Below are 55,331 nucleotides of genomic sequence, written 5' to 3' on the forward strand. Positions count from 1 at the left end.
CGTCCTCTGGTCGCCGGCGTTCTTCGGGGTCAAGCCCGATCTGGTGCTCAAGGGCGGCATGGTGGCCTGGGCCCAGATGGGCGACGCCAACGCCTCCATCCCGACCCCGCAGCCGGTGCTGCCCCGGCCCATGTTCGGCGCCTCGCCGGTGACCGCGGCGGCCACCTCGCTGCACTTCGTCTCGCCGCTCGCGGTGGAGTCGGGGCTCGCCGACCGGCTGGCCGTCCGCCGCGAGCTGGTCCCGGTGGCGGACGTACGCCGGCGCGGCAAGTCCTCGATGCCGCTCAACGACGCCCTGCCCAGGATCGAGGTGGCGCCCGACACCTTCGAGGTACGCGTCGACGGCGAGCTCATCGAGCCCGCTCCCGCCACCGTGCTGCCGATGGCCCAGCGTTACTTCCTCTTCTGATGCATCCCGCGCTGCTCCTGCTCACCGACTCCCGGCTGCCGGCCGGGGGTCACGCCCACTCGGGCGGCACCGAGCAGGCCGTCACGTCGGGGGCGGTGCACGACGTGCCGTCGCTCGCGCGCTTCCTGCGCGGCCGGCTGCACACGGCGGGCACGGTCACCGCCGCCCTGACCGCCGCCGCCTGCGCCCACGCCGCTCTTCCCAGCGCCGGGCCGGAAGGGTGGGTGGGGCTGGACGCCGAGGCCGACGCCAGGACCGCCGCCCCCGCCCAGCGGCACGCCGCAAGGACGCAGGGCCGGCTGCTCCTCCGCGTCGCCCGCCGGGTGTGGCCGTCACCGGTCCTGGACGAGCTCGCGCTGGCCGTGCCGAACCCGCATCATCCGCTCGCGCTCGGTGCGGTGGCGCACGCGGCGGGCGCCAGCGCGGAGGAGGCGGCCCTCGCGGCGGCGTACCATGCGATCAGCGGCCCGGCCACAGCGGCGGTCCGGCTCCTGGGGTTGGACCCGGTGGCCGTGCACGGGCTCCTGGCCGACCTCGCTCCCGACCTCACGACCGTGGCCGCACGAGCGCACCTCGCCGCCATGAACGCCGCCACGAACACCGCCGTGGACGCCGCCGTGGACGCCGCCCCCAGCTGGGAGGCGCTGCCCGCCTACTCAGCACCAGCCCTGGACCTCCTGGCCGAGCAGCACGCCCGCGCCGAGGTCAGGCTCTTCGTCTCCTAGGAAAGGACCCCTGACGCCATGGGCGCCAATCACGACGATCGCCACCACACTCCCGACGGCCGCGGCCGGGCGCTGCGGCTCGGGGTGGGCGGCCCGGTCGGCAGTGGCAAGACGGCCCTGGTCGCCGCGCTCTGCCGAACCCTGGGCCCGGCGCTGTCCCTCGGCGTGGTGACGAACGACATCTACACCACCGAGGACGCCGACTTCCTGCGCCGGGCGGGCGTGCTCGACAGCGAGCGCATCCTCGCCGTCGAGACCGGCTGCTGCCCCCACACCGCGATCCGCGACGACATCGCCGCCAACCTCGACGCCGTGGAGACCCTGGAATACCGGTTCGGCCCGCTGGACCTGGTGATCGTGGAGAGCGGCGGCGACAACCTGACGGCCACGTTCAGCCGGGGGCTGGCCGACCGGCAGATCTTCGTGCTCGACGTGTCCGGCGGCGACAAGGTGCCGCGCAAGGGCGGCCCCGGGGTCACGGCGGCGGACCTGCTGGTCGTCAACAAGACCGACCTGGCGCCGATGGTCGGCGCCGACCTGGGCGTGATGGCGCGCGACGCGGCCGCGGTGCGCGGGGAGCGGCCGGTGCTGTTCACCTCGATCAGGCTGGAGCCGACCGCGCGGACCATCGCCGACTGGGTCTCCGAGCAGGTGCACGCCTGGTCCCACGCGCACGCGGCGCCCATCTCGTGAGCCCGGGCCGCCGCGCGATGTCGGCCAGGGCAGCCGTGGCGACCGCGCTGTCGGCGGACGGCCGTACCATGCTGCGCCGCCTCGCCTCCGCGCCGCCGCTCACGCTGCGCCAGACGGGTCCGTGCACGGTGCACCTCGTCTCCACGGCGGCGGGCCCGCTCGGCGGCGACCGTCTCGCCCTGGACCTGGACGTCGCCCCGCGCACCACCCTGGAGCTCGGCTCGGTCGCGAGCACCCTGGTCCTGCCCGGCGAGGGCGCGTCCGAGCTGCTGGTCACCGCGCGGGTGGGCGCGGGCGCCACACTCCGCTTCACGCCGGAGCCCACCGTGCTCGCCGCCGGTTGCGAGCACCGTCTCCTGGTACGCCTGACGCTGGCGCCGGACGCCGCCGTGCTCTGGCGCGAGGAGATCGTCTTCGGCCGGTACGGCGAGCGGCCCGGCCGCTGCCACGCCCGCTTCGACGCCACCCGCGACGGCGTGCCGCTGCTCCGCCAGGAGTTCACCGTCGGCGACCCGGCCCTCGACTCCTCCCCCGCCGTCTACGGCGGCGCCCGCTGCGTCGGCAACACCTTTCTCACCACGTCGGTGAAGGAGCCGGTCGTGGCCGAAGGGGTGGCGGTGCTCCCGCTGGCCGGTCCCGGCACGCTGGTCTCCGCGCTGGCCGCCGACGCGGTCGAGCTCCGCGCCCGGCTGGAGTGGGGCGAGCGCGTGGCCGCCGGCGATGGTGACGACTCCGTTGCGTACGGTGGTGGCGAGCGCGTGCCCGGCTTACAGTGATCGTGTGGCCGACCATCTTCACCCCACGCGACCGAGGACCCATCGTGGCTACGCGCTGGCCGTGGTGATCGCCGGAGCGCTCCTGACGTTCTGCGCGATTCTGCCGTGGGCGGCCCTGGAGGCGCGCAGCGACCTCATCGGCGCCGGGGTGGCCGGCGACGTCCGCGGCATCGACGGCGCGTTCGGCGTCTACACGCTGGTGGCCGGGCTGGTGGCGCTGGCCTGCGGCCTGGCCGGTGTGCTCGGCCGGCCCCGGCTCGCCGCCCTGGCCGTGCTGCCGGGGGGCGTGGCGGTGCTGACACTGGTGATGTTCGTGACCGACGGGAGCGGGCTGCGCGACCGGTTCTCCGTCGACCTCGGCAACCTGCTGTCGATCGCGCCGGTGATCCGGGGCGGCTGGTTCGCGGCCCTGGCCAGCGCACTGGCCGTGGTCGTGCTGGCGGTCCTGGCCCTGATCCGCCGCGCCTGACGATCAACCGTCCGGCACGCCCTGACGAACAGCCGTCTCGGCGAGCACCCCGCCGCGCCTGACGATCAGTCGTGGAAGCCGAGGCGGCGTAGCTGCTTCGGGTCGCGCTGCCAGTCCTTGGCGACGCTGATCCGCAGGTCCAGGTAGACGCGTGTGCCCAGCAGGGCCTCGATCTGCTTGCGGGCCCTGGTGCCCACGTCGCGCAGCCGCTCGCCCTTGTGGCCGATGACGATCGCCTTCTGCGAGGGCCGCTCCACGAACATGTGCGCGTAGATGTCCAGCAGGTCGTCGCGCCCCTCGCGGGGCAACATCTCGTCGACCACCACGGCGATCGAGTGGGGCAGCTCGTCGCGCACGCCCTCCAGCGCCGCCTCCCGGATCAGCTCGCCGACCAGCACCTGCTCGGGCTCGTCAGTGAGCTGGCCGCCCTCGTAGAGCGGCGGCGACACGGGCAGGTACTCGATCAGCACGTCGCCCAGCACGTCGAGCTGGTCACCCGCCTGCGCCGACACCGGCACGATCGCCGCGAACTCCGCCGTCTGCGACACCGCCAGCAACTGCTCGGCGACCTGCTGCTTGGTCGCCAGGTCGCACTTGGTCACCACGGCCACCACGGGCGTCTTCTTCACCGCCGCGAGCTTGTCGGCGATGAACCGGTCGCCCTTGCCGATCGGCTCGTTGGCGGGCACGCAGAAGCCGATCACGTCGACCTCGGTCAACGTGGACAGCACCAGGCTGTCGAGGCGTTCGCCGAGAAGTGTGCGCGGACGGTGCAGGCCGGGCGTGTCGACGACGATGATCTGGGCGTCGGGGCGGTGCACGATGCCCCTGATGACGCGTCTCGTGGTCTGCGGTTTGGACGAGGTGATCGCCACCTTCGCGCCGACCATGGCGTTCATCAGGGTGGACTTGCCGACATTCGGCCTTCCCACGAAGCAGGCGAATCCGGCGCGATGGCTGTCTGGCGATGTCACGTACTGCATTGTGACTCATCGAGGAGCGTGTTCGCGCCACCAGGTGAACGCCAGAGGTGCCACGAGAGGTGTCCACGGGGTCGTGCGGAGCCCGGGTAGCTCCTGCTCCGTCACCCATCGGCAGTCGGTGATCTCGTCGCCGTCGGGCTCGGGAACGCCGGAGACCAGCGTGGCGCCGTAGACGGCGATCACGTAGCCGACCTGGTGACCGTTGGGGTAGAGCGTGCGGAACTCCGGGCCGCCGTAGACGCCGATCAGCCCCCGCACCTCGATGCCGATGCCGAGCTCCTCGCGCAGCTCTCTGACCACGGCGTCCTCGGGGCGCTCGTCGGGGTCGATGCCGCCGCCGGGCGCGCCCCACAGGCCCACGTCGCCGTGGCGGGCCACCAGCAGGCGGCCCGCGTCGTCGAACACGAACCCGGACGCCGACGGCAACATCAGCAGCTCGGAGCCGACCTTCTCCCGCAACCTGGCCAGGAACGGCGACATGGGCACGTCAGCCCCGCAACGTGCCGTCGGGGCCCGCCACGAGCAGCGCCTTGACGCCCAGCTCGGCGGCCACGGCCTCGTCGGCGGCGCTCGGTCCGCCCTCGCCGACCAGCGCGACCGCCTCCAGCGTCCGGGCGCCGCTGGAGATCGCCATGGCCACCGCCACCTGCACCGCCGACAACGTCAGCGCCGACAGCGCCACGTTGGCGGCCGAGTAGGTGCGGCCGGTCTCGTCGCGGACGGCGGCGCCCTCCGCGGAGCCGTTGCGTGCCCTGGCCGCCCGGGCCAATGTGATGATCTTGCTGTCTTCAGGATCGAGAGTCACGGGCACCAGGTTAAGCGCTCAGGTGCTCGCCATGGACACGGCCGCCTCGACCACCTTCCTGGTACGCGCGGCGTCCACGTCGTTCATGCCCGTGTGCACCACCGACACCAGCGTGTCGCCGACCCGCGACAACACGACGTCCATCGTGTAGGGATAGCCGTTCAGCCGGCCGTGCAGCCGCGCCCCCACGGTCTCGTCGCCGGCCTCGCCGATCCGCAGCTCCTGCGTCCGCAGCTCGGTGCCGCCGGGCGTACGCACCTCGCGGCAAGACTCCAGCGCCCTGGCCAGCTCGTCGAGGTGTTCTTCCGCTTCCGCGCCCGCGTACCGCGCCAGGCCCACTCCGGCCTGCTCCCCCAGAGCGTCGCCGTGATAGCTGACCGCCGCCTGGGCGGTCAGCGCGTGCCTCGGCGCCTGCCCTCCCGCGGACTCCAGCACGGCGCTGCAGTTGCGGTCCGACTGCCTGAACGGGATCCGCCAGGCCATTTCGGGCCTGGCCGTGAAGCCGTCCGGCAGCGGCGGCTCCTTGCTGAGCGCCTCACGCAACTGCGCCATGGCGCGCACGTCGATGAAGCTTTCGGCCCCCTCGCCCCCGCATCCGGCGAGCACGCCGGTGAGCAGGGCGCATGCGATGATCCACGGTCTTCGTTTCATGATCCCCCCTTGTCGCAGCGTGCCCCAGCGACGAATGCGGCAATCCACCGAAGTCTCCGCAACAAGCAAAAAGGGTGCCCTCATCCGGTTTTCCGGACGAGAACACCCTTTACGCCGACCCGCATCCGGCCCGTCCAACAGGCCGAGACGCTGTCGCCCCCCCGGGGAACATCCTTCCGCCGCGAACCCCACCCGGCGTCGGGATGTTTCCCTGTGACACCCACCGCACTGGATGTCGTGTTAAGAGAGTGCCGGACCCGGCTTGCAGAAGACTTGTAGAACACTTGCGGCTTCTGACCGCATATATCCAGCAGGTCAGTCGCGTTCGGCGGTGGCGGGCACGGCGTCCTCCTCGGCCGAGGTGACGCGGCGCACGACCACGGTGCTGATCCGGTTGCGCCGCCCCGCCAGGCTCTCGGCCGTCAGGGTGAGCCCCGCGACCTCCGCCTGCGATCCGGCGATCGGCACCCGGCCCAGCGCGTGCGCGAGCAGCCCGCCCACGGTCTCGACGTCGTCGACCTCGAGCTCGGCGTCGAACAGCTCGCCCAGCTCGTCGACCGGCATGCGGGCCGTCACCCGCACGCCGCCGTCGGACATGGTCTCGACGCGGGGCGCCTCCTGGTCGTACTCGTCGGTGATCTCGCCGACGATCTCCTCCAGCACGTCCTCGATCGTGACCAGGCCGGCGGTGCCGCCGTACTCGTCGATGACGATGGCGATGTGGATCTGGCGCGCCTGCATCTCCCGCATGAGCTGGTCGATGGGCTTGCTCTCGGGCACGTACGCGGCCGAGCGCATGATCGACTCGACCGTGTCCTTGCCCCCGCCCTCGCCGGCCTCGTGGATCTTGCGGGCGATGTCCTTGAGGTAGGCGATGCCGATGACGTCGTCCTCGTTCTCGCCCACGACCGGGATGCGGGAGAAACCGCTGCGCAGCGCCAGCGACAGCGCCTGGTCGATGGTCTTGGCCCGCTCGATGTAGACCATGTCGGTGCGCGGCACCATGACCTCGCGCACCAGCGTGTCACCCAGCTCGAACACCGAGTGGATCATCTCGCGCTCGTCGGGCTCGATCACCCTGCGCTCCTCGGCCAGGTCGACCAGGTCACGCAGCTCGGCCTCCGAGGTGAACGGGCCGTCGCGGAACCCCTTGCCCGGGGTCAGGGCGTTGCCCAGCAGGATGAGCAGCTTGGGCAGGGGGCCGAAGATGCGCGTCAGGCCGTACACGATGGGGGCGCTGGCCAGCGCGACCGGCTCGGCGTGCTGGCGGCCGAGGGTGCGCGGCATGACGCCGACCACCACATAGCTGATCACGATCATCACGACGGCGGCCCAGACGTAGGCCCAGCCCTGGTCGTCCATGAGATCGATGAACAGCAGCGTCGCGATCACCGTGGCGACGAGCTCGCAGCTCAGCCGGAGCAGCAGGAGCAGATTGAGGTAGCGCGGCGGATCGGTCACGATGGCCTGGAGCCGCTCGGCGCCCCGCCTGCCCTCGCGGACATACTCCTCGGCGCGCACCCGGGAGATGCGCGTCAGTGCCGTTTCCGCGCTGGCGATAAGGCCACCGATGATCACGAGGACGATGGCCAGCAACAACCAGGCGTTCACCGCGGGTTGCGCACCTCCTGCCACGACTCGAGGAGCCGGGCCTGCAGGCCGAACATCTCCTTGTGCTCCTCCGGCTCGGCATGGTCATAGCCGAGCAGGTGGAGGATGCCGTGGGTGCACAGCAGCTCCAGCTCGTCGGAGGTGCTGTGACCGGCCTCCTCCGCCTGTCTGGCGGCCACGTGCGGGCAGAGCACCACGTCGCCGAGAAGCGCGGGATCGGCCGGGGTCTCGGCGTCGCCGCGCGCGCCCCCGCCAGGACGGAGCTCGTCCATCGGGAACGCCAGGACGTCGGTCGGGCCCGGCTCGCCCATCCACTTCTCGTGCAGCTCGGCCATGGCGTCCTCGTCGACCACGACGACGGACAGCTCGGCGAGCGGGTTGATGCCCAGCTCACCGAGCACGTGGGCGGCCAGGGCGGAGAGCTTCTCCTCCTCCACCTCGACGCCCGACTCGTTGTTGATCTCAATGCTCACGGTCACTCACCCGCCGCTTCCCCCGTTGTTGCTGCTGCTGGATGCGCTTCGGCTCCTGCATCGCGTCGTAGCGCCCGTAGGCGTCGACGATGTCGCTCACCAGCTTGTGCCGGACCACGTCGGCGCTGGACAGGTGCGCGAAGTGGATGTCGGGGATGCCGTCGAGGATGTCCTGGACGACACGGAGCCCGCTCACCGTGCCGGAGGGCAGGTCGACCTGCGTCACGTCACCGGTCACCACGATCTTGGAGTTGAACCCGAGCCTGGTGAGGAACATCTTCATCTGCTCGGCCGAGGAGTTCTGCGCCTCGTCGAGGATGATGAAGGCGTCGTTGAGTGTGCGCCCGCGCATGTAGGCCAGCGGCGCGACCTCGATCGTGCCCGCGGCCATCAGCTTGGGGATCGAGTCGGGGTCGACCATGTCGTGCAGGGCGTCGTAGAGCGGCCGCAGGTAGGGGTCGATCTTCTCGTAGAGCGTGCCGGGCAGGAAGCCCAGCCGCTCGCCGGCCTCGACGGCGGGACGGGTCAGGATGATGCGGTTGACCCGCTTCTCCTGCAGGGCCCGCACGGCCTTGGCCATCGCGAGATAGGTCTTGCCGGTGCCCGCCGGGCCGATGCCGAACACGACCGTGTGCTGGTCGATCGCGTCGACGTAGCGCTTCTGGTTGACCGTCTTCGGCCTGATGGTCCGCCCGCGCGAGGAGAGGATGTCGAGCGACAACACCTCGGCGGGGCGGTCGGAGGTCATGCGCAACATGGCGATGCTGCGCTCGACCGCGTCGGGGGTGAGCTCGCCACCGCTGCGCAGCACCTCGACGAGCTCTTCGAAGAGCCGCACCACCGTGCCGCTCTCGTCCGGGCTGCCGGTGACGGTGATCTCGTTGCCCCGCACGTGGATGTCGGCCCTGAAGGCGCCCTCGATGACGCGTAGCAGCTCGTCACGGGAGCCCAGGAGGCTGACCATCGGGTATTCGTCCGGAATCAGCACCTTGGCTTGAGTGCGCGAGGGAGGTGCCGTGCGTCGGGATTCGTGTAGTTCGGACATGGGCAGGCCAGTGGCCTGATGCCTCCCGGTCTCTTTCGGTGTTCTTCTCCGACCATCGTAGCCGGGACCAGGCGGATTGCTCGCGCCAATATCACCGCGGCCGGTCATCGGAGCGGTGACCTCGCCATCGGCGTACGTTTCGGACGGGCGGCCGGCCCGCCGGCTAACCCGGGGGCCACGTCAGGTCGCGCCCGCCCAGGACGTGGGCGTGCACGTGGAAGACGGTCTGACCGGCGCCGAGACCGGTGTTGAAGACCACGCGATAGCCGCCGCCGGCCACGCCCTCCTGCACGGCGACCGCGTGGGCGGCCTTCAGCACGTCGTCGGCGAGCCCGTCGTCGGCCTCGGCGAGCGCCGCCGCGTCGGCGTGATGCTCCTTCGGGATGACCAGCACGTGCGTGGGAGCCTGCGGGTTGATGTCGCGGAACGCCAGAGTCCTGCCGGTTTCGTGGACGATCTCGGCGGGGATCTCCTTGGCGACGATTTTGCAGAATAGACAGTCGCTCACACCGGCACCCTATCGAGGGGCCGCCCGCGAGCGAGTCCGTTGCGAATCGGTAATCCGCCGCGTCGTGCACAGGAAGATCAACACAGTTAGGGTGTGTGTGCGACACTTCAGCAAAAAAGACGATTCAGGGTCGGGCGAGCGCCACCTGCCGAGGACACGACTGGGTAATGCACCCTAAGGAACCGGGGAAACCGCAAGAACCGGAAGAGCGTAAACCCATCGGGAAGGCCGCGCGTCCCACTGATGTGACCACCGAAACCCTTCTGGCCGACAGGTCGATGGGGGCGGTGCCGGTCGGGTGGGATGCCGACATGGCTGTTACCGCGCTGTACAGCGCGCACTTTCGGTCGTTGGTGCGTCTCGCTGTGTTGCTCGTGCGTGACATGGCAACCGCTGAGGAAGTCGTGCAGGATGCGTTCGTCGCCATCCATGGTGCCTGGCGCAGGCTGCGTGACCCCGACAAAGCACTCGCCTACCTTCGTCAGTCTGTCGTCAACCGGTCCCGTTCCGTGCTGCGTCACCGCGCGGTCGTCGAGAAGTATGCTCCCAAGGGCCTGCCGGACGCCCCCAGCGCCGAGAACGGCGCGATCGGCGAGCTGGAACGCTCCGCGGTCATCGAGGCGTTACGGTCCCTGCCGACCCGGCAGAGAGAAGCACTTGTCCTGCGTTACTACGGTGACTTGTCCGAAGCTGAGATCGCCCACGCCATGGGCATCAGCAAGGGCGCGGTCAAGAGCCACACCGCCCGTGGCATGGCCGCCTTGCGATCCGTTCTGGAGAAAATGTCATGATCCAGCCCCCCGACGAGCACGGTGACCTCCTGCGCCGTGCGCTCCGCGCGGAGGCGGACGCGGTCGTGCCCTCGCCGGAAGGACTGGAGATCATCCGCGCCCGCATCGACCGGCGCGGGGTCCGCAACCTGTTCTGGTGGCGTGCGGGGGCGGCCGCCGTCAGCGCCCTGCTGGTCGCCGGAACGATCGTGATGGCCGTTCCGGAGCTGCGCTCCCAGATCATCGATCAGCGGCCTGTCGCGCCCGCGGGCAACGAGACCTCCGAGGTTCCCTCCAACTCCTCCACCACCCGCTCCCAGCAGCCGCCGCCGGAGGAGCCCAGCCCCGACCAGCCGGCCGTCATCGTGCCGCCCGAAACCTCGCGGCCCGCGTCGCCACGGCCCACGAGGAAGGCCGACTCGACCAGCCGGCCCTCGCAGAGCATCAGCTCCACGCCGCAGGAGTGCCCGTCCACCGCGTCCGAGGAGGCCGAACCGCCGGAGGACTGCCCGGCGGTCTCTCCCACGCCGACGCCCACGGTGGAGGAGACGACCGGGCAGCCGACGGCCTGCCCTCCCGAGGAGTGCCCGCCCGGCGACGCGACGGACACCCCCACCGACGTGATCAGCCCGCTGATCGACTCCCAGACCACGCCCTGACGGCGATCCGCCCGCTTGGCGGCGTCCTGCCTGTCAGCGTCGTTACCAGCGTCCCGTGCGCGTGAGCAGCACGGCCGCCGCCGCGACCCCGGCCGTGGACGTACGCAGCACGGTCGGCCCCAGCAGCACGGGCACCGCCTTGGCCGCCCTGAACCTGGCGAGCTCCTCCTCCGAGACGCCCCCCTCCGGCCCCACGACCATCACGATGTCGCCACCCGCGGGCAGCGCCACCCCGGCCAGCGGCTCGGCCGCCTCCTCGTGCAGCACCAGCCCCAGCGCCACGCCGCCCAGCAGCTCCTCGACCTTCGCCGTGGAGGCGAGCTCCGTCACCTCGGGCAGGTGGAACCGGCGGGCCTGCTTGCCCGCCTCGCGTGCCGTGCCGCGCCAGCGGCCCAGCGCCTTGGCGACCCGGTCGCCCTTCCACTGGGTGATGCTGCGCGCGGCCGCCCAGGGCACGATCACGTCGACGCCCACCTCGGTCATCATCTCCACGGCCAGCTCGCCCCGATCGCCCTTGGGCAGCCCCTGGACCACGATCAGGCGTGGTGCGGGCGCCTCGACCCGGTAGCGGCCGATCACGTCGAGCCGGAGCGCGTCCTTGCGCACCTCACGGACGACGCATTCGGCGACGGCGCCCGCTCCGTCGGTCAGATCCACCCGCTCGCCGGCCCGCAGGCGCCGCACGGAGGCCGCGTGGTGCCCTTCGGGGCCGTCGAGCGTGAGCTCCGCACCGTCCAGCTCCTGGGCCAGGAACACCGGGACGGTCACGTGTCACCTACCGTTGAAGGCGTCACGCAGGCGGGAGAAAAAACTTTGCTGCCCCGGTGCGAACTTACCCGGCGGGCGCTCCTCTCCCCGCTGCCGCGAAAGCTCGCGGAGCAGCTCCTCCTGCGCCGGGTCGAGCCGGTTGGGGGTCTCCACGTTGACGTGGATCAGCAGGTCGCCTCTGCCGGACTCGTTGAGCCGCTGGACGCCCCGCCCGTACATGGTGATGACCTGGCCCGACTGCGTGCCGGGGCGCACGTCGATCTCCTCGGTGCCGTCGAGCGTCTCCACCGCGAGCACGGTGCCGAGCGCGGCGGCCGTCATCGGGATCTGGACGGTGCAGTGGAGGTCGTCGCCACGCCGTTCGTAGATCTCGTGCGGGCGCTCGACGATCTCCAGGAACAGGTCTCCCGGCGGCCCGCCGCCGGGGCCGACCTCGCCCTCGCCGGCGAGCTGGATGTGCGTGCCGTCCTCGACGCCCGCGGGGATGCGGACCTTGATCGTCCGGCGGGTCCGCACGCGGCCGTCGCCGGCGCACTCCTGGCAGGGGTGACGGATGATCGTGCCGAACCCACCGCACTGCGGGCACGGCCGCGAGGTCATCACCTGGCCCAGGAACGAGCGGGTGACCTGGGAGATCTCACCGCGCCCGCTGCACATGTCACAGGTGTCGGGATGGGTGCCGGCCGCGGCTCCGGCGCCATGGCACACCTCGCAGATCACGGCCGTGTCGACGACCAGCTCACGGGTGGTGCCGAACGCCGTCTCGCGCAGGTCCAGCTCGACCCGGATGGTCGCGTTGCGGCCCCTGCGGGCCCGCGAACGAGGCCCCCTGGTGGCGCCCGCGGTGCCGAAGAAGGCGTCCATGATGTCGCTGAACGGGAAACCCGCGCCGAACCCGCCGGCCCCGGCGGCCGCTCCGGCGCCGCCGAAGGGATCCGCGCCCACGTCGTACATCTGGCGCTTGTTCGGGTCGGACAGCACCTCGTAGGCCTGCGTGATCTCCTTGAACCGCTCCTGGGTCTCAGGATCAGGGTTCACATCGGGATGCAGCTCGCGGGCGAGTCGGCGATAAGCCTTCTTGATCTCGTCCTGACTGGCGTCACGCCGCACCCCGAGGGTGGCGTAGTAGTCGCTGTTTGCCACTTATCGACCTCTTATGATGCAGCCAGGATCTGGCTGACGTAGCGTGCCACCGCGCGTACTGCGCCCATCGTCACGGGGTAGTCCATCCTCGTGGGACCCAGCACGCCTAGCCGGGCCAGTTGGTTGTCGCCAGAACCGTATCCGGTCGCGACGATGGATGTGCCGCGCAGGTAAGGGTTTTCGGCGCCGATTCGCACGGTGAGCGCGGACGGGGTGTCTGTGGAAGTCTCGCCGAGCAGCCGCATGAGCACGACCTGCTCCTCCAGTGCTTCGAGCACGTCGCGCAGGCCGACGGTGAAGTCGGCGCCCGCGAGGTTGGCCGCGCCGGCGAACACGATCTTCTCGTCGTGCCGCTCCACCAGCGTTTCGAGCAGCACCGACAGGATCGTGGCCACCACCGGGCGGTCCTCCACGGGCAACCGCTCCGGCAGGTCGGCGACCAGTTCGGGCACGTTGCTCAGGCCGCAGCCGTCGAGGCAGGCGTTGAGCACCGCGCGCAGGTGGGCGATGCGGGTGTCCTCCACGACCTCGGGCAGCTCGATCACGCGCTGCTCGACCCGGCCGGTGTTGGTGATCAGCACCAGCATGACCCGCCGGTCGGTGAGCGGCACGATCTCGACGTGCCTGACCGTCGAACGGGTCAGCGTCGGATACTGCACGACCGCCACCTGCCTGGTGAGCTGCGCGAGCAACCGGACCGTGCGGGTGACCACGTCGTCGAGGTCGACCGCGCCGGCGAGGAACGTCTCGATGGCCCGGCGCTCGGCCGAGGACAGCGGCTTGACCTGCGAGAGCCGGTCGACGAACAGCCGATAGCCCTTGTCGGTCGGCACCCGGCCCGCACTGGTGTGCGGCTGGGTGATGTAGCCGTCCTCCTCCAGCGCCGCCATGTCGTTGCGGACCGTCGCCGGGGAGACCTTGAGGTTGTGGCGCTCCGCCAGCGCCTTGGAGCCCACCGGTTCGTTGGTGGACACGTAGTCTTCGACAATGGCGCGGAGCACCGCAAGTTTCCGATCGTCGAGCACGTGCTCACCTCCTGCCTCTGCCCTTGCCGGGGAACGCGATGTCTAGCACTCTGTGTTCCCGAGTGCCAAGTGTACGGCTCCCGCTCACAAGGTGCGATAACACCGGGTGTCATCCTGCTGCTAGCCACTTACAAGCGACAGGCCTCACACTTGCGCACATGACCGACGATTCCCAGCCCCCGTCGTACGGCCCGCCGCCAGGGCAGGGTCCGTACCACGGTCAGCAGCCGCCACCTCCGCAATCTCCTCCCCCAGGCTCCCAGCCCGACCCCCCTCCCGGCTACGGCCCTCAGCCTGGCTCCCAACCCGGCTACGGGCCCCAACCGGGCTCTCAGCCCGGCTACGGCCCCCAGCCTGGCCCTCAGCCTCCTTATGGCCCCCAACCTGGCTCGCAGCCTGGTTACGGCCCGCAGGGAGGCTCTCAGCCGCCTTATGGCCCCCAACCTGGCTCGCAGCCTGGTTACGGCCCGCAGGGAGGCTCTCAGCCGCCTTACGGCCCTCAGCAGGGCTATGGGGCGCCGCCGTCGCAGTACGGTCAGGCTCCGGGCGGCTACGGACCGCCGCCGCCCGGCCAGGCGCCGTTCGGGCAGGCACCCCAGTACGGACAGTATGGCCAGCCCCAGTTCCCGCCACGCATCGACGCCAAAGCCATCAAGCCCCGGCTGTGGTGGATCGCCCTGGTATGGCTGGTGGCCGTGGTGTGCGCGGGCGTCGGCATCGCGTTGTTCGCCAACGGCGTGATGAGCAGCGTGTCCGCGCTGGCTCCCACCAAGACGTTCGCGTCGGGCGAAAGCGTGACGGTCTCCATCGATCCCGCGAACAAGCCGGCGATCTACCTGGCCAGCGACGCGGTCGTCCACTACCAGTGCCAGATCTCCGGCGGGCCGGGCCAGGCCAAACTCGCCAAGACCACGGGCTCCCAGACGGTGACGATGGGCAGCACCGTATGGGAGCAGATCCTCGTCATCAACGCGCCCGCCAAGGGCGACTACCAGCTCACCTGCACCACGCAGGAGCAGGCGAGCGTCCGCTACGGCGTCGGCCGTGAGCTGGCCGCCGCCGCGGGCGGGCTGGTCGGCGGGGTGGCCTTCCTGTTCCTGATCCCCGGCGCCGGCCTGCTCATCGCCATCGTGGGCACCGTCGTCGTCCTGATGCGCCGGAGCGGCGCCCGCAAGCGCCTTGCGGTCGGCGGGTGATTTGCTACGGTCCCCGTGTGTACGAGGGCGATGTGCTGGCGGGGAATTGGCGGCGACCGGGCAAGGGCAAGATCCCGAAGGTGCCCGCAGAGCCGGACCTGGTCGTGGAGGACGCCGACAGCGGCTTCTGCGGCGCCGTGGTGGCCTGTGACAAGGAGGCCGTCACGCTCGAAGACCGGTTCGGCAAGCGCCGCCTGTTCCCGCTCGCGCCCGCCGCGTTCCTGCTGGACGGCAAGACGGTGACGCTCGTACGCCCGGCCGCCGCCCCCGCGGCGCCGAGGCGCAGCGCGTCGGGCTCCGTCGCGGTGGAGGGCCTGCGGGCCAGGGTGGCCAAGGAGAGCCGGATCTACGTGGAGGGTGTGCACGACGCCGCCCTCGTGGAGAAGATCTGGGGCCACGACCTGCGGGTCGAAGGGGTCGTGGTCGAATACCTGGAGGGCGTGGACGATCTGCCCGCCATCGTGGCGGAGTTCGGCCCCGAGCCGGGACGGCGGCTGGGCGTGCTGGTCGACCACCTCGTCCCCGGCTCCAAGGAGAGCCGGATCGCCGCCCGGATCACCTCGCCCGACGTGCTCGTGGTGGGGCATCCGTACATCGACGTCTGGCAGGCGGTGAAGCCTTCCGTGCTCCGCATCCCCGGCTGGCCGGACGTGCCGCGCGGGGTGCCGTGGAAGGAGGGCGTGATCGCCGCCCTGGGCTGGCGGGTGGAGCCCGCGCAGGCGTGGCGGCGGATTCTCGGGGCCGTCTCGACGTACACGGACCTGGAGCCGGAGTTGCTCGGCCGGGTCGAGGAACTGATCGACTTCGTAACGGAGGCATCATGAGCCAGGACCCCCCGCAGCCGCCGGCCGGCGACGACTACACCCGCCGCGTGTCCCGTTCGGACATCCCGCCGGACCAGCCCGGATCCGGCCCTCAGCAACCCGACTCCGGCCAGCAGCCCGGTTACGGCGAGCAGCCCGGGTACGGCCGGCAACCGGGCTCCCAGCCGAGCTACGGTCAGCAACCCGGTTCTCAGCCCGGCTATGGACAGCAGCCCGGCTCCCAGCCCGGTTACGGACAGCAGCCTGGTTACGGACAGCAACCCGGCTATGGGCAGCAGCCTGGCTATGGGCAGCAGCCGCCGAGCTACGGTCAGCCGCCACCGCCGCCCGGCTACGGACAGCAGGCCACTTACGGCCCTCCGCCCGGCTACGGCGGCCCGCAGCACCAGCAGCAGCCCGGCTACGCGGCGCACCCGGGCGTGCCGTACATCCCCGGCAGGTACGGCCCGCGCCGAGGCACCGACGACACCACCATGGCGATGCTCTCGCACCTCCTGGGCCTGCTGGTCTCCTGGGTCGGCCCGCTGATCATCTACCTGATGAAGAAGGACGAGTCCCCCTATGTCAGGGACCAGGCCGCCGAGGCGCTCAACTTCCAGATCACGATGTTCATCGGCTACATCGTGTCGGGCATCCTGGTCGTCGTCTTCATCGGCGCCCTCCTGCTGCCCGTGGTCTGGATCGTGTCCCTGATCTTCCACATCCAGGCCGCCATCGCCACCAACAGGGGCGAGAACTACCGCTACCCGTTCGCCATCCGCCTGATCACCTAGACCAGCAGGTCCCTGATGAGGGCGTCGGCCAGCAGCCGGCCCTGGAGCGTGAGCACCATCAGGCCCGATCTGAACGCCCCGGGCTCCAGCAGCCCGCGGGCCAGAGCGCTCGCCACGGCCGTACGCCCGGCGGGCGCCACCTCGGCGAGCGGATAGCCGGACACCAGCCGGAGCTCCAGCATCAGCCGCTCGGCGTCACGATCGTCCTGGCCGAGCACCTCGCGCGCGTGCGCCGGCGAGGCGCCCGCCGCCAGCCGCTGGGCGTAGGCGGCCGGATGCTTGACGTTCCACCAGCGGGTGCCGCCGACGTGGCTGTGCGCGCCGGGCCCGGCGGCCCACCAGTCGCCGCCGGTCCAATAAAGCAGGTTGTGGCGGCAGCGGGCCTCCTCGGAGGTGGCCCAGTTGGACACCTCGTACCAGTGGAAACCGGCCTCGGCCAGCATCTCGTCGGCGATCAGGTAGCGGTCGGCCGCCACGTCGTCGTCGGGCATCGGCAGCTCGCCGCGCCGGATCCGGGCCGCGAGCCTGGTGCCCTCCTCGACGATCAGCGAGTACGCCGACACGTGGTCGGGACCGGCCTCGATCGCCGCGGTCAGCGAGGCCCGCCAGTCGTCGTCGGTTTCGCCCGGCGTGCTGTAGATCAGGTCGAGGTTCACGTGCTCGAACCCCGCCGCGCGCGCCTCCTTCACCGCCAGCGCCGCCCGGCCTGGCGTGTGCCGGCGGTCGAGCACCCGCAGCACGTGCTCGCGCGCGCTCTGCATGCCGAAGCTGATCCGGTTGAAGCCGCCGTGCCGGAGCTTGTCCAGATAGGCGGGGTCCACCGACTCGGGGTTGGCCTCGGTGGTCACCTCGGCGCCCGGCCGCAGCCCGAACTCGGAGTCGATCGCGGCCAGGATCCTGGCCAGGTCCTCGGGAGGCAGCAGGGTGGGCGTGCCGCCGCCGAAGAACACCGTCTCCACCGGCAGATCGGCCGTGCCCAGGACCCGGCGCGCGAGGCGCAGCTCCTCGACCACCGTGTCCGCGTAGTCGCGGTGCGAGGCTCCTGGGCCCAGCTCGGCGGCGGTGTAGGTGTTGAAGTCGCAGTAGCCGCAGCGCGTCACGCAGAACGGCACGTGCACGTAGAAGCCGAACGGACGCTCGCCGAGACCGCTCAGGGCGCTGTCGGGCAGCTCGCCGGAGGCGGGCGCGGGATCGCCGTCAGGCAGGGTGGATGGCACACCTCCAGTCTGCCCGGCTCGCAAGGGTGCTCCAATCCAACTGCAAGCCCCGGGGCGTCCACCGAGACGTCATAACCGACAAAAAGGGAGATTCGCATGCCAGGCATCGGCATCGCGGGCGCGGGGATCTCAGGGCTGACGCTCGCCCTGCGCCTGCAGCAGCTGGGGGTCGACGTCACCCTCTACACCGAGCACGACGCCGGGGCGCTGCGCGCCGGGCGGCTCCCGAACACCGTGGGCAGGATGGGCCACACGCAGGCACGCGAGCGGGAGCTGGGCAGCGCGCACTTCAGGGAGCCGGGGAGCCTGATGCCCGCCGCCAAGTTGTCGATCAAGGGGGATCCGCCGCTGGAGTTCGTCGCCAACGTCGCCGAGCCGTTCCACTCGGTGGACTTCCGGCTGCTGCTGCCCGCGTTCATGGACGACTTCGAGCGGCGGGGCGGCCGGATCGCCGTGGTGGCGGCCGCGCCGGACGCGGCGCAGGTGGATCGCTGGTCGCAGGGGCACGAGCTGATGGTGGTGGCGGCGGGACGGCGTTCGGTCGCGGAGTTGTTCCCGCGCGACGCGGCACGCTCGCCGTACGACCGGCCGCAGCGCATCCTGACGGCCGGCCTGTACTACGGGCTCGACCTCGGCGCCGTCTTCAGCTACAACATCTCGCCCGGTTGCGGGGAGATCTTCCGCATGCCCACGCTGACCAGGCACGGCCTGGCCTCCAGCGTCCTGGTCGAGGGGATCCCCGGCGGGCCGCTGGAGCCGCTCTCCCGGCTGCCCGCGGCCGAGGTCGCGGACGCGCTGCTCCCGCTGCTCGCCGAGCACGCGCCGCGGCTGGCCGAGCGGGTGGAGCAGGCGGAGTTCGAGCTGCTGGGGCCCGACGACCTGCTGCAGGGCGCGGTGACCCCGACGGTGCGCGTGCCGGTGGCCGAGCTGTCCGGCGGGCGGATCGCCCTGGCCGTCGGCGACGCGTGGATCACCAACGACCCGCTGACCGGCCAGGGGGCGAACCTGGGCTCGGCCTGCGCCTGGATCGCGGCCGACGCCATCGCGGCCGGCGGCCCGTACGACGTCGCCTTCGGCCGCACCACGGCCGAGCGGATGTGGGAGGCGGCGGCGCCCGTCACCGACTGGACCAACGCCTTCCTGCGGCCGCCGCCCCCGCACGTCATGGCCCTGCTGCAGGCCGGCGCGACCCGGCAGGAGGTGGCGGACCTGGTGTTGTCGCTGTTCTCCGACCCCGCTTACGGCTGGTCGGTGTTGTCCAGCCCCGAAGAGGTGGCCCGCATCGTTGACGGTTAGGAGGAGCCGCTCTACGATCGCGTTCACTTATAGGAAAGTTTCCTATAAGTGAACCCCCCGGGAGACGCCCCGTGAAGAAGAAGATCCTGATCGCGCTCTCGCTGTTACTCGGATGCACGGCGGTCTCCGTGCCCGCCGAGGCCCACTCCGGCTTCAAGCGGGTGGCGTACTTCATCCAATGGGGCGTCTACGGGCGGAACTACCACGTCAAGGACGTGGACGTCACAGGCGCCGCGGCCAAGCTCACCCACCTGAACTACGCGTTCGGGTTCGTGAGCGCCGAAGGCGCCTGCTACTCGGCGGACCCGTGGGCGGACTGGCAGCGGCCGGTGCCGGCCGAGCAGAGCGTGGACGGGGTGGCGGACGCGCCGGGGCAGGCACTCAACGGCAACCTCAACCAGCTCCGCAAGCTCAAGGCCAAGCATCCCGGCCTCAAGGTGCTGATCTCGCTGGGCGGCTGGACCGGCTCCAAGTACTTCTCCGACGCCGTTCTCACCCCCGAGTCCCGCAGCGCGCTGGCGCGGTCATGCGTCGACCTGTGGCTGCGCGGCGACCTGCCGGGCCTGGAGGCGGGTGCGGGCGCCGGCGTGTTCGACGGGATCGACCTGGACTGGGAGTGGCCGGGCTCGTCCGGCGCCGAGGGGAACGTCATCCGCCCCGAGGACAAGCGGAACTTCACGCTGTTCACCGAGGAGCTGCGCGCGCAGCTCACCGCCTTCTCGCGGACCTCCCAGCTCTCGGCCTTCCTGCCGGCCGCGGCGGCGAAGATCGACGCCGGGTACGAGGTGCGCAAGGTGTTCAAGCAGCTCGACTTCGCCACCGTTCAGGGGTACGACCTGCACGGCACCTGGGAGCCGCAGACCGGGCACAACGGCAACCTGCTCAACGACCGGCGGGATCCCAACCCGGTGAAGTACAGCGTCGACCAGACCGTCCGCGACTACCTGTCACGCGGGGCCCCCGGCCGCAAGCTCGTGGTCGGCGTGCCGGCCTACGGGCAGGGCTGGACCGGGGTGTCCGGCGGCGGCGACGGCCTCTACCAGCCCGCCACCGGCCCCGCGGCCGGGAAGTGGGGACCTGGCACCGAGGACTACAAGGACCTGGTGGCCAAGCCCGGCAAGCGTTACCGGGATCTGCGGACCGGGGCCATGTGGCTGTACGACGGGAACGAGTTCTGGTCGTACGACGATCCGGCGGTGCTGGTGCAGAAGGCGGCCTACATCCGGCTCAAGGGGCTGGGCGGGTCGATGATGTGGTCGATCGACCAGGACGACTCACGCGCGTCCCTCACGTCGGCGCTGTACTCCGTACTGCGCTGAGAGGTTGGCCGGGCGGGCGCTTCCTGCCTGCCCGCCCGGTCACCCCTCCGGCGGTCCGATCCGCTCAACGGCCGGCACTCGCTCGGCTATCTCATCCCATTGGGGGTCGTGTCCGGGTATTGCCAAGATGGCGCGCAGCGCGTCCTTGTCCCCGTGCCAGGCCCGGAACCCTTCCCGCACCGTCACCCCGGACTCGGGCCGCGACACGATCTCCACCTCGTCGCCCACGCCCAGCTCCCCCAGCTCGACCACCTTCAGGTACGCCCCCGGCCGGCCCGCCTGCGTGAACCTCTTGAGCCAGCCCGGCTCGTCCATCCAGTTGCGGAACACCACGCACGGTATCCGGGGGCCGCTCACCTCCAGCACAACACTGCCGACCCGCCACAACTCCCCGATCACGGCCCCGTTGACGTCGAGACCGGACGTGGTGAGGTTTTCCCCGAACCGCCCGTCACGCAGGTCCCGGCCGAGCTCGCGCTCCCACCAGTCGTAGTCCTCCCTGGCGTAGGCGTAGACGGCTTGATCAAGCGAGCCGTGGTGCTCCTGGTCGGCCCGCCCATCACCGGTGAGCCCGTTGGCGAGCACCGCCACCCGGTGCGTCACCGCCCGCTTGTCGATCGCCGTACGCCCGTCTTTCCCCGCCCACCCCGCCTCGACCGGAGTGCCCACGTTCACCGAGACAATGCGCATGATGGGACGGTAACCGAGACACCTTCCGGACAGCGACCCCATTGTCCCCCGGGGGGCCTATCCCGGGCGGAGCTGGGATTCGTTGTCGAAGTCGGCCAGCTTTAACAACGTCTCCAGGGCCGCCTGCCTGGTCTCCTCGACCGAATCACCGCGCTCCCCGAAACACTCGGCCGCCACGTCCAGCAACGCCGTCACCACGGCCGCGTCCGGATAGGGCACGTCGACGAGCACCGTGCCATCGGCCGCCTCCCCCTCCGACGCCACCAGGTGCAGCCTCAACAACCGCCGAGTCTCCTCAGCCACAGCCACCCCCAACACGGCGGCACGCTCGAATCGCTCAGAAGCAATCACGTCACCCTCCAGTCGCACAGGTGTTCGGTACTGAAGGTAGACGGTGACACCGACAGAATCCCCTTGCCCGCCGGGGCTCCCGGGCCGCAGCGGGATCTCGATGGCTAGGCTCGAACGGTGCGCCTCCCGATCGTCAGCATCGAAAACCTCACCGTCGAACTCGGCGGCAATCCCGTGCTCCGCGGGATGGACCTGTCCGTCTCGGCGGGCGAGATCGTGGCCGTGGTCGGCCCCAACGGGTCCGGCAAGTCGACCCTCCTGCGCTGCGTGGCCGGGATCCAGCCCGTCACCTCCGGTGAGATACGGGTGTTCGGGGAGCCGCCCGCCGATGACTCCGCCTTCTGGCGGCGCGTGGCGCTGCTCGGCGATGAGCCGGCCTGGTACCCGGGGCTGACCGTCCGCGAGCACCTGGAGCTGATGGGAGCCGTGTACGCGCGGGCACGTATGACGGTGGAGGCGGCGCTGGAGGTGTTCGCCCTGGTGGAGCGGGCCGACGCGCCGCCGCTGAACCTGTCGACCGGCCAGCGCCAGCGCCTCTCCCTGGCCTCTGCGCTGCTGCGGCCCAGCACCCTGCTGCTCCTGGACGAGCCGGAACGCGGTCTCGACGCCGGCTTCCGGAGCCGTCTGGGAGATCTGCTGCACGAGTACGCGGGCGAGGGCGGCACCGTGGTGATGGCCACACACGACCGGTCTCTGGCCGCCCGCGCCCGCCAGGTCGCCCCCTCGGGGGTGTCCGCATGATCGAGCCTGAGGTCAGCGTGCGGACAGTGCGGGCGTACCTCGCCTCCCGCCGCCGCGCCCGCCCCAGCCTGGTCGATCGGTACGTCGCCGGTTTCACCCTGGCGTTGCTCACCGCCGTGCTCGGCCAGCCCTTGTCCACCACGATTTCCGGCCTGGGGGTGCCGGCGGATCCGGGTCGTATGGGCGCCGGAGCGGCGCTGCTCGCACTGGGGCTGGCGGGTTTGCTGGCGGCCGCCCGCGCCGCCGGACCGGTGCTGGTGCCCGCCGCCGATGCCTCCTGGCTGATCCTGTCGCCGCTGAACCGGCGGAGCCTGCTCGGACGTACGGGCCGGATGTTGTTCATGGTGGCGATTCCGGCCGGTGTCGTGCTGGGATTCGGGCTGGTGGCGGCGCTCGGCGCGCCCGACCAGCTCGTGTGGCGGCTGCTCGGCGCGCTGGCGGTGGGCGTGTCGGCGAGCGTGGGCGTGATGGCGCTGGCGGTCCTCGGCCAGGCGTCCCAGTCGTGGCAGGTCTGGTCGACGGCCGCGATGGCGGCGCTCCTGGTGCTGGCAGTGGTGCTCGTGAGCGGCCAGGCCCGCGTCGTGCTGACCGTCGCCGCGTCCGCCTCCGTGCCGATGGTGGCCGCCGCCGCGTCCGGGGCCGTGGCGGCCTCCGCCCTGCTGGCACGCCAGGCGTGGGCGGCACTCGGCCGGATCCCGGCCCGTACGGTCATCGCCGGTTCCACTCGTGCCGGCCACCTGGCGAACGCGGCCGCGGGGCTCGATCCCAGCGGGCTGACCTGGATCGCCGAGGACAACCACTGGCGGGCCCGGAAGCTGAGCTCGCGGCGCTGGCCGTCCCTGCCGGCCCCTCTTGCCCTGGCCTGGCACGACTGGCGGCGCGTGGCACGCCGGCCCGGGCGTCTGGCGGTCATGTCCGGCACGGCCGCGCTGCCCGCCGTGCTGGCGCAGGCGGGTGCCGCACCGCCGGTTCTGGGGGCGGCCGTGCTGGGTGGCGCGCTGGCCGTGGCGGCGACGGGCACCTCGGGGGCTCGAAGGGACAACGACAATCCCGCGCTGGCGAGGTTGCTGGGCGTGGGCCGCCGGCGGGCCCTGGCGGCCAGGTCGGTGCTGCCGGGGCTGCTCGGCGGCGCCTGGGCGGCCGCGGCGCTGGGCGCCCTGACACTCCACCTGGCGGGCTCGCCGGCAGCAGGCGGGGTGGTGGGGCCGTGGTGGTTGTTCGGGCTGCCGGCCGCTCCGGCCCTGGCGGCTGCCGCACTCCGGATGGCCCGGCGGGATCCGGTCGATCATTCGATGCCGGTCATCGACACCCCCGGCGGCGCGATCCCCACCGGCCCGCTGATCTGGGCGGTCACCGGTATCGACCTGGCCGTGATCGGATGCCTGCCGGCCGCGATGGCTCTGGCGGCGCAACCGGACGAGCTCGCCCCCTACCTGCTGGCTCAGGCGGTGTCCGGCCTGACGGTCCTGGCCGGGTACATCTGGCGAGCGCGGCCGGCCAGAGCGACGACGTAGCAGCGCGGTCAGCCGACGTAAACGTCGCTGGGCACGCCCCCGTACGGGATGGTGCGGTCCTTGCGCATGCCCGCCCTCTCGGCCACGCGCCGCGACGGCTCGTTGACGTCGCTGATCACCGCCACGATCGTCCCGAGCCCCTGGCCGACGTGGAGGGCCGCCTTCGCGAGTTCGAGCGCGTATCCGTGCCCCCAGGCCGACGGACGGAATCGGTAGTAAAGGTTGAGCACCTCGCCCTGGTCGAGGATGGCGCGGCGCAGGCCGCCGAAGCCGAGCACCCCCGCTTCCCGCCGCGGGCGGGCCGCCCAGTAGCCGAGCCCGCGTTCGTCCCAGTCGGCGAGCCAGAGGTCCAGCATGGCCCGGCTCGCCTCCAGGTCAGGTGAGGGGCCGGTGGGGTTGTAGACGTTCGTCCGCGGATCGGAGTGAATCTCGTGGACTGCCAGGAGATCGTCTGCCGTAACACGAGAGAGAACCATCCGCGCCGTCTGCACGACTTCCATGCTCTTCAGGGTAGTCGGTACGATCGCCAGGCAATCGCTGCCGATCGATGGGCGAATGATGGACGTTCCGAAGATGCAGGCCGCGCTGCGGCTCATCGCGCGCGGGCTGGACGAGCTGGCGGGCGCGCTCGGCGAGCAGGAGGCGGGCGAGGACGAGCGGACGGCACGGGTCATCGAGGACTGGGGGCCGCGCGGGCTCACCCAGAAAGAGGCGTCGGAGCTGTTCCAGCGGCACGGGTTCGCCCCTCAGACGACGGGCGGCTGGGCGCGGAGCGAGTGGGTCGAGATCGGCGACGACGGCCTGCGCCGCCTCACCGCCAAGCCGCGCACCTGGCTGGCGGCGCGGACGTGACCGCGCGCGCCGGCCGAAGAGCACGGACGCGACCGCGCATGCCGGCCGAAGAGCACGGACGCGACCGTGAATGACGACCGGAGAGCGCGGACGTGACCGTGCCGCGTCAACCGAAGAGGGCCGCGCGGCGGCGGCGGAGCGTTACTTCTTCTTGTCGGTGCTGGAGTCGGTGGACAGGGCGGCGACGAAGGCCTCCTGGGGCACCTCCACGCGCCCGACCATCTTCATCCGCTTCTTGCCTTCCTTCTGCTTCTCCAGCAGCTTGCGCTTACGGGAGATGTCGCCGCCGTAGCACTTGGCCAGGACGTCCTTGCGGATGGCGCGGATGTTCTCGCGGGCGATGACCCGGGCTCCGATGGCGGCCTGGATCGGCACCTCGAACTGCTGCCTCGGGATCAGCTCACGCAGCTTCTTGGCCATCTCGACGCCGTACGTGTACGCCTTGTCCTTGTGCACGATGGCGCTGAAGGCGTCGACCGGCTCCCCCTGCAGCAGGATGTCGACCTTGACCAGCTCGGACTCCAGCTCGTCGGCGGGCTCGTAGTCGAGCGAGGCGTAACCGCGGGTGCGGGACTTGAGCTGGTCGAAGAAGTCGAAGATGATCTCGCCGAGCGGCAGCGTGTAGCGGATCTCGACGCGGTCCTCCGACAGGTAGTCCATGCCGAGGAGCTGGCCGCGCCGCCCCTGGCAGATCTCCATGATCGCCCCGATGAACTCGGACGGCGCCAGGATCGTGGACTTGGTGACCGGCTCGAAGACCTGCGCGATCTTCCCGCCCGTCGGGAACTCCGACGGGTTGGTGACCGTGAGCTCCTTGCCGTCCTCCATGACCACGCGGTAGACCACGTTGGGCGCGGTCGAGATCAGCGACAACCCGAACTCGCGCTCCAGCCGCTCGCGCACGATCTCCATGTGCAGCAGCCCGAGGAAGCCCACCCGGAAGCCGAACCCGAGCGCCGCCGACGTCTCCGGCTCGTAGACCAGCGCCGCGTCGTTGAGCTGCAGCTTGTCGAGCGCCTCGCGCAGCTCCGGGTATTCGTCGCCGTCGATCGGATAGAGCCCCGAGAACACCATCGGCTTGGGATGGTCGTAACCGGCCAGCATCTCGCGCGCCGGCTTGACCACCGAGGTGACCGTGTCACCCACGCGCGACTGGCGCACGTCCTTGACGCCGGTGATCAGGTAGCCCACCTCGCCGACGCCCAGCCCCCGCTCCGAGACTTTGGGCTCGGGTGAGATGACGCCGATCTCCAGCGTCTCGTGGGTGGCGTTGGTGGACATCATGAGGATGCGCTCGCGCTTGCCCAGGTGCCCGTCGATGACCCTGACGTAGGTGACGACGCCCCGGTAGGTGTCGTAGACCGAGTCGAAGATCAGCGCACGGGCGGGGGCGTCGGCCTTGCCCACCGGGGCGGGCACGCTCTGCACCACGTGGTCGAGCAGCTCGCGCACGCCGACGCCGGTCTTGCCCGACACCTTGAGCACGTCGGACGGGTCGCAGCCGATCAGCCCCGCCAGCTCCTCAGCGAACTTCTCCGGCTGCGCGGCCGGCAGGTCGATCTTGTTGAGGACCGGGATGATGTGCAGGTCGGCGCTCATGGCCAGGTAAAGGTTGGCCAGCGTCTGGGCCTCGATGCCCTGGGCGGCGTCGACCAGCAGGACCGCGCCCTCGCACGCCTGCAGCGACCTGGACACCTCGTAGGTGAAGTCGACGTGCCCGGGAGTGTCGATCATGTTGAGCACGTGGCCGTCCCACGGCAGCCGCACGGCCTGCGATTTGATCGTGATGCCGCGCTCCCGCTCGATGTCCATCCTGTCGAGGTATTGGGCGCGCATGGAACGGTCGTCTACCACACCGGTGATCTGCAACATCCGGTCGGCAAGGGTCGACTTGCCATGGTCGATGTGCGCGATGATGCAGAAGTTGCGGATCAACGCGGGGTCGGTCTGGCCAGGCTGAGTGCGCACCGAAGTCCGTTTCGACAGGGTTGAGGTCAAGCGTCTTTCATGGTGACATGCCCGGGTGATTGCCCGAACCGTCATCCGCCGCGGCCTACGCGTGCTCGCGCTTGCCTTGGTCATCACGGTGGCGCTGGCCGGCCTGCTCGCCGCCGCGCTCCGTCTCCAGTTTACCGGTGCCCCAGCGGCCTGGGCGAAGAGCACCGGCAACGACGCCCTGTGGCTGGGCCACGCCTGGGTGGACGGCCGCCGGACCGAGCGTGACGTGGAGCAGTTGGCGGTACGGCTGCGCGCCAGCGGCATCAAGGACGTATACGTCCATTCCGGCCCGTTCGAGTGGGACGGACGGCTAGATCCCGCCAAATACCCCAACGCCGGAAATTTCGTGAAATGGATGCGGCAACATTCGCCCGCCGTCCGCATCTCCGCCTGGCTCGGCCAGTCCGTCGACAACGCCCTCGACCTGGACGATCCCGCCTCCCGCGCGAACGTCCTGGCCGGTGTCGCCGCCATCATGAAACAGGGCTACGACGGCATCCACTACAACTTCGAGCCGATCGGCGACGGCGACACCGAGTTCCTGGACCTGCTGGACAGAACGCGGGCCCACACGAAGCTGCTGTCCACCTCCACCCCGCAGATCGAGCCGTACCCCGGCATGCGCCTGGCCGCCAGGGCCATCCTGTCCCACGACAAATACTGGTCGGGGGGCTTTTTCCAGCAGGTCGTGGACCGGGTGGACCAGGTCGCCGTCATGACGTACGACTCCTTCACCCCGCTCCAGTCCCTGTACGGCGGCCACGTCGCCCGCCAGGCCGGGCTCGCCCTGGATCTGGTCCCCGACTCCAAGACCCTCTACCTCGGCGCCCCCGCCTACCACGACCACGCCGTGCCCTGGGCCGACGCCGCCGAGAGCGTGGCGATGGCCGCCGAGGGCGCCCGGCTGGCCCTGTCGGAACACGGCCGCCGCGAACGCTTCGGCCTCGCCCTCTACGTGGACTTCGCCGCCACCGAGGAGGACTGGCGTGAATACACCAGCCGCTGGCTGCCTTGAGTGACGCCGGCCGCTCGTTTCCCTGAGCACGGGCCGCCCCGCGCCGCGGGTGCCTTATCCTGAGAGCGGCTACCTGGCTGGGCGCCCGAGCCAGGGCGGCCGATCGATTCGGGCCGGCGTGTTGATTTGAGCGCCCACCCAGTTTATTGGTACGCTGTACAACTGCGTGTGGCGCGCCCTCTCTCGAGCCCGCGCGCCCCATCCATCACTTAGACTTTCACCGAGGCTTCTTCGTGGCGAACATTAAGTCCCAGATCAAGCGCAACAAGCAGAACGAGAAGGCTCGCCTGCGCAACAAGGCGACCAAGTCCTCGCTCAAGACGGCCGTGCGCAAGTTCCGCGAGGCCGCCGAGCAGGGCGACGTCGAGCAGGCCGTGGCCGCGCAGCGGGTTGCCGCCCGTCAGCTCGACAAGGCCGTCAGCAAGGGCGTCATCCACAAGAACCAGGCCGCCAACCGCAAGTCCGCGATCGCCAAGCAGGCCGCGGCGCTGGCTGCCAAGTAATTTTGGCAGCCGCCTAGATTCGGCAGCGGCAGCGCCGCACTCCCTGTGGAGTGCGGCGTTTTCGTTTCCGCACCCTTTTGTCACAGTTTCGATATCACACAGGCGTATCGGGTGCGTCACCGTTGCCGAGATCGTCTTGCCCTCCGTCCGACATCTGCCCCAAAGTGCGTGAAACGGGCAAGGGGGGAACACATGCGGGGGCCGTTGGTCGTCAAACGGGCGTTCAGCGAGCCGTTGTTGCTGCTTGCCGCGTTCGGCTCGATCCTGCTGGCGACCACGACGCTCGTCGCACTGACGATGTACGCCTCCTCGATCGCCGACGCCGGCGTCCGCAGGACGATGGAGACGGCCTCCTACCACCAGACCGCCGCCACCGTCAGCGCGCCGGTGACGGCCAAGACGTTCCCCGAGCTCGACCGGTCGGTACGCGCCGAGCTGGCCACGTCCTACACCACGCCGCCCGCCGTCACCGTCAGCTTCCGCTCCGACTCCTACGTCATGCCGGGGCAGGAGAAGCAGGAGCGGCCGGAGCTGCTGCGGTTCGGCAGCTACGACGGGCTGGACCGGCACGCCAGGCTCGTCTCCGGGCAGTGGCCGAAGGCCGGCGGCGACCAGGTCGAGGCCGCGATCTCGCTCTCGGCCGCCTCGGCCTCCGGGTTCAGGGCCGGCCAGGAGTTCATCACGAAGGGCCGGCTCGACCCGCGCCCGGTCACGGTCCGCGTCGTCGGCGTCTTCCAGCTCAACGACCCGTTCGGCGAGCGCTGGACCGGCGAGCAGTTGCTCAGCCGGGGGCTGGAGCGCGGCGAGTTCACCACGTACGGGCCGCTCATGGTGCCGCGCGAGACGTTCATCGGGCGCTTCGCCACCAACGTGAACGCCACCTGGTCCGCCGTCCCCGACCTGCGTGCCCTGACCCCGGAGCGGCTGCGCCCGCTGGCCGGCTCGATCCAGCGGATGGGCGAGCGGCTCAAGGCGGACGGGTGCACGACCTGCGTGACCGCCAGCCGCCTGCCCGAGATGCTCACCCAGCTCGACACCGCGTCCCTGGTGGCCCGCTCCACCATGCTGATCCCGGTGCTGCAGCTCCTGCTGCTGGCCGCGTACGCGCTGATCCTCACCGCGCGGCTGCTCGCCGACCACCGCCGGATGGAGGTGGCGCTGCTGCGCTCGCGGGGGGCGGGCGCGGGGCGGCTGGCGGCGCTGGCCGGGGGCGAGGCACTGCTGGTGGCGCTTCCGTGCGCCGTCATGGCGCCGTTCCTGGGGCCGCCGCTGCTCGCGCTGATCAACCAGTTGCCGTGGATCAAGTCCTCTGGGGTGCGGCTCGCGCCCTCGGCCGACCTGGGGACCTTCCTGGTGTCGTTCGCCGTGGCCCTGGCCGCGGCCGTGTTGCTGGTGTTGCCGGCCATGGCGGGCACGCGGCGTACCTATGTGGAGGAGCAGTCGGCGCGCGGCCGCGGCGGTGGCCGGGGGCTGATCGAGCGGGCGGGCGCCGACCTCGCGCTGCTCGTCGTGGCCGGGCTGGCGATCTGGCAGCTCCAGCACTACGGCGCGCCGGTCACCACCACGTCCGCCGGCGAGCTCGGCATCGATCCACTGATCATCTCCGGGCCCGCGCTGGCCCTGCTCACCGGCGGCATGCTCGGGTTGCGGCTGGTGCCGCGCATCTCGAAGCTGGCCGAGCGGGTGACCTCCAGGCGGCCCACGCTCGCCCCGGCGCTCGGCGCGTGGCAGGTGAGCCGGCGGCCGCTCAAGTACGCCGGCCCCGCGCTGCTGCTGACCATGGCGATCGCGATCGGCATCGTGTCCATGGCGACGGCGGCCACCTGGCGGGCCTCGCAGGCCGACCAGGCCCGCCACCAGGCGGGCACCGACCTGCGGTTGTCCGGGCCGCCCGACGGGCCGGAGCTGGGAGCGCTCGGGCGCGGGAGCGCGTTCACCACGCTGCCCGGCGTCACGGCGGCCTCGCCCGCCTTCCGCGGGCAGAGCGAGATGAGCGGCGAGAACGCGGTGCTGCTCAGCGTCGAGGCGGGCAAGCTGGGCGAGCTGTTCCAGCTCCGGCCCGACCTGTCGGCGCAGTCGGTCGAGGAGATGTCGCGCGCGCTGATCGGGGAACAGGCCGGAGAACTCGACCTTCCCGGGCAGCCGGCCACGCTGACCGTCCACGCCGTGGCGGGCTCGGAGCTGCCGCTGCGGCTGGTGCTCTCCGACGCGCTCGGCGTGTGGCGCGAGTTGTCGCTCGGCGTGCTGAAGCCGGGCGAGAACCGGATCGACCTCGACCTGAAGGCGCTGGCCGGGCGGGCCGGCAAGATCACCTACCCGCTGTCGCTGCGCGGCCTCCTCACGGGCGCGCTCTACGACATGAAGAACCTCAAGGTGACCGGGCTGAGCGCCGACGGCCAGGAGGTGGCGGTCCCGCCGCTGGCGAGTGCTCCGGCGCGGCCGGCCGTGGCCACGTTCGCGCCGCTGCCGCGCGCCGGCGCGTTGCCGGTGGTGGTGACCAGCGATCTGGCCGCCGCGATGAAGCTGGGCGTCGGGCAGACCGGGGCGGCCAGCATCGATCGCCGCGTGCTGCAGGTGAAGGTCGTCGCCGTGGTGGACACAATGCCGACGACCGGCGCCGGGCAGCGGGCCCTGCTCGCCGACTGGGGGACGCTGCAGGCGTCCGAGCTGGCGGCGGCGCAGCTTCCCCGGCCCGCCACGGAGTGGTGGCTGGCCGCGGCCGACACCGCGCCCGCGGCGAAGGCGCTCAAGGGCCGGCCCGCATGGGACGTCACCCCGCTCGACCAGCGCGAGCTGGCCGCCGGGCTGCGGGACGACCCGCTGGCCAGCGGGCTGCAGGGGGCGCTGATGCTGGGGTTCCTGGCCGCGATGGTGTTCGCGGCGCTCGGGTTCCTGGTGAACGCGGCGGTGGCGGCGCGGGAGCGGAAGGCCGAGTTCGCCATCCTGCGGGCGCTCGGCGTGAGCTCCCGGCAGGTGTTCGGGCTGCTGGCGATCGAGCAGACGTTCGTCATCGTTTTGTCGCTGGCGGCGGGCACCGCGCTCGCCGTGGTCGTCGGCGCGCTGGTGGTGCCGCACATCGTGCTGACCGGGCAGGCGTCGGCGGTCACTCCCGGCGTGCTGCTCGACATCCCCTGGGCGGCCACCGGGGCGATGCTGGTGCTGGTCGCGGGAGTGTTGTTCGCCATCGTGGCGATGCTGGCACGCCGCATGCGGGGGCAAAGTGGCCAATTCGTGGAGGAACGGTGAGGATCACCCTGCTCGCCCGGGTGCACCTGGGCACGGTGGCCGTGCTCTTCGTGCTGACGTTGAGCGCCTGCCTGCTGGTCTCGGGCCTGCCGAGGGCGATGCAGGGCTCGTTCGACGACGCGCTGAGCCGGGCGCTGGGCCGGGCCTCCGCCGTACAGGCCGACCTGGCCGTGACCATGGAGCCGAGCGGGCGAGGCGACGACCTGCACAGCCCCTTCCAGTTCGACACGCTCGACCAGCGCGCGCGCAAGCTCGTGCCGCCGGCGTTGCGCCCGCTGGTCGTGCCCGCCGGCTCAGGCTCCAGCCACCAGAGCGCCAAGACCGTTCTGACTCCCGTCACCGGGTCGGGCGGCAAGATGTACCTCAACCTCGGCTGGTTGTCCGACGCCGGCCGGCGCGTGGACTGGATCCAGGGCCGGGCACCCGGCAAGCCCGCCACGACGCGGTACGCGGGCGCGACGATCCCGCTGGTCGAGGTGGGCGTCGTGGAGGAGGCCCTGCAGGAGATGGGCCTGCGGATCGGCCAGACGAAGACCGTCGGTGAGAGCGACTACGTCGCCGTCAAGATCGTCGGCGCCTTCAAGGCCAAGGACCCCGGCGACCGCTACTGGCAGCACAATGCCGACCTCCTGCACGTCACGCGGCTGCTGCCGCAGGGGGCGCTGGAGTTCGAGCGGCACATCACCTCGCTGACCTCCGACGAGGGGCTGACCGCCCTCAGCGGCGGAGGGCGCAACCTGGTCTACCGCTGGATCCTGCCGATCGACGCCGGGGCGGCCGGCGCGCTGGCCGTGCCCGACCTCCAGGCGGCGGTCACCGAGTTCGAACGGGTCGTGGCCCTCCAGCCGACCGCCCCCGGCAACCTGCGGACCGGGCTGCCCAAGCTGTTCGACGACTTCGTCGCCGCGCTGGCGACCGCGCAGACCGTGATGTACCTGGTGCTCGGCGGGCTGCTGGTGGTGGCGCTCGGCGTGATCGTGCTGGCCGCGCGGCTGCTGACCGACCGGCTGGATCACACGCTGGCGCTGACCCGCGCGCGGGGCGGCTCGCTGGGGCAGGTGTCGGGCGCGGCGGCGGCGCTGACCGCGCTCGCGGTGGCGCCCGCGGCCCTGGCCGGGTACGCGCTGTCCTACCTCGTGCCGGGGCCCATCCTGCCCATCGTGCACGCGGGACCGGTGCTCGTGGTCGTCGTCGCCGTCGGCTACGCCGCCGCACAGTCGGCACTCACGCACCGCACGCCACTGCACGAGCGCCGCGCGGACGTGGCCGCCGCCCGGCCGTCGGCCCGGCGGGCCACGCTGGAGGTGCTGGTCGTGGTGCTCGCCCTGGCCGGGGCGTATCTGCTGCGGGCCCGCGGGCTGAGCTCCACCGCCGGTCAGGATCCGTTCCTGCTGCTGGTGCCCATCGCGCTCACGCTCGCGGCCGCGCTGCTCACCCTGCGGTGCTACCCGTACCCGTTGCGGCTGTTCGTCCGGCTGACGGCGCGCGGGCGGTCGGCCGTGCCGTTCCTGGGGCTGACCAGGGCGGCCAGGGCGCGCTCTGCCGCCGCGCTGCCGGTGCTGATCCTGCTGCCGGCGCTGGGCGTGTCGGTGTTCGCGGCGGTGATCTCCGACGGGATCGCAAGCACGCAGCGACTGGCGTCCTGGCAGCAGGTGGGAGCGCCGATCCGGCTCACCTCGAACATCGAGATCCCCGCCGCCACCGTCGAGCGGGTGCGCGCGCTCGACGGGGTGGAGCAGGTGGTCCCCGCGCAGACCGGCAGAGTGCAGATCGGGTACGGCGGGGAGCGGGCGGAGGCCATCGCCGTCGACGTCGCCCAGTGGCGGCGCCTCATGGGCGACGCCCCGATCAGCCTGCCGCCCCTGACCAAGGGCGCGCTCGTCTCCGCCGAACTGCGCGGGCGGGAGACGCTCGACGTCGGCTGGCAGTCGCGGCTGAAGCTGCCCGCAGAGGGCGTGATCGAGTCGGTGCCGGGCTTCTTCAGCACCGGCAAGTTCCTCGTCGTGCCGCTGGACGTGCTGACCCGGCCCGCCGTGAACACGCTGCTGATCAGGGGGGACGTCTCACTCGGCGCCCTCACCCGGCTGGTGCCGACGGCCGACGTGGAGTCGCAGGCGGGGGCGCTGCGGGCCATCCAGGACGACCCCCTGACGGGCACGGTGCGCTGGACGCTGATCGTGGTGACGGTGGCGCTGGCCCTGTACGCGCTGGTCGCCGTCCTGCTGTCGCTGGTGATCGGGGCGGCCGACCGGGCCAGGGCGGTGTCGTTCCTGCGGACGCTGGGGTTGTCGGACCGGCAGGCGGAGCGGCTGACCGTGCTGGAGATCCTGCCCATGATCGTGTTCACCGCGCTGGTGGGGCTCGGGCTGGGCCTCGGTCTGCCCGCGGCGCTCGGGCCCGGCGTGGATCTGTCGTCGTACGCCGGTGACCTGCCCGTCGGCGACTACTCCCTCGACCTCGTCACACCGATCATGCTGACCGCCGGGCTGGCCGCGGTCGCCGTGCTCGGCGCGTACGCGCACACCGCCATCAGCCGGCGCCGCAGTCTCGGCGCCGTCCTTCGAGTGGGGGATCTGTCATGAACCCGACCCTGTCCGAGCTGGAAGCCAAGGCGACGCGGGAGAAGGCCGCGTTCGGGGGCGACTCGCACATCGTCTGCGACAACCTCGTGCGCATCTACAAGACCGAGGGTGTCGAGGTCGTCGCGTTGCAGGGGCTCGACCTGGTGATCGACAAGGGTGAGCTGGTCGCCATCGTGGGGGCCTCGGGGTCCGGCAAGTCGACGCTGCTGAACGTGCTGTCCGGGCTGGACGTGCCGACCGCCGGGGTGGCCAAGGTGGCGGGCATGGACCTGCTGGCCATGAACGCGCGCGATCGGCTGCGCTACCGGCGCTCTGTGGTGGGCTTCATCTGGCAGCAGACGGCGCGGAACCTGCTGCCGTACCTGTCCGCCACGGAGAACGTCGAGCTGCCGATGAAGCTGGCCGGTGGTCGCGGGGCGCGCCGGGAACGGGCGTCGGAGTTGCTGGAGCTGCTCGGCGTGGGCTACTGCGCCACCCGGAAAATACCCGAAATGTCGGGCGGCGAGCAGCAGCGGGTGGCCATCGCCGTCGCGCTCGCCAACTCCCCGCAGCTCATCCTCGCCGACGAGCCGACCGGGGAGCTGGACAGCGAGACCTCGGAGCTGGTGTTCGACGCGCTGCGGAAGGCGAACAGGGAGCTGGGCGTGACCGTGGTCATCGTGACGCACGATCCGCTGGTGTCGGAGCAGGTGGACCGGACGGTCGGCATTCGCGACGGGCGTACCAGCAGTGAGACGCTGCGGCGGGCGGACGCCGAGGGGCAGATCATCGCCGAGGAGTACGCCGTGCTCGACCGGGTGGGGCGGCTGCAGCTTCCCCGCGACTTCATGAACGCCCTGGAGATGGAGCGGCGGGTGCGGCTCGAACTCGAGTCCGACCACATCGGTGTGTGGCCCGCCCGAGAGGAGCCGTCCGATGACTGATTCGCCGCTGGTCGTGGTCGAAGGGCTGCGCAAGGTCTACCGGAGCGGGCCCAAGGAGGTCGTGGCGCTGCGGGACGTGTCGTTCTCGGTGCGTCCTGGAGAGCTGGTCGCCGTCAGGGGCCGGTCCGGGTCGGGCAAGACCACCCTGCTCAACCAGATCGGCGGCCTCGACCGGCCGGACGCGGGACAGGTGCTGGTGGACGGGCACGAGGTCACCGCCATGTCCGAGGACGCCCTGCTGTCGCTGCGCAGGGACGTGGTGGGCTTCGTCTTCCAGTCGTTCGGGCTGATCCCCGTGTTGTCGGCGGCCGAGAACGTGGGCGTGCCGATGCGGTTGCTCCGGATGCCGGTGGCGGAGCGGGAGGCCCGGGTGCACATGCTGCTCGCCCTGGTGGGGCTGGAGCAGCATGTCAATCAGCGGCCGTACGAGTTGTCCGGGGGGCAGCGGCAGCGGGTGGCGATCGCGCGCGCCCTGGCGAACCGGCCTCGGCTGCTGGTGGCGGATGAGCCCACGGGGCAGCTGGACTCGCAGACCGGGCGGCAGATCATGGAGTTGTTGCGGGCGGTCGTACGGAGTGAGGGTGTCACGGCGCTGGTGGCGACCCACGACCCCAGTCTGATCACGTTGGCCGATCGCGTGCTGGAGATCAGCGACGGGGTGGTGCGTGAGGACGTGCCGGCGGCACCATGACCCCCGGCGGCCCTCACGTCGCCGACGCTGCGGGCCGCTTCGCGACGGCGCGGGATGACGGCAGGATCGCGGCCAGGTTGGCGACGGCGACCAGCACGCCACCGGTCACCATCAGCGCCGTCACCCCGGTCACCCCGGCCAGCGGCGCCGCCACCGCCAACCCGAACGGCCGCGACGCGAACGAGATGAGCTGGTCGAACGAGCGCACCCGCCCCAGCGCCTCCTCCGGGATCTCCTCGGCCACCACCGTCTCCCACAACGGGCTGAGCACCCCCAGCCCGAACATCGCCACGAAGTACGCCCCCGCCAGCACCCCGGCAGGCGCCTGGACGGCCAGGACCACCATGGGCAGCAGGTAGCAGCACGCGCCTGCCTGCACCACCACCAGTGGCCGCCGGATGGGCAACCTCGGCGCCGCGAACACGCCCAGGAGCAGGCCGACCGTGCCGCTCTGCACGATCACCATCCAGCTCGCCTCCCCACCCAGGTGCTGGACGGCCGTCAGCGGAGCCAGCGTGAGGAAGAGCCCGGCCATGAAGTGCCAGACGCCGTGCCCGAGCACACAGGCCAGGAACCACGGCCGCCGCCTGACCTCCCGCCACCCGTCGGCCAGATCCTGACCGAAGGAGGCACGCCGAGCCTCGGGCGTACGGTCCTCTCCCGGGGGCACTGTCCGGCCGGAGATCCGCGGCCTGAGCCCGCCGAGCGTGAGGGCCGAGCAAGCGAACAGCAGCGCCGTGAGCGCCGCCGCCCACCCGGGCCCCGCGACCACCACGATCGTTCCGGCCAGCGCCGGAGCGGCCACGGCGGACAGGCTCGTCGCCACACCGATGCGCGCGTTCATCCGCAACCGGTCCTCGGCGGGCGCCACCGCGACGACCAGCCTCGGCACGGCGGGACTGCCGAACGCGATGGCGGCGCCCGCCACGGCCGACAACAGGGCCAGGTCGAGAAGACGGTGCACACCCAGCAGGAGTTCGGAGGCGATGGCGGCCTGCGACGCGCACCGGACCAGGTCGGCGAGCAGGGCGACGCGTTGGGGCCTGAGCCTGTCGGCCAGCACGCCGCCGACGGGCAGGAACAGCAGGAGCGGAACCAGCTCGCTGGCCAGGACGATGCCCAGCGCCCCGCCGTCGCCGGTCGTACGCAGCACCGCCAGCGTCAAGGTCGTCGGAATGAGCGCCGTGGCGAGCGCGGACAGGCAGCGGCCGATCACTAATCGGTTCATCATGGTCGCCGACCATATTTCGTCAGCGAATATTTCGTCAACAAAATACTTGCTACCGTATGATCTCGGACATGGAGGACTCGGTCGATCGCCATCTGGCTCGCTGGCGTGGCAAGGCGCCCTTCGACGAGCGGGTGGAGGCGATCGTCACGCGCATGCAGTCCCTGGTGAAGCACCTGGCCCACACCAAGGCGGCGGCGCTGGCCGAGGTCGGGATCGCCGACTTCGCGTTCGAGACGCTGCACCGGCTGACGGCCCGCGGCGGGTCGGCGACCCCCACCGAGCTGGCCACGGATCTGCTGTTGTCGCCCGCCGGGATGACCGGGCGGCTGGACACGCTCGAGAAGGCGGACCTGGTCCGGCGGGTGCGGAGCACGGACGACCGGCGCCGGGTGGACGTTGAGCTCACGCTCAAGGGACACGAGCTGTGGGTGGAGGCGATGACCATTCGCTGCGAGGTGGAGTCCGGCATGGTGAACACCCTGGACCCCGACGGCCAGGAAACGTTGAACGCCCTCCTCAAACAGCTCCTGGCCGGCCTGGAAACCGACCGCCGACCCCCACGCTGATTCCCCGGCATCGGGAGGCCGCCCCCTGCGAGTCAGAACCTGGTGGTGGACTTTGAAGCGGAGAGGCCGGCCAGCAGCCGCAGAGAGGTGGCGGCCTCGGATTCCGGCGGCGCGCTGTAGATCATCATGGTCATGTCGGGGTCGTCGGGGGCTCGCATGGCCACATAGTCGAGGGCGAGTTCGCCGAGTCGCGGGTGGGCGAATCGTTTGCGGCCTCGGGTCTTGCCTTGGACGCCGTGGTCGGCCCACAGGCGGCGGAAGTCGGCACTGTGCAGGGACAGTTCGCCGACCAGGGTGGCGAGCTGAGGGTCCTCGGGGTGGCGGCCGGCATCCTGGCGGAGGTTGGCGACGGTGTCGCGGGCCTTGGTGTCCCAGTCGGGGTAGAGGTCTTTGGCCGCCTCATCCAGGAACACCAGGCGGGCCATGTTGCGCTCGGCCGCGGGCAGGGCGGGGAAGTCGGCGATCAGGAGACGGGCCAGTTCGTTCCAGGCCAGGATGTCCAGGCGGCGTCCGATGACGTAGGCGGGGACGGTGACGAGTGCCGCCAGGGCCTGGCGCAGTTCGGGGCCGACCTGCTGCGGGCGGCTGGGGCGTCTGCGGGCGCTGCTCGGCTTGGCGAGGTTGCGCAGGTGCGCACGTTCGTCGGGGTCGAGGCGGAGTGCGCCGGCCACGGCGTCCAGCACGTCGGGAGACACGTTACGGGCCCGGCCCTGTTCCAGGCGGGTGTAGTAGTCGACGCTGACGCCGGCCAGCAGAGCCAGCTCCTCGCGGCGCAGCCCGGGGACACGCCGCTGGCCGCCGAAACCGCCCGCGCCGACGTCGTCCGGACGCAGCCGGGCCCGCCGGCTCTTGAGGAACTCGCTGAGCTGTTGCGCACGATCCATATGCCCAGTATTGGCCATTAATGGTGCGTTCTGCCTGGTCCTGCCAGACCCAGGCGGGTCGAGCCCCGGCTGAAGGGAGCTCTGGGTAGTCCTGGGCCGGACCCGGAAGATGGACATCGTCGCCCCGAACACAGCACCAGATCAGGAGTCCTACCGTGTCGAACACCCTCACCATCATCGCCCGCTTCACCGCCAAGCCCGGCGCGGAGGAGCGGCTGCGCGAGGAGCTGAACGCGATGATCGCGCCGTCCCTGGCGGAGGAGGGCTGCCTGGGTTACCAGCCCTACGCCGACCCCGCCCGTGCCGACCGCATGATCATCGTGGAGGAGTGGACCAGCGGCGCCGCGCTGGAGTATCACTTCTCGCTGCCGCACTTCAAGCACGTCGCCCAGGCCCTGGACGAGATCCTTGCCGAGCCGTTCACGCTGCGCCGCCTGACCGACGTGCCCGCCTGACCGACGTGCCCGCCTGATCCTGCCTCAACGGTCCGCCTGCGAGTCCGCGTGCTCTTCATGGGTGCGCGGACTCCTGGGTCGCGCACCCCACCCCCTACCACGAATACGGCCCCGCCGGACCTGTGCGGGCTGCCTAGAACACGGTCCTCAGCAGCCCTTACCGCCCGGTGCGACTGGCCACGATGACCTGGACCGTGTGCTCCAACGCGTAAGCCGGATCGGCTCCCCCGCCCTTGACCTGCTCATCCGCTCTGGCCACCGCCTGGATCGCCCGCGAGAGCCCTTCCGGCCCCCAGCCGTTCAACTGCCGCCTGACCCGATCGACCTTCCACGGCGGCATGCCGACATGGCTGGCCAGCTGGCCGCCCCGCAGGTTGCGCGGGGCGCTGCCGACCTTGGCCAACGACCGCAACCCGCCGGCCAGAGCGCTCACCAGCAGCACCGGTGCGACGCCGGTGCCGAGCGCCCACCGCAGTTGTTCGAGGGCATCCGCCAGCCGGCCCTCGACCGCGGAGTCCGCGACATTGAACCCGCTGACCTCGGCCCGCCCCTTGTGATAGCGAGCCACGGCGGCCGGGCCGATCGTCTTCTCCTCCGTGTCGAAGGTGAGCTGGCTGCAGGCCGCGGCCAGCTCCCGCAGATCGTTGCCCACGGCATCGAGCAGCGCCTGAGCCGCCTCCCCGGAAACGCTCCGCCCAGCCCGCTTGAACTCCCCCTTGATGAACTCCAGCCGCTCCCCGGCCTTGGTGATCTTGTTGACCGTGACCACCTTGGCCCCGGCCTTCTTCACCCCGTCGACCAGCGCCTTGCCCTTGACCCCGCCTGGGTGCGCCAGCACCAGCACGGTGTCGTCGGCGGGCCGCTTGGCATAGGTCACGATCTCGGCGATGACGTCTTTGCTCAGATCCTGCGCCGACCGGATCACCACCACGGAACGATCGCCGAACAGGGATGGCGAGGTGAGCTGCATCAGCTCACCGACCGCGACCTTGCCCCCCATCAGGTCATGCACCTCGGCACCGGCATCAGCGGCCCGCGCCGCCGCGACGACGACACTCACCGTCCGCTCAACCAGCAACTCCTCATCGCCGACGACCAAGGTCACGAGTGCTGGATCGGTTCCCGCCATGTCAGGCAGCATGCCATGCGCGGCCGACAACCTGGTACTCATCGCTTTCCGCGCCCTCATCCCCGTGCGGCTGTGAGCGATGGACGGCGGATGAGACCGGTGCTCGGCGCCACGCCCCGGCTGGAGACGATCCGCTGAGAGCGGTATCTCGCGTCCCTCTATGCCTGGGGACCGTGTCCGGCTCCGTCAGCGTGACCTGCTCGCTTTGACGTACTCGGCTCCAAGGACGTTCAGCAGAGCCAGGGCTTCGGCGCCGGGCGATCCTGGTGGCGCGCTGTAGAGCACGAGGTACTGGTCGCGGTCCGTGAGGGTGAGCGAGTCGCAGTCGACGGTGACCTCCCCGACGACCGGGTGACGGAACGTCTTCGTGAGCATCGGCGCGGCTTGCACGTCGTGCCGCTCCCAGAGCCGGGCGAACTCGGGGCTGGCGTCGCGGAGCTCGTCGACGAGTTCGCTCACCACGGGGTCGGACGGGTACCGGGCGAGGGTGGATCGCAGCTCCATGACGACCTGGAGCCGGAACTCCGCGGCGTCGGAGATCCGGTACTGCGTCGCATCGGCGCGCGCCGGCCCGAGGAATGCCCGGCGCGCGAGATTACGCTCCTGCGGGGCGAGGTCAGTGAAGTCCTCCATGAGCGCGGCCGCGAGGTCGTTCCACGCGAGCACCTCGAACGTGGCCGACATCACGAAAGCGGCCGTCTGCGGCAGCCGCTCAAGGAGCGCGAGGATGCTCGGTCGGACGTCGCGCCGGTGCAGTCCGGTACGGCTCGGCGCGGTTCCCGCGAGGACGTGCAGGTGGCCGGACTCGGCGTCCGTGAGCCGCAGTGCGCCTGCGATCCCGGCGAGGACCTCGCCCGACGGTCGCGGCGCCCTGCCCTGCTCGAGCCGGACGTAGTACTCCGTGGAGATGTGCGCGAGGACGGCGACCTCCTCGCGGCGAAGTCCCGGTGTCCGGCGTCGCGGGCCCGAGGGCAGCCCGACGTCCTGCGGCCGGAGCCGCTCACGACGGCTACGGAGAAACGCCCCGAGTTCCTGTTTGTCCATATCCCAAGTGTGCACGCTGCGCGGCGATGGATCCTGGTACCGTCCGTGCCTGTATACGGCCTGGTGGACGACCTGACACTGTCGTCATGACGAACAACATCGACACCGCACCCATCGGCCTGCTCACCGGCAAGGTCGTGTTCATCACCGGCGCCAGCCGCGGCATCGGGGCGGCCGCGGCCGGGCTCTTCGCCTCCGAGGGGGCCGCCGTCGTGCTCGCCGCCCGCAACACCGACGCCCTGCAGCGGATAGTCACCGAGATCCGCGCCGACGGCGGCGTCGCCGACGCCGTCACCCTGGACCTCGCCGACCGTGCGAGCATCCGCGCGGCGGTCGACCGCGTCGAGGAGCTGCATGGACGGCTCGACGGCGCGTTCAACAACGGCGGGGTGGGCCAGCAGCCCGGACCGCTCGACATCACGAGCGATGAGGACGTCGAGGAGCAGTTCGCGGTGAACTTCCGGGCGCACTGGACCGCCATGACGGCTGAGGCCGCACTCATGCGACGGAACGGTGGCGGGGCGATCGTCAACACCTCCAGCATCGGCAGCCGCCGCGCGAACCCCGCCCTCCCCGCGTACGGCGCCATGAAGCGCGCGCTCAACAGCATCACCGAGACCGCCGCGGTGAGCTGGGCCCGTGATGGCATCCGGGTGAACGGCGTCACCCCCGGCGGCACCGCCACGGAGATGATCGACGCGTGGGAGGCGGCGACCCCTGGCATCGTCGAGCACATCAAGGCATCGATCCCGCTCGGACGGATGGCCGAACCCCGTGAAGTCGCCGAGGTGGCCGCGTGGCTGCTCAGCGACCGGGCATCGATGGTGACCGGCGCGATCGTGCCGGTGGACGGCGGCGCCGGCGCCTGAACCGGAGATCTCGGGCACGCCGTCGTCGTACCTCAATGTCGAGAGAGCTGACGAGATCAGCAGGCGGCAGCGATGAGGTGCCTGAGATCGGACCTCAAATCTTGAGGGCCTCCGCGATCTGCAGGGCGGCCTGGGCGGGTGTGAGGTGCGTGGTGTCGACGACCTCGGCCTGGCCGTGTAGCCACGTGCGGGCCGCCTCGGCGTAGGGCTCGAGGTATTTGAGACGGAATGGGGAGGGGCCAAGAAGAGTGTCCCCCTCGATGCGCCCGCGCAGGGTGTCTTGGTCAGCGTGGAGGACGAAGTGCCTTACCGGGATGGCATGGTGGGCAAGGCCCGTGCTGATCTCACGCCAGTACTGCTCGACCAGGACCGTCATGGGCATCACCAGAGTGCCGCCGGTGTAGTCGAGTACGCGGCGGGCGGTCTCGACGACGAGCTGCCGCCACGGCGGCCAGTGCTGGAAGTTGTCCGTCCCGGGCAGCCCCGGCGTGATGTCCATGAGCGTCTCGCCGACCTTCTCGGCGTCGAACACCCGTGAGTCCGGGATCAGTTGCTGCACGAGTGCGCTGGTCGTCGTCTTGCCTGCCCCATGAGTGCCGTTGAGCCATACGATCACGGAACTCGATGCTAGCGCTGTGCGGGCCCGCGTCATTCTGAGCGGGCCGTTGAACCGTCGTCGTTGTCCCCGCACGAGATCATGCGACACCGGCCGAGGTTGGCGTGGACTCTTCGAGTCGGGGCTTCTCCGCTGCGTCAACTCGAAGGCGGAGGCATCTAACGCAGGCTTCTCTGAACTGGTGCTAGCGGGTGCGGATCACGTCTCGTCGGAGCCGATTGCGGCGTTCAGCGCGCGCAGGGCGTCATCGTATTGGTGACGATCGAACTGGAACGGACCGAATGCCGTGGGCATGCCAGACACCCGCCGGCCCGTCAGTCGCTCGACCGGAAGCAGCACGTAATGCGCAGAGAAGAACACTGGCTCAAGAACCGTCGCCACGCAGAGTAGCCAACGTGCGAGTGCCCACTTCTACGGCCGGGCCCAAAACAGCGAGGACGCCTGGAAGAGAGTCGCGACAACTTGATCGCCCGCATCGCCGAGGCCGAGCGCGAAGGTTACTCGGCGAAGGCGAGGACCTTCGGGTCAGCATGGCTGGCCGCCGCCGAAGGCAAGCTCACCCAGCTCGACGACCTCGCGGCCTGCGGCACCACCCTCCACCTGAGGATGTCGCACTTCTCTCACGTCGTCGGTTGCACCATCGCCGGTTACAGCCCGTGACCACGGTCGGCGACAGAGCCGTGATCATCGACATTCAGAGAACTCGTGAACCACTCCTAAGATCACCAAATAACAGCCTCCAACAGGAAGAGTTCACTCATGCGCACCATTTACGTCGTCACCCATCCGGAGGCGACGCACCACGTCGAGGGGGTTGTCGGCGGTTGGCATGATTCGCAGCTGACGCCAGCCGGCCTAAGCGCGGCGGCCTTCATTGCCCAGGCGCTGCGGGCCCAGATCCCGGACGGCGCCGATGTGGAGCTTTTCTCATCGGATCTGCAGCGCACCCGGCAAACGGCCGAGAAGGTTGCCGAGCTGTTCAGCGTGAAACCAATCCTGGACCGCAGGCTACGGGAGAAATCCTACGGAGAGGCGGGGGGAAGGCCACAGGAGTGGCTGGACCAACGATTCGTCCCGCCGCCGGCTGCCGGGGAGCGGTTGGAACACGACGAGGGCGTGGGAGGTGCCGAGAGCAAGGCGGCGTTGGCGCAGCGCATCTACGCGGCCATGGACGACATCCTGCAACGCCCCTGCGAACACCAGATCATCGTGACGCACGGTGGCTCCCTGACATTCGTCGTGACTTCCTGGATCAAGATGCCGATCCAGGCGGTCGGTCATGCCAGTTTCCGGGTGCCATCCGGCAGCATCACCACGCTGCGCGAAGACGACTACTTCCACAACCGCACGGTCGTCAACCTCGGTGACACCCGCCATCTCGACTCCGCCGAAGCTGGCTGACCTCTACCTGGCCCGCTTCGACGGCTAACGAGGTGACGTGCCACCGCTGAGCGGACTCCGTCCCATGATGCTGCGCCAATCCGCAAGAGCCGGGGCGCCCGCGACAAGCCGAGCGGCGGGCTATCAAAGACTGTTGCGGCCACGTTCAGCCACCTAACAGGTTCTCGATGACCTTGAACCTCCTTCAAGATCAGTTCGGCTGACAAGTGTGTTCATGAACACAGGGGCTTAAGAAGGGGGCGGCGGCTGACCTCGGACGCGTAGGCGGCCCAGTCGCCAGCGGATGCGCGTTGCCAGGTGACGGCCACTGTGATGCGGACGCCGAGCTCGGCGCCCCGGCTCCACCGGACACCATGCGGCTCCCCCCGGCCCACCGGACACCATGCTGCTTCCCTGTTCCCCGGACCCACGCTGTCCACGATTCCCCGAACGTCTAGACCTACGGTCCGCGCGGAACTATGGCGATTGTCGCGTCTCGCTCCACGACCGCGAGATCGCCGGACTCGTCGGTCCGGTAGATGGCAGCCCCGAACCGGCGCAGGAGGGCGATCGTGGAAGGGGCCGGATGACCGTAGTCGTTGTCGGCGCCCACGCTGATCAACGCCGCCCGTGCGCCCAGAGAGGACAGGAAGGCCGGAGACTGTCTGTTCGATCCGTGGTGCGCGGTCTTGAGGATGTCGGCCCGGACGGGGAACCGGTGCAGCAACTCGTCCTGGGCCTCCGTTTCGAGGTCGCCGCTGAGCAGAATCGAGCCGACTCGCCAGCGTACGTGGAGGACCACGCTGGAATTGTTGATCGCACTGCCCTCGCCCTGCCCGTTCAGCTCGCTTGTTGCGGGGTCGGGGCCCAGCACGGTCACCTCGGACGGGCCGAATCGCCAGCGAGTCCCGGGGGCGGCCGTCCATTCGGGTATGCGGCGGTGCGCCAATGTGGCCGAGATGCGGGTGATGGCAGGTGCGCCGGTTCGCTCGGGGCTGACGAGCACGGCCCCGATGCGCCTGTTCCTGAGCACTCCGGGAAGGCCGGCCACGTGGTCGGCGTGTGGGTGGGTAAGGACGAGAAGAGGTACGTCGTCAACGCCGATCCTGCGTAGGCATCGGTCCATGATCACGGGATCGGGGCCCGCGTCCACCACGACACCGCGACCCGGCCCGGCGGCGATGACAAGACCATCCCCCTGCCCCACGTCGCACATCACCATCAGCCATCCCTTGGGCGGCCAGGGGCCGGCAATGGGGCGGACCACCAGTACGGCGACCAGCGCACCAGCGGCCGCCGTCATGGCCAGCATCCGCCACGCGCGGCGTCTCAGGATCGGGATCGCGATGACGACCGTGAGGGCGAGCAGGCCCAGCCCGGGGAGGCCCCCGGGCCACGGCACGGTGGCGAACGGCATGGTCACCGCCCAGCGCGCCACCATGATGATCCACCCGACCGCGTACCCGGCCGGGATGACCAGCAGTCTTGCCGCATCCGGCCAGATGGGCGCCACCAGCGCCGCACCGAAGCCGAGCAGCGTGGCGGGGGCGACCGCTGGGGCTACGAGCAGATTGGCGAGCACCGCGATGGGGGTCAACTGCCCCGACATCAACACGAGAACGGGGGTCACGGCCACCTGAGCCGCCGCCGGCACGGCCACCGCTTCGGCCACCCACCGTGGCAGTCGGTAAGAAGGCTGGGGCTTGGAGTCGTTGCCTCGCGCTGTGCCCTGGGCGCTACCTGAGGATGACGCTCCTCGGACATGACTTGAGGAGGCGGCGTTTCCGGTGAGACCCGGGGATGAGGCGTCCTGGGCATGACGATCTGGAGTGTAAGCGGCTTGGACGGTGTTCGAGGTGGAAGCGGCCTGGGCGGTGTCCAAGGTCGAACCGGCCCGGGCGGCGTTCAACATGGAAGCAGCCTGAGCGGTGTTCCACGTGGAAGCGGCCTGAGCGGTATCCAAGGTCGAAGCGGCTTGGGTGCGGTTTGGGCAAGGTGGTCTGAGGGGGTGTTCGTTGCCGGCGGTCTTGACATGACCGGAGGCTTGAGGGCGGGTGCCTGCTTGGGTCTTCGTACCTGGCGTGTCGGTCTGGTCTTCTGTCGCTGACAGGGCGTCTCGCCAGCGTGGCGCGAGAATGAGGATGCCTGCGGTCGCTGCGACCGAGAGCGCGAAACCGTAGGAACGGGCCAGTTCTGGGGCGAAGAGCATCAGGAACAGGACGGTTGCCGACAGGGCGGCGAAGCCGTCCTTGGCCCGGCCCGTTCCCAGGGCGGTGGCGGCGGCCAAACCCATGAGGAGGGCTCGGAGAACGCTCGGGGAAGGACGGGCGACCACGGCGAACGCGAGCATCGCCATGACGGCGAAGACAGCCCTCGCCGGTAGAGAGAGGCCGAACAGCCGGGAGAGGGCCAGTGCGGCACCTGCGACGATGGCCAGGTTCGCCCCACTGACGGCGTTGAGGTGGGACAGGCCGGCTTCCTTGAGGTCGGCTGAGACCTGCGGGTCCATGCGGGACACGTCACCGACGACCAAGCCGGGAAGCAGACCTCGTTGGTCCGGAGGGAGAACATCGGTGGCGGCTCGCAGGCCTGATCTGAGGGTGCCCGCTGCTGTCTGGAGGGTGGATGGAGGTGTCAGGACCCGTGCTGGGCCCCGTACCAAGAGGATGGCCGCCACCAGGTCTCCGGGGGTCGGCTCCGCCAGGCGGCCGGTGACTTCGAGGTGCTGGCTGGGCAGGAGGGTGCTCCAGGCGCGTCCGCTGGCGAAGACGGTGATCGGGACGTTGACGGCTTGCCGGGTTCTGGGCGTCTGGATCATCTCCAGGGTGGCCGGCGTTACATAGCTGTCCTGGTTGAAGTGCCCGCCGGTGCTGGGGCGGCGTTTGGGGTCGTCTGTGAGGACGATCCGGGCGGTGATGGTGGCGTTCTTCTTGGCGAGTACGGTCGCCGGGCCTGCGGTGAGGACGTGGACGCGGAAGGCCACCGATGCTGAGGCCGCCGATGCGCAGATGAGCGTGGCAAGAGTGATGTTGCGCCATGTGGTCGGCAAGAACAGCCGTGGCAGCAGCGGGTTCCCGCCCTTCGCCATGAGGCGACCGCCTCCCGGCTCCGGATGAACGTCCCCTGGGCCACCGCCTCCCAGCTCGGCTCGACCGTCAGCTGACTCCAGATCACCGCCTCCCGGCTCCGCGCGACCGTCAGCTGACTCCAGATCATCGCCTCCCGGTTCCGCGCGGCCGTCTCCTGGGTCCGGGTGGTACGGCGATCGAGTTCGCCGGGCAAGCGACTGCTGTGAGGCGCGGGGGCCTCTTGCTGTGGTGCGCGTTTTCGAGGCGTGCGTGAGCCAGGCCACGGTCGCGGCGGCCACAGCTGTGGAGATGGCGGTGATCAGGCCGATGGTCGCGGAGCAGCCGAACAGAGTCAGAGCGCTGGCCCATGCGGCCACGGCAGGGAGCACCAGAGGCCAGGCGTGGTCTTTGGTCTCGTTGTGCGGGCCCGTGTGTGGCGGGTGGGTCTCCGCGCCGCGGTCGTCGGGCATGTCAGATCCGGACCTTTGTCTTGATCTCGTCGAACTTCCGTGCGCCGATGCCGCTCACTTCACGGAGTTGGTCGACAGAGGTGAAGCCGCCGTGAGTCGTTCGGAACTCGGCGATGCGTGCTGCCAGAACCTCGCCTATGCCTGGAAGCTGTTCGAGTTGGTCCGGGGTCGCGGAGTTCAGGTCGAGGATGGCGGTGGCGGGGTCTGCCGCGGGAGAGCCTGGGAGTGCTGGGCCTGCGGCGGCGGCTCCCACGACTATCTGCTCGCCGTCGAGCAGGCGTCTGGCGAGGTTGAGACCGCCGGTGGAGGCGCCTCGCGACACCCCTCCGGCCGCTGTCACCGCGTCTGTGACCCGGGATCCCGCGGAGAGGAGGTAGACGCCGGGGTTGCGGATCTTGCCGGCTATGTGGACGGTCACCTTAGCGGTCGGGGACGGAGTCGAGGGTGCGATCGGGGTGGGGGGTGGCGGCAGTGGTTGCGGGACGGGCTGGGAGCGCCAGGCGAAGTAGGCGGCCACGGCTATTGCCACGGCGGCCACGGCCAGGAGCACCTTGAGGCCTGGCCTGCCGGGGTCGAGGGAGGGGGTCTGGGAGGCCACGGCGTTGCGGAATGCCTGGAAGGTGGGTGGCATGGGGGCTGGGCCACTGCGGGTTTCGAGCTGTGGGTGAGTTGACCTTGCCCGAGGTGTGTCGTCGTCTTCGCGGAGTGGTTTGTCGCCTTGGTCCCAGAGAAGCGTGCCATTGCCATCGCCATCGCCTTCACGGGTGGCTGGGCGGCTTGGGGGACGGCTGTGGTGGTCGCGCGTCGGAGGTGTGACGGTGTTACGGCTGCTTGGAGTGTGGGCTTGTGTTGTGGCGCTGCGGTTGCTCGCTTCGAGCTCAACGGGCTCACCCAGGCCGCCGACCGGTTCGCCGAGGAGTCGGCGGGGTCGGCGGGCGTGGGTGGTGAGTGATCGTAGCCGGGACTCGGCTATGGCTCGCTCTGCCGTTGGATCGGGGGTTCGCACGTCAGCGAAGGTAGGGCTTCGGTGGTTGCTACGAAGGGCCCGAACGGCGTTCTGTGGACGGGGGTGGGTGGCGGTGCGAGGCTGTGGATAACGGAGCTGCCGGCCGGACTCGCATCGGGGCCCGGCCTTACTCCGGTTACGGGCACGGTATGCGACAGGGCGAGCCCGTCACCCGCACCCCCACCAGCGCCGATCGTCCCCAATCAAGCTCTGGCTCGAATCAAACTCTGCCTCGAAACAGCCCCGGGCCGAAGCAGCCCGCGCCCCGAATCAGGCCCCGCCTTGAATCAGGCGGCGGTCTCGTACAAGTACGGCCGGGCCTCCGCCCAGATGGCCGCGGGTTCGCAGCGGGCGGCCTGCCAGGTGGTGGACGTGAGTTGTCCCCGCCCGCGGTAGCGCCGCACGATCGCGACATGTTCCGGCCACGCCACGAACCGGTGCAGAGCCTCCTCGTCCCGCCAGACCGACACCGAGCCGCACCTGCGCTCCAGCGGTCGCGCCCACAACCACATCCCGACCGCGCCGTCCAGCCGCGGCCAGGCCCGGCGCAGCGTGGAGCCGGATCGGAAGATGCCGGGCAGGTCACGCCCCGTGCCGGCTCGAAACGCGGTCACGGCGACCAGTACGGGTCCGTCGATGTCCGCGGCCGGTCCGGGCGTCCACGAGCTCCTCAACATGACGGCGTCCACGCCGGGGAGCGGCCGAGCAGCCCGAGCAGCCGTTCGAGGTCCGAGGCGCCGGCCGGCACCGGCACCCGGGCGCCGAAGGGCCTGCCCGGACCGCGAAGGCGCGGGGTGTCCGGCCATCGGGCGGCGATCGCCAGCGCGCCGGCCACCGACTCCTCGTCGATCGGGTACGGCGCACCGATGGCGGCGGCGATGTCCCATCCGTGCACGAGGAAGTCGACGACGTGCATGCCGATGGCGACGCGGCCGGGGAACACGCCGAACTCGCGTACCGCGATCCGGCGGTCGTAGACGTCCTCGGCCGCGAACGCGGCGGTGACCGCGACCGCGGACTGCTGGAAGGCACCGTGCGGGTCGTCGCCGAGCACGCCGCTGTCCCACACAGACCGGTGCGGGTCGTCGCCGAGCACGCCACCCTCCCCCACGAACTCATCCGCCGCCATGCCGGCCACCACGGCAGCGAAGCCGTGATTCTCGCTCACCATGTGGCGCAGCAGCTCGCCCAGGCTCCAGGCCGCGCACGGGGTGGGTCTGGCCAGGTCCTCGGGCCCGATCCGGGCGATCAGCAGGCCGGCGGCCGCCAGCGCCCGCTGGTCGAGATCGCGCTCGTCGACAGAAAACGTGATCACGATTCATCCACCTCCATTTTCAGCACGAACGTTCGTGCATGGATGGGGACGCTACCACGATGCGCCATACTTAGACGAACGTTCGTGCCTGAAAGGAGCGACGATGGCAGGCCGGCCACGAGACGAGCGCACGCGGAACACGATCCTGCGCCGGGCGGCGGACATCGCCTCCAAGGACGGCCTGGAGGGCCTGTCGATCGGCCGCCTGGCCACCGACCTCGGCGTGAGCAAGAGCGGGCTCTTCGGCCACTTCGGCTCCAAGGAGGAGCTGCAGCTCGCCACGATCCGGGTCGCGGCGGGCGTCTACCTCGACGAGGTCGTCCGGCCCGCGCTGACGGCGCCACCGGGCCTCGAACGGCTGTGGCGGTTGTGCGACAACTGGCTGAGCTACTCCGAGCGGCGGGTCTTCCCCGGCGGATGCTTCTTCTACACGGTCGGCGCCGAGTTCGACGCCCGCCCGGGGCGCGTACGGGACGCCGTCGCCGCCGCCGGCCAGGAGTGGAGCCGCCTGATGACGCTCACCATCGGCGAAGCGCGCGGGCTCGGCGAGCTCATCGACGACACCGAGGCCGACCAGCTCGCCTTCGAGCTGGTCGCGTTCATGGAGACGGCCAACGCCCTCTCCCTGCTGCACGACGACCCCATCGCCTACCAGCGGGGCCGGGCCGCCGTCCGCGCCCGCCTGCGCGCCGCCGCCACCGGCTCCGCGGCACCGCCCTGGGCGGACTGAAAAAGTCGCCCGGGCGAGCATGGGAAGGACGCTCAGGTCCAGCGCACCCCGGTCGCGGCGGTGTGCCCGGCGAGGATGAGCACGATCGCGGACGACACCCGCTCCCGCTCGGCGTCGTCCAGGCCGTCCAGCAACAGGTCGAGCCGCCCGGTCACGGCGCCGTGAGCCGCGTCGGCGACCTGCGCGCCCTGCTCGGTGAGCGCGACCCGGCAGGCCCGCCGGTCGTGCGGGTCCGCCAGGCGCAACACGAGGTCGCGTCGCTCGATCCGGTCGACCAGCCCGGTCAGGCTGGACCTCTCCAGGTGCAGCGCCCTGCCCAGGTCGCCCATCCCCATCGGACCCCGGACGAGCCGGCACAACAACTGGGTCTGCTGCGGGGTCAGGCCATGATCCCGGCTGACGTCGGCGAACACGTGCTGCACCATGTGGGACACCCGCACCAGCGCGTCGGCCAGTCTCAGCACGTCCATGGCATTCCCCATATTCCAGAGTGTATTTGACGGTTATCCATCTGGCGCTCTACATTGCTCGCAGTACGAATTATGCGTACTACGAACTACTAGCTGGACCAGGCCCGCCGTACCAAGGCGTGCCCGCTCTTCCCGGAGAGAGCCACGGATGTCGCATCATCGGATACCCCTCACCCTCGCCCTGCTCGCCCTCACCGGCTCCCTCGCTGCCTGCGCGGAAAGCAGCGGTGCGACCGACCCCGGTGGCACCCTGCGCGTCGGGATGCCGGCCGACCCGGCCTGCCTGGACCCCCAGCAGACCGGCCAGCTCGTCACGCTCGACATCAGCAGATCGCTCGTCGACACGCTGACCGACCAGGACCCCCGCACAGGGAAGATCGTGCCATGGCTGGCGACCGCGTTCTCGGCCTCCGACGACGCCCGCAGCTTCACCTTCACCCTGCGCGAGGGCGTCACCTTCAGCGACGGGACACCGCTCGACGCCCACGCGGTCAAGGCCACCTTCGACCGGCTGGCCAAGCTCCCGGCGAACGGCGCTGCCGCTTACCTGCACGGTTACCAGGGCACCACCGTCGTCGACGCGCGCAACCTGCACGTGGACTTCGACGCGGCCAACGCCCAGTTCCTGCAGGCCACGTCCGGCACCGGGCTCGGCATCCTGTCCACGGCGACCGCCGGCACGCCGCTGGCCGACCGCTGCCGCGGCCGGTTCGTCGGCTCGGGCCCGTTCGTGCTCGACCACTACGCCGCCAACCAGGAGGTCGTGCTGAAGCGCCGGCCCGGCTACGCGTGGCCGTCCTCGCTCGCCACCACCAAGGGCGCGGCCCGCCTGGCCGAGGTCGCGTTCGTGTTCATCCCCGAGGCCGGGGCGCGGACCGGCGCGCTGAGCTCACGGCAGGTCCAGGTCGCGGAGAACGTGCAGCCCGCCGACCAGGACACCTTCACCAAGGACGGCTTCCGCCTGCTCGTCAGCCAGGCCCCGGGCCTGGTGCCGCCCCTGTCGCTGAACCACGCCGGAGTGCTGGCCGACGAGCGGGTGCGCCAGGCCCTGCTGGTCGCCATCGACCGCGCCGACCTGGTCAAGACCATGCTGAGCTCGCGCTTCAAACCGGCCACCGGGGTGCTGGCCACCACCACTCCCCAGTACGTCGACCAGAGCGACAAGCTGCGCTACGACCCGGCCGCCGCCGAGAAGCTGCTCGGCGAGGCCGGCTGGCTGCCGGGCCCCGGCGGGATCAGGGTCAAGAACGGCAAGCCGCTGACCCTGAACTGGCTCATCCCGGCCCCGATGCCCCCGGTGAACGAGTACGTCCAGCAGCAACTGCGCAAGGTCGGCGTGGACGTGCAGCTGAACGCGGTGCCGCCCACCAAGTACGTCGAGCGGCAGCAGGCCGGCGACTTCGACCTCACGGCGGTCGCCATCACCCGGGCCGACCCCGACGTCCTGCGCAGCGTCTTCTACTCCAAGAGCGCCAACCTCTGGCACCTGCCGCCGAGCAAGCTCGACTCCTACCTCGAACAGCAGGCGGCGGCGACCAGTGACACGGCGCGCGGCGAGGCCGTCACCAAGGCGGCCGAGTGGATCATCGACCACGCCCACACCGTGCCGCTGTACGAGAACACCCTGGTGCACGGCCTCTCCGACAAGGTGAAAGACCTGGAGACCGACGCGTCCACCCGGCTCGACCTGCACGACGCCTGGCTCGCGCCGTGACGCACGGCCACACCGAAGGCGGCCGGCCGTGCTCCGCTACGTGAGCGGGCGGCTGCTGCAGGGGCTGCTCGTCGTCTGGGCGGCGTTCACCGTCGCGTTCGTGGTGCTGCGGCTGCTGCCCGGAGATCCGGTCGCGCTGATGCTGAGCGGGCGCAACGGCTTCGAGGCCGTCTCCGCCGAGGAGGTCGCCAGGACCCGGGCCGAGCTCGGTTTCGACCGCCCGGCCTGGGAGCAGTATCTGTCCACGCTGGCCGACGCCGTACGCGGCGACTTCGGCCAGTCGATCCAGACCGGGCGGCCGGTGTCCGCGATGATCACCGAGGCGCTGCCGCCCACGCTGCAGATCGGCCTGATCGCGCTGGCTCTGTCGCTGGTGGTGGGGACGGCGCTGGGCGTTCTCGGCCATCTGCCCGGCTCCCGGCTCATCCGGCAGGTGCTGCGCTCGTTGCCCTCCCTGGGCATCTCGCTGCCGTCGTTCTGGGTCGGCCTGGCGCTGATCCAGGTGTTGTCGCTGCGCTGGCCGCTGTTCCCCTCCCTCGGTGGCGCCGGGTTCGCCTCCGCGGTGCTGCCCGCCTGCACCCTGGCCGTCCCGGGCACCGCCATGGTGGCCCAGGTGCTGGGCAAGAGCCTGCACGGCACGCTGCGCGAGCCGTACGCCGACACGATCCGCGCGACCGGGGCCGCTCCGACGCGGCTGCTGCTGGCACACGGCCTGCGCAACGCGGCCATCCCCGCGGTGACCGTGGTCGGGCTGCTGACCGGGAACCTGATCGGCGGCGCGGTCGTCGTGGAGACCGTCTTCTCCCGTCCGGGGATCGGGCGGATCGCCCAGTTCGCGGTCGCCACCCAGGACCTTCCCGTGGTGCAGGGCGTGGTCGTGGTCGCCTCGCTGGTGTTCGCCGGGGTGAACCTGGTCGTCGATCTGCTCTACCCGGTCCTCGATCCACGGATCCGGGTGGCGACATGAGCCGGGTGGCGCGTCCCGGCGTGCTGCTGTCGGTCCTGGTGCTGCTGGTCGTGCTGGGCTGGACGCTGGCGCCCGCCCTGTTCGCCGGCCAGAGCCCGCTGGAGGGGGTCACCGCCGAGCGGTTGCGGCCGCCCGGCGCGGAGCATCTGTTCGGCACCGACCAGCTCGGCCGCGACCTGTACGCGCGGGTCGTGCACGGCGCGTCGTTGTCGCTGCGCGCGGCGCTGGCCGCGATCGGCGTGGCCCTGGTCGCGGGAGGCGCGCTCGGCCTGCTCGCCGGGTTCTTCGGCGGCCGGGCGGACGCGGCCATCATGCGGACGCTGGAGGTGGCGCTGTCCATCCCGCCTCTCCTGCTCTCCCTCATGATCATCAGTGCGCTGGGGTTCGGCACGCTCAACATCGCGATCGCCGTCGGCGCCGTGAGCGTCGCGGGGTTCGCGCGGGTCATGCGCGCCGAGGTGCTGCGCGTGCGCACCGCCGCCTACGTCGAGGCGGCCGTGCTGAGCGGCGCCCGCTGGTGGCGGATCCTGCTGAGGTACATCCTGCCGTCGGCCGCCGGGCCGGTGCTCGCCCTGGCCGCGCTGGACTTCGGGCTCGTCGTGCTCGCCGTCTCCGCGCTGAGTTTCCTCGGCTACGGCCAGCCGCCGCCGGCGCCCGAATGGGGGGCGCTGATCGCGGGCGGACGCGACCACCTCGCGACCGCGTGGTGGCTGACGACGCTGCCGGGCCTCACCGTCGCCGCGGTCGTGCTGGCGGCCAACCGCATCTCGCGTCTGCTGGAGACCGACAGGAGACTGCCATGACGTCACCGCCCAGCCCCGAGCCACTGCTGACCGTCACCGGCCTGCGCATCGCCTACCGGACCCGGTCGGGATCCGTCACCGCCGTCGACGGGCTCGACCTGGAGGTGCCCGCCGGCGAGATCACCGCCGTGGTCGGCGAGTCCGGCTCGGGCAAGAGCACCACCGCGCACGCCCTCATCGGCCTGCTGCCCGAAGGGGGCCAGATCGCGGCGGGCAGCATCCGCTTCCAGGGCGAAGAGCTCGCCGGGCTCGGCGAGAAGGGCTGGCGGGACGTACGAGGACGGCAGATCGCGCTGATCCCCCAGGATCCGGGCATCGCGCTCGACCCCGTCCAGCCGGTCGGGCGGCAGGTGGCCGCGGTCCTGCGGGTGCACCGGCTGGCGGCCGGCGCGGCGGCACGGGCCCAGGCGGTGCAGCTGCTCGCCGAGGCCGGGCTGCGCGAGGCCGCGACCGTGGCCCGCCAGTACCCGCACGAGCTGTCCGGCGGCATGCGGCAGCGGGTGCTCATCGCCATCGCGACGGCGGCCCGGCCGCGCCTGCTGATCGCCGACGAGCCGACCTCGGCCCTCGACGTCACCGTCCAGCGGCGCATCCTGGACCACCTCGAAGCCCTCGTGGCCGCGACGGGGACCGCGATGTTGCTCATCACCCACGACCTGGGCGTCGTGGCCGACCGTGCCGCGCACGTCGTGGTGATGTCGCGGGGCAACGTCGTCGAGGCCGGTCCCGCCGGGCAGATCAGGACCGCGCCGCGCCACCCGTACACCCAGCGGCTGCTGGCCGACGCGCCGGCGCTGACGAGCAGACGTCTCACGCCCGCCCGCGGCGGCCCGGACACGCCGCTGCTGCGGGTGCGCGGGCTCGGCAAGACCTTCCCGGTACGGGGCGGCACGCCGTGGCAGCGGCGGACCAGGAACGCCGTCGACGACGTGAGCTTCGACATCGCCAAGGGCGCCACGCTGGGCCTGGTCGGCGAGTCCGGCTCGGGCAAGACGACCACGGCCCGGCTGATCCTGGGCCTGGAACGGCCGACGGCGGGCACCGTGCACTTCGCCGACGAGGACGTCACCGCCGTCCGGGGCGCGGCCCTGCGGCGGCTGCGCCGGCGGGTCCAGCTCGTCCACCAGAATCCCTACGCCTCGCTGCATCCCCGCTTCACCGTGGCGGAGCTGCTGGCCGAGCCGCTGCGCAACTACGGCGTGGGCGACGCGGCCGGCCGGGCGGCGACCGTGCGCGAGCTCCTGGACAGCGTCGCGCTGCCCGCCGCGCTCGCCAGCCGCAGGGCGGCCGAGCTGTCGGGCGGCCAGCGGCAGCGCGTCGCCATCGCCCGTGCCCTCGCGCTGGACCCGGAGCTGGTGGTGTGCGACGAG

The 55,331-nt window shown here is 70.9% G+C and carries 58 protein-coding genes (2 of these 58 cut by a window edge); 31 read left to right on the plus strand and 27 right to left on the minus strand.

Going from position 1 to position 55,331, the window contains the following annotated elements; genetic code table 11:
- The 5 genes in view from ACWD0F_RS27145 to ACWD0F_RS27165 are tightly spaced (at most 18 nt apart) and all read left to right on the plus strand, a layout consistent with a single transcriptional unit that may run on beyond the window.
- Positions 1-409, plus strand: partial view of an urease subunit alpha gene (locus ACWD0F_RS27145; RefSeq protein WP_449880079.1) — the end only. 1,301 nt of this gene lie to the left of the window's left edge; the window shows 409 of its 1,710 coding nt (coding positions 1,302-1,710); the start codon falls outside the window, past its left edge; it ends in the stop codon at positions 407-409.
- A complete protein-coding gene (locus ACWD0F_RS27150; RefSeq protein WP_449880081.1) occupies positions 409-1,134 on the plus strand; it encodes an urease accessory protein UreF in 726 nt (241 codons plus the stop codon). Before ACWD0F_RS27145 ends, ACWD0F_RS27150 begins: the two co-directional genes overlap by 1 nt.
- Positions 1,135-1,152: 18 nt before the next feature.
- Entirely contained in the window at positions 1,153-1,827 is a 675-nt protein-coding gene (gene ureG / locus ACWD0F_RS27155; RefSeq protein WP_449880083.1) for an urease accessory protein UreG, read from the plus strand.
- Positions 1,824-2,603 carry an urease accessory protein UreD gene (locus ACWD0F_RS27160; RefSeq protein WP_449880085.1) on the plus strand — a complete coding sequence of 260 codons (780 nt, stop codon included), beginning with the start codon at positions 1,824-1,826 and terminating at the stop codon, positions 2,601-2,603. The genes ureG and ACWD0F_RS27160 overlap by 4 nt, the downstream gene beginning before the upstream one ends.
- 4 nt (positions 2,604-2,607) lie before the next feature.
- Positions 2,608-3,072, plus strand: coding sequence for a hypothetical protein (locus ACWD0F_RS27165; protein ID WP_449880087.1), 465 nt, complete (start codon positions 2,608-2,610; stop codon positions 3,070-3,072).
- A gap of 65 nt (positions 3,073-3,137) precedes the next feature.
- Here ACWD0F_RS27165 and era read toward each other — a convergent pair whose 3' ends face one another.
- The 8 genes from era to ACWD0F_RS27205 form a co-directional block, all read right to left on the minus strand.
- Entirely contained in the window at positions 3,138-4,055 is a 918-nt protein-coding gene (era, locus tag ACWD0F_RS27170; RefSeq protein ID WP_449880089.1) for a GTPase Era, read from the minus strand.
- A gap of 6 nt (positions 4,056-4,061) precedes the next feature.
- Positions 4,062-4,535, minus strand: coding sequence for an NUDIX domain-containing protein (locus ACWD0F_RS27175; RefSeq protein ID WP_449880384.1), 474 nt, complete (start codon positions 4,533-4,535; stop codon positions 4,062-4,064).
- Between the two features lie 7 nt (positions 4,536-4,542).
- Positions 4,543-4,860 (minus strand): cytidine deaminase, encoded by a 318-nt coding sequence (locus ACWD0F_RS27180; protein WP_449880091.1) that lies wholly within the window; start codon positions 4,858-4,860, stop codon positions 4,543-4,545.
- Between the two features lie 18 nt (positions 4,861-4,878).
- Positions 4,879-5,511 (minus strand): hypothetical protein, encoded by a 633-nt coding sequence (locus tag ACWD0F_RS27185; RefSeq protein WP_449880093.1) that lies wholly within the window; start codon positions 5,509-5,511, stop codon positions 4,879-4,881.
- 315 nt (positions 5,512-5,826) lie between these two features.
- Positions 5,827-7,122, minus strand: a complete 1,296-nt coding sequence (locus ACWD0F_RS27190; RefSeq protein WP_449880095.1) for a hemolysin family protein — start codon at positions 7,120-7,122, stop codon at positions 5,827-5,829.
- Positions 7,119-7,595, minus strand: coding sequence for an rRNA maturation RNase YbeY (gene ybeY, locus ACWD0F_RS27195; RefSeq protein ID WP_449880097.1), 477 nt, complete (start codon positions 7,593-7,595; stop codon positions 7,119-7,121). Before ybeY ends, ACWD0F_RS27190 begins: the two co-directional genes overlap by 4 nt.
- Positions 7,585-8,640, minus strand: coding sequence for a PhoH family protein (locus ACWD0F_RS27200; RefSeq protein WP_449880099.1), 1,056 nt, complete (start codon positions 8,638-8,640; stop codon positions 7,585-7,587). The genes ybeY and ACWD0F_RS27200 overlap by 11 nt, the downstream gene beginning before the upstream one ends.
- 163 nt (positions 8,641-8,803) lie before the next feature.
- Positions 8,804-9,148: a histidine triad nucleotide-binding protein gene (locus tag ACWD0F_RS27205; RefSeq protein ID WP_449880101.1), complete on the minus strand. Its 345-nt coding sequence runs from the start codon at positions 9,146-9,148 to the stop codon at positions 8,804-8,806.
- Between the two features lie 278 nt (positions 9,149-9,426).
- On the opposite strand from ACWD0F_RS27205, the gene ACWD0F_RS27210 reads away from it, so the two are divergent.
- Both ACWD0F_RS27210 and ACWD0F_RS27215 read left to right on the plus strand, forming a co-directional pair.
- A complete protein-coding gene (locus ACWD0F_RS27210; protein WP_189145064.1) occupies positions 9,427-9,939 on the plus strand; it encodes a SigE family RNA polymerase sigma factor in 513 nt (170 codons plus the stop codon).
- Complete coding sequence (locus ACWD0F_RS27215) at positions 9,936-10,577, plus strand: hypothetical protein (RefSeq protein ID WP_449880103.1); 642 nt, start codon at positions 9,936-9,938, stop codon at positions 10,575-10,577. The genes ACWD0F_RS27210 and ACWD0F_RS27215 overlap by 4 nt, the downstream gene beginning before the upstream one ends.
- Positions 10,578-10,619: 42 nt before the next feature.
- Here the strand turns inward: ACWD0F_RS27215 and ACWD0F_RS27220 are convergent, their stop codons facing one another.
- Genes ACWD0F_RS27220 through hrcA form a run of 3 tightly spaced genes read right to left on the minus strand, consistent with a single transcriptional unit; the run spans position 10,620 to position 13,513 of the window.
- Positions 10,620-11,345, minus strand: coding sequence for a 16S rRNA (uracil(1498)-N(3))-methyltransferase (locus tag ACWD0F_RS27220; protein WP_449880105.1), 726 nt, complete (start codon positions 11,343-11,345; stop codon positions 10,620-10,622).
- A gap of 3 nt (positions 11,346-11,348) precedes the next feature.
- Positions 11,349-12,488, minus strand: coding sequence for a molecular chaperone DnaJ (gene dnaJ / locus ACWD0F_RS27225; RefSeq protein ID WP_449880107.1), 1,140 nt, complete (start codon positions 12,486-12,488; stop codon positions 11,349-11,351).
- An 11-nt stretch (positions 12,489-12,499) separates the two neighbouring features.
- Positions 12,500-13,513 (minus strand): heat-inducible transcriptional repressor HrcA, encoded by a 1,014-nt coding sequence (gene hrcA / locus ACWD0F_RS27230; protein ID WP_449880109.1) that lies wholly within the window; start codon positions 13,511-13,513, stop codon positions 12,500-12,502.
- A gap of 689 nt (positions 13,514-14,202) precedes the next feature.
- Here hrcA and ACWD0F_RS27235 point away from each other — a divergent pair.
- From ACWD0F_RS27235 to ACWD0F_RS27245, 3 genes are read left to right on the plus strand one after another with little or no spacing between them, the layout of a single operon-like run.
- Positions 14,203-14,709, plus strand: a complete 507-nt coding sequence (locus ACWD0F_RS27235) for a hypothetical protein (protein WP_449880111.1) — start codon at positions 14,203-14,205, stop codon at positions 14,707-14,709.
- Between the two features lie 17 nt (positions 14,710-14,726).
- Complete coding sequence (locus tag ACWD0F_RS27240) at positions 14,727-15,533, plus strand: DUF3097 domain-containing protein (RefSeq protein ID WP_449880113.1); 807 nt, start codon at positions 14,727-14,729, stop codon at positions 15,531-15,533.
- The gene (locus ACWD0F_RS27245) at positions 15,530-16,306 is read left to right on the plus strand and encodes a DUF4870 domain-containing protein (RefSeq protein WP_449880115.1); all 777 of its coding nucleotides are present in this window, start codon (positions 15,530-15,532) and stop codon (positions 16,304-16,306) included. Before ACWD0F_RS27240 ends, ACWD0F_RS27245 begins: the two co-directional genes overlap by 4 nt.
- Here the strand turns inward: ACWD0F_RS27245 and hemW are convergent.
- Positions 16,303-17,523 carry a radical SAM family heme chaperone HemW gene (gene hemW / locus ACWD0F_RS27250; RefSeq protein WP_449880117.1) on the minus strand — a complete coding sequence of 407 codons (1,221 nt, stop codon included), beginning with the start codon at positions 17,521-17,523 and terminating at the stop codon, positions 16,303-16,305. The genes ACWD0F_RS27245 and hemW overlap by 4 nt on opposite strands.
- A 96-nt stretch (positions 17,524-17,619) precedes the next feature.
- Here hemW and ACWD0F_RS27255 point away from each other — a divergent pair, with 96 nt between their 5' ends.
- Positions 17,620-18,819: a styrene monooxygenase/indole monooxygenase family protein gene (locus tag ACWD0F_RS27255; RefSeq protein ID WP_449880119.1), complete on the plus strand. Its 1,200-nt coding sequence runs from the start codon at positions 17,620-17,622 to the stop codon at positions 18,817-18,819.
- Positions 18,820-18,890: 71 nt separating this feature from the next.
- Complete coding sequence (locus ACWD0F_RS27260) at positions 18,891-20,138, plus strand: glycoside hydrolase family 18 protein (RefSeq protein WP_449880121.1); 1,248 nt, start codon at positions 18,891-18,893, stop codon at positions 20,136-20,138.
- 39 nt (positions 20,139-20,177) lie between these two features.
- Here ACWD0F_RS27260 and ACWD0F_RS27265 read toward each other — a convergent pair whose 3' ends face one another.
- Both ACWD0F_RS27265 and ACWD0F_RS27270 read right to left on the minus strand, forming a co-directional pair.
- Positions 20,178-20,828 (minus strand): MOSC domain-containing protein, encoded by a 651-nt coding sequence (locus tag ACWD0F_RS27265; RefSeq protein ID WP_449880122.1) that lies wholly within the window; start codon positions 20,826-20,828, stop codon positions 20,178-20,180.
- A gap of 57 nt (positions 20,829-20,885) precedes the next feature.
- On the minus strand, positions 20,886-21,110 hold the full coding sequence (locus ACWD0F_RS27270; RefSeq protein ID WP_449880124.1) for a hypothetical protein: 225 nt from the start codon (positions 21,108-21,110) through the stop codon (positions 20,886-20,888).
- 186 nt (positions 21,111-21,296) lie between these two features.
- Here ACWD0F_RS27270 and ccmA point away from each other — a divergent pair, with 186 nt between their 5' ends.
- Both ccmA and ACWD0F_RS27280 read left to right on the plus strand, forming a co-directional pair.
- Entirely contained in the window at positions 21,297-21,920 is a 624-nt protein-coding gene (gene ccmA, locus ACWD0F_RS27275; protein WP_449880126.1) for a heme ABC exporter ATP-binding protein CcmA, read from the plus strand.
- Positions 21,917-23,434, plus strand: coding sequence for a DUF6297 family protein (locus ACWD0F_RS27280; RefSeq protein WP_449880128.1), 1,518 nt, complete (start codon positions 21,917-21,919; stop codon positions 23,432-23,434). The genes ccmA and ACWD0F_RS27280 overlap by 4 nt, the downstream gene beginning before the upstream one ends.
- An 8-nt stretch (positions 23,435-23,442) precedes the next feature.
- Here ACWD0F_RS27280 and ACWD0F_RS27285 read toward each other — a convergent pair whose 3' ends face one another.
- Entirely contained in the window at positions 23,443-23,934 is a 492-nt protein-coding gene (locus ACWD0F_RS27285; RefSeq protein WP_449880130.1) for a GNAT family N-acetyltransferase, read from the minus strand.
- A 55-nt stretch (positions 23,935-23,989) separates the two neighbouring features.
- Here ACWD0F_RS27285 and ACWD0F_RS27290 point away from each other — a divergent pair, with 55 nt between their 5' ends.
- Complete coding sequence (locus ACWD0F_RS27290; protein ID WP_449880132.1) at positions 23,990-24,286, plus strand: hypothetical protein; 297 nt, start codon at positions 23,990-23,992, stop codon at positions 24,284-24,286.
- A 141-nt stretch (positions 24,287-24,427) separates the two neighbouring features.
- On the opposite strand, the gene lepA is transcribed toward ACWD0F_RS27290, so the two are convergent.
- Complete coding sequence (gene lepA / locus ACWD0F_RS27295; RefSeq protein ID WP_449880134.1) at positions 24,428-26,254, minus strand: translation elongation factor 4; 1,827 nt, start codon at positions 26,252-26,254, stop codon at positions 24,428-24,430.
- Between the two features lie 55 nt (positions 26,255-26,309).
- Between lepA and ACWD0F_RS27300 the strand changes: the two genes are divergently transcribed.
- The 6 genes from ACWD0F_RS27300 to ACWD0F_RS27325 all read left to right on the plus strand — a co-directional run bounded on the left by ACWD0F_RS27300 (position 26,310) and on the right by ACWD0F_RS27325 (position 35,244).
- Positions 26,310-27,299 carry a glycoside hydrolase family 18 protein gene (locus ACWD0F_RS27300; RefSeq protein WP_449880136.1) on the plus strand — a complete coding sequence of 330 codons (990 nt, stop codon included), beginning with the start codon at positions 26,310-26,312 and terminating at the stop codon, positions 27,297-27,299.
- A gap of 233 nt (positions 27,300-27,532) precedes the next feature.
- Positions 27,533-27,802: a 30S ribosomal protein S20 gene (gene rpsT, locus ACWD0F_RS27305; protein WP_449880137.1), complete on the plus strand. Its 270-nt coding sequence runs from the start codon at positions 27,533-27,535 to the stop codon at positions 27,800-27,802.
- A gap of 192 nt (positions 27,803-27,994) precedes the next feature.
- A complete protein-coding gene (locus ACWD0F_RS27310) occupies positions 27,995-31,048 on the plus strand; it encodes an ABC transporter permease (RefSeq protein ID WP_449880139.1) in 3,054 nt (1,017 codons plus the stop codon).
- On the plus strand, positions 31,045-33,630 hold the full coding sequence (locus ACWD0F_RS27315; protein WP_449880141.1) for an FtsX-like permease family protein: 2,586 nt from the start codon (positions 31,045-31,047) through the stop codon (positions 33,628-33,630). The genes ACWD0F_RS27310 and ACWD0F_RS27315 overlap by 4 nt, the downstream gene beginning before the upstream one ends.
- Positions 33,627-34,553: an ABC transporter ATP-binding protein gene (locus tag ACWD0F_RS27320; RefSeq protein ID WP_449880143.1), complete on the plus strand. Its 927-nt coding sequence runs from the start codon at positions 33,627-33,629 to the stop codon at positions 34,551-34,553. Before ACWD0F_RS27315 ends, ACWD0F_RS27320 begins: the two co-directional genes overlap by 4 nt.
- Complete coding sequence (locus tag ACWD0F_RS27325; RefSeq protein WP_449880145.1) at positions 34,546-35,244, plus strand: ABC transporter ATP-binding protein; 699 nt, start codon at positions 34,546-34,548, stop codon at positions 35,242-35,244. Before ACWD0F_RS27320 ends, ACWD0F_RS27325 begins: the two co-directional genes overlap by 8 nt.
- A 13-nt stretch (positions 35,245-35,257) precedes the next feature.
- Here the strand turns inward: ACWD0F_RS27325 and ACWD0F_RS27330 are convergent, their stop codons facing one another.
- Entirely contained in the window at positions 35,258-36,475 is a 1,218-nt protein-coding gene (locus ACWD0F_RS27330) for an MFS transporter (protein WP_449880147.1), read from the minus strand.
- Between the two features lie 68 nt (positions 36,476-36,543).
- On the opposite strand from ACWD0F_RS27330, the gene ACWD0F_RS27335 reads away from it, so the two are divergent.
- A complete protein-coding gene (locus ACWD0F_RS27335; protein ID WP_449880148.1) occupies positions 36,544-37,041 on the plus strand; it encodes a MarR family winged helix-turn-helix transcriptional regulator in 498 nt (165 codons plus the stop codon).
- A gap of 32 nt (positions 37,042-37,073) precedes the next feature.
- Here the strand turns inward: ACWD0F_RS27335 and ACWD0F_RS27340 are convergent, their stop codons facing one another.
- Positions 37,074-37,925, minus strand: a complete 852-nt coding sequence (locus tag ACWD0F_RS27340) for a helix-turn-helix domain-containing protein (RefSeq protein ID WP_449880149.1) — start codon at positions 37,923-37,925, stop codon at positions 37,074-37,076.
- 155 nt (positions 37,926-38,080) lie between these two features.
- Between ACWD0F_RS27340 and ACWD0F_RS27345 the strand changes: the two genes are divergently transcribed.
- Positions 38,081-38,380: a putative quinol monooxygenase gene (locus tag ACWD0F_RS27345; RefSeq protein ID WP_449880151.1), complete on the plus strand. Its 300-nt coding sequence runs from the start codon at positions 38,081-38,083 to the stop codon at positions 38,378-38,380.
- Between the two features lie 157 nt (positions 38,381-38,537).
- On the opposite strand, the gene holA is transcribed toward ACWD0F_RS27345, so the two are convergent.
- Positions 38,538-39,509, minus strand: a complete 972-nt coding sequence (gene holA / locus ACWD0F_RS27350) for a DNA polymerase III subunit delta (RefSeq protein WP_449880152.1) — start codon at positions 39,507-39,509, stop codon at positions 38,538-38,540.
- Between the two features lie 186 nt (positions 39,510-39,695).
- Complete coding sequence (locus ACWD0F_RS27355) at positions 39,696-40,553, minus strand: helix-turn-helix transcriptional regulator (RefSeq protein WP_449880154.1); 858 nt, start codon at positions 40,551-40,553, stop codon at positions 39,696-39,698.
- 86 nt (positions 40,554-40,639) lie between these two features.
- Between ACWD0F_RS27355 and ACWD0F_RS27360 the strand changes: the two genes are divergently transcribed.
- Positions 40,640-41,422, plus strand: coding sequence for an SDR family NAD(P)-dependent oxidoreductase (locus ACWD0F_RS27360; RefSeq protein ID WP_449880156.1), 783 nt, complete (start codon positions 40,640-40,642; stop codon positions 41,420-41,422).
- Between the two features lie 94 nt (positions 41,423-41,516).
- Here the strand turns inward: ACWD0F_RS27360 and ACWD0F_RS27365 are convergent, their stop codons facing one another.
- Together ACWD0F_RS27365 and ACWD0F_RS27370 are read right to left on the minus strand one after the other, a co-directional pair.
- The gene (locus ACWD0F_RS27365; RefSeq protein WP_449880158.1) at positions 41,517-42,038 is read right to left on the minus strand and encodes an AAA family ATPase; all 522 of its coding nucleotides are present in this window, start codon (positions 42,036-42,038) and stop codon (positions 41,517-41,519) included.
- Between the two features lie 198 nt (positions 42,039-42,236).
- Entirely contained in the window at positions 42,237-42,419 is a 183-nt protein-coding gene (locus tag ACWD0F_RS27370) for a hypothetical protein (protein ID WP_449880160.1), read from the minus strand.
- An 81-nt stretch (positions 42,420-42,500) separates the two neighbouring features.
- Here ACWD0F_RS27370 and ACWD0F_RS27375 point away from each other — a divergent pair, with 81 nt between their 5' ends.
- Positions 42,501-42,698 carry a hypothetical protein gene (locus ACWD0F_RS27375; protein ID WP_449880162.1) on the plus strand — a complete coding sequence of 66 codons (198 nt, stop codon included), beginning with the start codon at positions 42,501-42,503 and terminating at the stop codon, positions 42,696-42,698.
- A gap of 99 nt (positions 42,699-42,797) precedes the next feature.
- Positions 42,798-43,439 (plus strand): histidine phosphatase family protein, encoded by a 642-nt coding sequence (locus ACWD0F_RS27380; RefSeq protein ID WP_449880163.1) that lies wholly within the window; start codon positions 42,798-42,800, stop codon positions 43,437-43,439.
- A gap of 439 nt (positions 43,440-43,878) precedes the next feature.
- Here the strand turns inward: ACWD0F_RS27380 and ACWD0F_RS27385 are convergent, their stop codons facing one another.
- The 4 genes from ACWD0F_RS27385 to ACWD0F_RS27400 form a co-directional block, all read right to left on the minus strand.
- Complete coding sequence (locus ACWD0F_RS27385) at positions 43,879-46,956, minus strand: ComEC/Rec2 family competence protein (RefSeq protein WP_449880165.1); 3,078 nt, start codon at positions 46,954-46,956, stop codon at positions 43,879-43,881.
- A 1-nt stretch (position 46,957) separates the two neighbouring features.
- The gene (locus ACWD0F_RS27390; protein WP_449880167.1) at positions 46,958-47,587 is read right to left on the minus strand and encodes a helix-hairpin-helix domain-containing protein; all 630 of its coding nucleotides are present in this window, start codon (positions 47,585-47,587) and stop codon (positions 46,958-46,960) included.
- Positions 47,588-48,249: 662 nt separating this feature from the next.
- Positions 48,250-48,576 carry a hypothetical protein gene (locus tag ACWD0F_RS27395; protein WP_449880169.1) on the minus strand — a complete coding sequence of 109 codons (327 nt, stop codon included), beginning with the start codon at positions 48,574-48,576 and terminating at the stop codon, positions 48,250-48,252.
- 56 nt (positions 48,577-48,632) lie between these two features.
- The gene (locus ACWD0F_RS27400) at positions 48,633-49,277 is read right to left on the minus strand and encodes a TIGR03086 family metal-binding protein (RefSeq protein ID WP_449880171.1); all 645 of its coding nucleotides are present in this window, start codon (positions 49,275-49,277) and stop codon (positions 48,633-48,635) included.
- Between the two features lie 103 nt (positions 49,278-49,380).
- Here ACWD0F_RS27400 and ACWD0F_RS27405 point away from each other — a divergent pair, with 103 nt between their 5' ends.
- Positions 49,381-50,007 carry a TetR/AcrR family transcriptional regulator gene (locus tag ACWD0F_RS27405; RefSeq protein ID WP_449880173.1) on the plus strand — a complete coding sequence of 209 codons (627 nt, stop codon included), beginning with the start codon at positions 49,381-49,383 and terminating at the stop codon, positions 50,005-50,007.
- Between the two features lie 32 nt (positions 50,008-50,039).
- On the opposite strand, the gene ACWD0F_RS27410 is transcribed toward ACWD0F_RS27405, so the two are convergent.
- Positions 50,040-50,477 carry a MarR family winged helix-turn-helix transcriptional regulator gene (locus tag ACWD0F_RS27410; RefSeq protein WP_449880174.1) on the minus strand — a complete coding sequence of 146 codons (438 nt, stop codon included), beginning with the start codon at positions 50,475-50,477 and terminating at the stop codon, positions 50,040-50,042.
- 148 nt (positions 50,478-50,625) lie between these two features.
- Between ACWD0F_RS27410 and ACWD0F_RS27415 the strand changes: the two genes are divergently transcribed.
- The 4 genes in view from ACWD0F_RS27415 to ACWD0F_RS27430 are tightly spaced (at most 28 nt apart) and all read left to right on the plus strand, a layout consistent with a single transcriptional unit that may run on beyond the window.
- A complete protein-coding gene (locus ACWD0F_RS27415) occupies positions 50,626-52,191 on the plus strand; it encodes an ABC transporter substrate-binding protein (RefSeq protein ID WP_449880176.1) in 1,566 nt (521 codons plus the stop codon).
- Positions 52,192-52,219: 28 nt separating this feature from the next.
- Positions 52,220-53,158, plus strand: coding sequence for an ABC transporter permease (locus tag ACWD0F_RS27420; protein WP_449880178.1), 939 nt, complete (start codon positions 52,220-52,222; stop codon positions 53,156-53,158).
- A complete protein-coding gene (locus tag ACWD0F_RS27425; RefSeq protein WP_449880180.1) occupies positions 53,155-53,961 on the plus strand; it encodes an ABC transporter permease in 807 nt (268 codons plus the stop codon). Before ACWD0F_RS27420 ends, ACWD0F_RS27425 begins: the two co-directional genes overlap by 4 nt.
- On the plus strand, positions 53,958-55,331 hold the 5' portion of the coding sequence (locus tag ACWD0F_RS27430; RefSeq protein WP_449880182.1) for a dipeptide ABC transporter ATP-binding protein. It continues 276 nt past the right edge of the window; the window shows 1,374 of its 1,650 coding nt (coding positions 1-1,374); the start codon lies at positions 53,958-53,960; its stop codon lies beyond the right edge, outside the window. The genes ACWD0F_RS27425 and ACWD0F_RS27430 overlap by 4 nt, the downstream gene beginning before the upstream one ends.

The sequence above is a fragment of the Nonomuraea sp. NPDC002799 genome (assembly GCF_053592075.1).

Bases quoted from the DNA above. Each gene is read 5' to 3' on its own strand.
- era (WP_449880089.1), bottom strand. From the start codon at position 4,055: ATGCAGTACGTGACATCGCCAGACAGCCATCGCGCCGGATTCGCCTGC.
- ACWD0F_RS27265 (WP_449880122.1), bottom strand. From the start codon at position 20,828: ATGCGCATTGTCTCGGTGAACGTGGGCACTCCGGTCGAGGCGGGGTGG.
- ACWD0F_RS27325 (WP_449880145.1), top strand. From the start codon at position 34,546: ATGACTGATTCGCCGCTGGTCGTGGTCGAAGGGCTGCGCAAGGTCTAC.
- ACWD0F_RS27355 (WP_449880154.1), bottom strand. From the start codon at position 40,553: ATGGACAAACAGGAACTCGGGGCGTTTCTCCGTAGCCGTCGTGAGCGG.
- ACWD0F_RS27405 (WP_449880173.1), top strand. From the start codon at position 49,381: ATGGCAGGCCGGCCACGAGACGAGCGCACGCGGAACACGATCCTGCGC.
- ACWD0F_RS27425 (WP_449880180.1), top strand. From the start codon at position 53,155: ATGAGCCGGGTGGCGCGTCCCGGCGTGCTGCTGTCGGTCCTGGTGCTG.
- ACWD0F_RS27280 (WP_449880128.1), top strand. From the start codon at position 21,917: ATGATCGAGCCTGAGGTCAGCGTGCGGACAGTGCGGGCGTACCTCGCC.
- ACWD0F_RS27255 (WP_449880119.1), top strand. From the start codon at position 17,620: ATGCCAGGCATCGGCATCGCGGGCGCGGGGATCTCAGGGCTGACGCTC.
- ACWD0F_RS27415 (WP_449880176.1), top strand. From the start codon at position 50,626: ATGTCGCATCATCGGATACCCCTCACCCTCGCCCTGCTCGCCCTCACC.
- ACWD0F_RS27245 (WP_449880115.1), top strand. From the start codon at position 15,530: ATGAGCCAGGACCCCCCGCAGCCGCCGGCCGGCGACGACTACACCCGC.
- ACWD0F_RS27385 (WP_449880165.1), bottom strand. From the start codon at position 46,956: ATGCCCGACGACCGCGGCGCGGAGACCCACCCGCCACACACGGGCCCG.
- ACWD0F_RS27380 (WP_449880163.1), top strand. From the start codon at position 42,798: ATGCGCACCATTTACGTCGTCACCCATCCGGAGGCGACGCACCACGTC.
- ACWD0F_RS27335 (WP_449880148.1), top strand. From the start codon at position 36,544: ATGGAGGACTCGGTCGATCGCCATCTGGCTCGCTGGCGTGGCAAGGCG.
- ACWD0F_RS27320 (WP_449880143.1), top strand. From the start codon at position 33,627: ATGAACCCGACCCTGTCCGAGCTGGAAGCCAAGGCGACGCGGGAGAAG.
- ACWD0F_RS27390 (WP_449880167.1), bottom strand. From the start codon at position 47,587: ATGCCACCCACCTTCCAGGCATTCCGCAACGCCGTGGCCTCCCAGACC.
- ACWD0F_RS27285 (WP_449880130.1), bottom strand. From the start codon at position 23,934: ATGGAAGTCGTGCAGACGGCGCGGATGGTTCTCTCTCGTGTTACGGCA.
- ureG (WP_449880083.1), top strand. From the start codon at position 1,153: ATGGGCGCCAATCACGACGATCGCCACCACACTCCCGACGGCCGCGGC.
- ACWD0F_RS27210 (WP_189145064.1), top strand. From the start codon at position 9,427: ATGGGGGCGGTGCCGGTCGGGTGGGATGCCGACATGGCTGTTACCGCG.
- ACWD0F_RS27215 (WP_449880103.1), top strand. From the start codon at position 9,936: ATGATCCAGCCCCCCGACGAGCACGGTGACCTCCTGCGCCGTGCGCTC.
- ACWD0F_RS27290 (WP_449880132.1), top strand. From the start codon at position 23,990: ATGATGGACGTTCCGAAGATGCAGGCCGCGCTGCGGCTCATCGCGCGC.
- ACWD0F_RS27330 (WP_449880147.1), bottom strand. From the start codon at position 36,475: ATGATGAACCGATTAGTGATCGGCCGCTGCCTGTCCGCGCTCGCCACG.
- ACWD0F_RS27310 (WP_449880139.1), top strand. From the start codon at position 27,995: ATGCGGGGGCCGTTGGTCGTCAAACGGGCGTTCAGCGAGCCGTTGTTG.
- ACWD0F_RS27175 (WP_449880384.1), bottom strand. From the start codon at position 4,535: ATGTCGCCGTTCCTGGCCAGGTTGCGGGAGAAGGTCGGCTCCGAGCTG.
- ACWD0F_RS27360 (WP_449880156.1), top strand. From the start codon at position 40,640: ATGACGAACAACATCGACACCGCACCCATCGGCCTGCTCACCGGCAAG.
- holA (WP_449880152.1), bottom strand. From the start codon at position 39,509: ATGGCGGGAACCGATCCAGCACTCGTGACCTTGGTCGTCGGCGATGAG.
- ACWD0F_RS27150 (WP_449880081.1), top strand. From the start codon at position 409: ATGCATCCCGCGCTGCTCCTGCTCACCGACTCCCGGCTGCCGGCCGGG.
- ACWD0F_RS27200 (WP_449880099.1), bottom strand. From the start codon at position 8,640: ATGTCCGAACTACACGAATCCCGACGCACGGCACCTCCCTCGCGCACT.
- ACWD0F_RS27340 (WP_449880149.1), bottom strand. From the start codon at position 37,925: ATGGATCGTGCGCAACAGCTCAGCGAGTTCCTCAAGAGCCGGCGGGCC.
- ACWD0F_RS27410 (WP_449880174.1), bottom strand. From the start codon at position 50,477: ATGGACGTGCTGAGACTGGCCGACGCGCTGGTGCGGGTGTCCCACATG.
- ACWD0F_RS27185 (WP_449880093.1), bottom strand. From the start codon at position 5,511: ATGAAACGAAGACCGTGGATCATCGCATGCGCCCTGCTCACCGGCGTG.